The sequence below is a fragment of the Sinorhizobium sp. BJ1 genome (assembly GCF_002531555.1).
Classification (GTDB): domain Bacteria; phylum Pseudomonadota; class Alphaproteobacteria; order Rhizobiales; family Rhizobiaceae; genus Sinorhizobium; species Sinorhizobium fredii_B.
In genome coordinates this window covers 1-57,522 of record NZ_NWTH01000003.1, presented here as the reverse complement: position 1 = coordinate 57,522, position 57,522 = coordinate 1, and the positions used below count along the sequence as shown (strand labels likewise).

Annotated in this window: 49 protein-coding genes, 3 tRNA genes and 1 pseudogene (1 of these 53 only partly in view); 42 read left to right on the top strand and 11 right to left on the bottom strand. The window is 62.1% G+C overall.

What is annotated here, in order from left to right:
• On the top strand, positions 1-657 hold the 3' portion of the coding sequence (locus CO676_RS03555) for an O-acetylhomoserine aminocarboxypropyltransferase (protein WP_097519683.1). It extends 627 nt beyond the left edge of the window; only the last 657 of its 1,284 coding nucleotides appear in the window; its start codon lies off the left edge, out of view; it ends in the stop codon at positions 655-657.
• 40 nt (positions 658-697) lie between these two features.
• Positions 698-1,042, top strand: coding sequence for a cupin domain-containing protein (locus CO676_RS03550; RefSeq protein ID WP_097519682.1), 345 nt, complete (start codon positions 698-700; stop codon positions 1,040-1,042).
• 28 nt (positions 1,043-1,070) lie between these two features.
• On the opposite strand, the gene CO676_RS03545 is transcribed toward CO676_RS03550, so the two are convergent.
• Positions 1,071-2,258: a right-handed parallel beta-helix repeat-containing protein gene (locus CO676_RS03545; protein ID WP_097519681.1), complete on the bottom strand. Its 1,188-nt coding sequence runs from the start codon at positions 2,256-2,258 to the stop codon at positions 1,071-1,073.
• Between the two features lie 83 nt (positions 2,259-2,341).
• Positions 2,342-3,589, bottom strand: coding sequence for a cytochrome P450 (locus CO676_RS03540; protein WP_097519680.1), 1,248 nt, complete (start codon positions 3,587-3,589; stop codon positions 2,342-2,344).
• A gap of 180 nt (positions 3,590-3,769) precedes the next feature.
• Between CO676_RS03540 and CO676_RS03535 the strand changes: the two genes are divergently transcribed.
• From CO676_RS03535 to CO676_RS03505, 8 genes are all read left to right on the top strand, one after another.
• A complete protein-coding gene (locus CO676_RS03535) occupies positions 3,770-4,627 on the top strand; it encodes an endonuclease/exonuclease/phosphatase family protein (protein WP_014764008.1) in 858 nt (285 codons plus the stop codon).
• A gap of 121 nt (positions 4,628-4,748) precedes the next feature.
• Positions 4,749-6,308, top strand: coding sequence for a phospholipase D family protein (locus CO676_RS03530; RefSeq protein WP_097519679.1), 1,560 nt, complete (start codon positions 4,749-4,751; stop codon positions 6,306-6,308).
• 45 nt (positions 6,309-6,353) lie between these two features.
• Entirely contained in the window at positions 6,354-6,500 is a 147-nt protein-coding gene (locus tag CO676_RS35110) for a hypothetical protein (protein WP_179875400.1), read from the top strand.
• Positions 6,501-6,589: 89 nt separating this feature from the next.
• Positions 6,590-7,216: an ATP-dependent Clp endopeptidase proteolytic subunit ClpP gene (gene clpP / locus CO676_RS03525; protein ID WP_014764010.1), complete on the top strand. Its 627-nt coding sequence runs from the start codon at positions 6,590-6,592 to the stop codon at positions 7,214-7,216.
• A gap of 280 nt (positions 7,217-7,496) precedes the next feature.
• The gene (clpX, locus tag CO676_RS03520; protein ID WP_014764011.1) at positions 7,497-8,774 is read left to right on the top strand and encodes an ATP-dependent Clp protease ATP-binding subunit ClpX; all 1,278 of its coding nucleotides are present in this window, start codon (positions 7,497-7,499) and stop codon (positions 8,772-8,774) included.
• 459 nt (positions 8,775-9,233) lie between these two features.
• The gene (lon, locus tag CO676_RS03515) at positions 9,234-11,651 is read left to right on the top strand and encodes an endopeptidase La (protein ID WP_014764012.1); all 2,418 of its coding nucleotides are present in this window, start codon (positions 9,234-9,236) and stop codon (positions 11,649-11,651) included.
• A gap of 219 nt (positions 11,652-11,870) precedes the next feature.
• Positions 11,871-12,143 (top strand): DNA-binding protein HupB, encoded by a 273-nt coding sequence (gene hupB, locus CO676_RS03510; RefSeq protein ID WP_014764013.1) that lies wholly within the window; start codon positions 11,871-11,873, stop codon positions 12,141-12,143.
• 302 nt (positions 12,144-12,445) lie between these two features.
• Positions 12,446-14,641: an esterase-like activity of phytase family protein gene (locus CO676_RS03505; RefSeq protein ID WP_097519678.1), complete on the top strand. Its 2,196-nt coding sequence runs from the start codon at positions 12,446-12,448 to the stop codon at positions 14,639-14,641.
• 87 nt (positions 14,642-14,728) lie between these two features.
• Here CO676_RS03505 and CO676_RS03500 read toward each other — a convergent pair whose 3' ends face one another.
• On the bottom strand, positions 14,729-15,202 hold the full coding sequence (locus tag CO676_RS03500; RefSeq protein ID WP_041414290.1) for a MarR family transcriptional regulator: 474 nt from the start codon (positions 15,200-15,202) through the stop codon (positions 14,729-14,731).
• Positions 15,203-15,395: 193 nt separating this feature from the next.
• Entirely contained in the window at positions 15,396-17,243 is a 1,848-nt protein-coding gene (locus CO676_RS03495) for a HAMP domain-containing methyl-accepting chemotaxis protein (protein WP_179875399.1), read from the bottom strand.
• Positions 17,244-17,527: 284 nt separating this feature from the next.
• Here CO676_RS03495 and CO676_RS03490 point away from each other — a divergent pair, with 284 nt between their 5' ends.
• From CO676_RS03490 to CO676_RS03480, 3 genes are all read left to right on the top strand, one after another.
• The gene (locus CO676_RS03490) at positions 17,528-18,808 is read left to right on the top strand and encodes an exonuclease SbcCD subunit D (RefSeq protein WP_097519676.1); all 1,281 of its coding nucleotides are present in this window, start codon (positions 17,528-17,530) and stop codon (positions 18,806-18,808) included.
• Positions 18,808-22,269, top strand: coding sequence for an AAA family ATPase (locus CO676_RS03485; protein WP_097519675.1), 3,462 nt, complete (start codon positions 18,808-18,810; stop codon positions 22,267-22,269). The genes CO676_RS03490 and CO676_RS03485 overlap by 1 nt, the downstream gene beginning before the upstream one ends.
• A gap of 88 nt (positions 22,270-22,357) precedes the next feature.
• On the top strand, positions 22,358-22,756 hold the full coding sequence (locus CO676_RS03480; protein ID WP_014764020.1) for a cupin domain-containing protein: 399 nt from the start codon (positions 22,358-22,360) through the stop codon (positions 22,754-22,756).
• 58 nt (positions 22,757-22,814) lie between these two features.
• On the opposite strand, the gene CO676_RS03475 is transcribed toward CO676_RS03480, so the two are convergent.
• Positions 22,815-22,890 (bottom strand) — tRNA-Val (locus CO676_RS03475).
• Positions 22,891-23,258: 368 nt separating this feature from the next.
• Between CO676_RS03475 and CO676_RS03470 the strand changes: the two genes are divergently transcribed.
• The 25 genes from CO676_RS03470 to CO676_RS03350 all read left to right on the top strand — a co-directional run bounded on the left by CO676_RS03470 (position 23,259) and on the right by CO676_RS03350 (position 47,047).
• Positions 23,259-23,335, top strand: a tRNA-Asp gene (locus CO676_RS03470).
• Positions 23,336-23,403: 68 nt separating this feature from the next.
• Positions 23,404-23,480, top strand: a tRNA-Asp gene (locus CO676_RS03465).
• 298 nt (positions 23,481-23,778) lie between these two features.
• A complete protein-coding gene (locus tag CO676_RS03460) occupies positions 23,779-24,144 on the top strand; it encodes an NADH-quinone oxidoreductase subunit A (RefSeq protein ID WP_097519674.1) in 366 nt (121 codons plus the stop codon).
• Positions 24,135-24,713, top strand: a complete 579-nt coding sequence (locus tag CO676_RS03455) for an NADH-quinone oxidoreductase subunit B (protein ID WP_012707619.1) — start codon at positions 24,135-24,137, stop codon at positions 24,711-24,713. Before CO676_RS03460 ends, CO676_RS03455 begins: the two co-directional genes overlap by 10 nt.
• An 18-nt stretch (positions 24,714-24,731) precedes the next feature.
• The gene (locus CO676_RS03450) at positions 24,732-25,337 is read left to right on the top strand and encodes an NADH-quinone oxidoreductase subunit C (protein ID WP_041414294.1); all 606 of its coding nucleotides are present in this window, start codon (positions 24,732-24,734) and stop codon (positions 25,335-25,337) included.
• 55 nt (positions 25,338-25,392) lie between these two features.
• On the top strand, positions 25,393-26,583 hold the full coding sequence (locus tag CO676_RS03445; RefSeq protein WP_014764021.1) for an NADH-quinone oxidoreductase subunit D: 1,191 nt from the start codon (positions 25,393-25,395) through the stop codon (positions 26,581-26,583).
• A complete protein-coding gene (locus tag CO676_RS03440) occupies positions 26,583-26,837 on the top strand; it encodes a hypothetical protein (protein ID WP_014764022.1) in 255 nt (84 codons plus the stop codon). Before CO676_RS03445 ends, CO676_RS03440 begins: the two co-directional genes overlap by 1 nt.
• Before the next feature lie 16 nt (positions 26,838-26,853).
• Positions 26,854-27,699 carry an NADH-quinone oxidoreductase subunit NuoE gene (nuoE, locus tag CO676_RS03435; protein WP_097519673.1) on the top strand — a complete coding sequence of 282 codons (846 nt, stop codon included), beginning with the start codon at positions 26,854-26,856 and terminating at the stop codon, positions 27,697-27,699.
• 14 nt (positions 27,700-27,713) lie between these two features.
• Positions 27,714-29,018 carry an NADH-quinone oxidoreductase subunit NuoF gene (gene nuoF, locus CO676_RS03430; protein ID WP_014764024.1) on the top strand — a complete coding sequence of 435 codons (1,305 nt, stop codon included), beginning with the start codon at positions 27,714-27,716 and terminating at the stop codon, positions 29,016-29,018.
• Between the two features lie 6 nt (positions 29,019-29,024).
• Positions 29,025-29,666 carry an NADH ubiquinone oxidoreductase gene (locus tag CO676_RS03425; protein ID WP_014764025.1) on the top strand — a complete coding sequence of 214 codons (642 nt, stop codon included), beginning with the start codon at positions 29,025-29,027 and terminating at the stop codon, positions 29,664-29,666.
• A gap of 99 nt (positions 29,667-29,765) precedes the next feature.
• A complete protein-coding gene (gene nuoG / locus CO676_RS03420; RefSeq protein WP_097519672.1) occupies positions 29,766-31,844 on the top strand; it encodes an NADH-quinone oxidoreductase subunit NuoG in 2,079 nt (692 codons plus the stop codon).
• A gap of 20 nt (positions 31,845-31,864) precedes the next feature.
• A complete protein-coding gene (nuoH, locus tag CO676_RS03415; RefSeq protein WP_097519671.1) occupies positions 31,865-32,908 on the top strand; it encodes an NADH-quinone oxidoreductase subunit NuoH in 1,044 nt (347 codons plus the stop codon).
• Positions 32,909-32,972: 64 nt separating this feature from the next.
• A complete protein-coding gene (nuoI, locus tag CO676_RS03410) occupies positions 32,973-33,464 on the top strand; it encodes an NADH-quinone oxidoreductase subunit NuoI (RefSeq protein ID WP_012707628.1) in 492 nt (163 codons plus the stop codon).
• A gap of 146 nt (positions 33,465-33,610) precedes the next feature.
• The gene (locus CO676_RS03405; protein ID WP_041414296.1) at positions 33,611-34,225 is read left to right on the top strand and encodes an NADH-quinone oxidoreductase subunit J; all 615 of its coding nucleotides are present in this window, start codon (positions 33,611-33,613) and stop codon (positions 34,223-34,225) included.
• Positions 34,226-34,254: 29 nt separating this feature from the next.
• Complete coding sequence (nuoK, locus tag CO676_RS03400) at positions 34,255-34,563, top strand: NADH-quinone oxidoreductase subunit NuoK (RefSeq protein ID WP_014764029.1); 309 nt, start codon at positions 34,255-34,257, stop codon at positions 34,561-34,563.
• Between the two features lie 7 nt (positions 34,564-34,570).
• Positions 34,571-36,565 (top strand): NADH-quinone oxidoreductase subunit L, encoded by a 1,995-nt coding sequence (nuoL, locus tag CO676_RS03395; protein ID WP_014764030.1) that lies wholly within the window; start codon positions 34,571-34,573, stop codon positions 36,563-36,565.
• Positions 36,565-38,076: an NADH-quinone oxidoreductase subunit M gene (locus CO676_RS03390; protein WP_014764031.1), complete on the top strand. Its 1,512-nt coding sequence runs from the start codon at positions 36,565-36,567 to the stop codon at positions 38,074-38,076. Before nuoL ends, CO676_RS03390 begins: the two co-directional genes overlap by 1 nt.
• A gap of 18 nt (positions 38,077-38,094) precedes the next feature.
• Positions 38,095-39,537, top strand: coding sequence for an NADH-quinone oxidoreductase subunit NuoN (nuoN, locus tag CO676_RS03385; RefSeq protein WP_041415329.1), 1,443 nt, complete (start codon positions 38,095-38,097; stop codon positions 39,535-39,537).
• The gene (locus tag CO676_RS03380) at positions 39,534-40,301 is read left to right on the top strand and encodes a biotin--[acetyl-CoA-carboxylase] ligase (RefSeq protein WP_014764033.1); all 768 of its coding nucleotides are present in this window, start codon (positions 39,534-39,536) and stop codon (positions 40,299-40,301) included. The genes nuoN and CO676_RS03380 overlap by 4 nt, the downstream gene beginning before the upstream one ends.
• Positions 40,302-40,324: 23 nt before the next feature.
• A complete protein-coding gene (locus CO676_RS03375; RefSeq protein WP_097519670.1) occupies positions 40,325-41,992 on the top strand; it encodes a ribonuclease J in 1,668 nt (555 codons plus the stop codon).
• 58 nt (positions 41,993-42,050) lie between these two features.
• Positions 42,051-42,455, top strand: coding sequence for a methylmalonyl-CoA epimerase (gene mce / locus CO676_RS03370; RefSeq protein ID WP_097519669.1), 405 nt, complete (start codon positions 42,051-42,053; stop codon positions 42,453-42,455).
• Between the two features lie 154 nt (positions 42,456-42,609).
• Positions 42,610-42,879 (top strand): DUF1467 family protein, encoded by a 270-nt coding sequence (locus CO676_RS03365; RefSeq protein ID WP_014764036.1) that lies wholly within the window; start codon positions 42,610-42,612, stop codon positions 42,877-42,879.
• A gap of 808 nt (positions 42,880-43,687) precedes the next feature.
• Positions 43,688-45,016, top strand: coding sequence for a proline--tRNA ligase (gene proS / locus CO676_RS03360; RefSeq protein ID WP_097519668.1), 1,329 nt, complete (start codon positions 43,688-43,690; stop codon positions 45,014-45,016).
• Between the two features lie 17 nt (positions 45,017-45,033).
• Positions 45,034-46,344 (top strand): lipoprotein-releasing ABC transporter permease subunit, encoded by a 1,311-nt coding sequence (locus tag CO676_RS03355; protein WP_014764038.1) that lies wholly within the window; start codon positions 45,034-45,036, stop codon positions 46,342-46,344.
• Between the two features lie 16 nt (positions 46,345-46,360).
• Positions 46,361-47,047 (top strand): ABC transporter ATP-binding protein, encoded by a 687-nt coding sequence (locus tag CO676_RS03350; protein WP_014764039.1) that lies wholly within the window; start codon positions 46,361-46,363, stop codon positions 47,045-47,047.
• A gap of 13 nt (positions 47,048-47,060) precedes the next feature.
• Here the strand turns inward: CO676_RS03350 and CO676_RS03345 are convergent, their stop codons facing one another.
• Together CO676_RS03345 and CO676_RS03340 are read right to left on the bottom strand one after the other, a co-directional pair.
• Positions 47,061-47,528 carry a DUF5680 domain-containing protein gene (locus CO676_RS03345; RefSeq protein WP_097519667.1) on the bottom strand — a complete coding sequence of 156 codons (468 nt, stop codon included), beginning with the start codon at positions 47,526-47,528 and terminating at the stop codon, positions 47,061-47,063.
• Between the two features lie 72 nt (positions 47,529-47,600).
• The gene (locus CO676_RS03340) at positions 47,601-48,173 is read right to left on the bottom strand and encodes a hypothetical protein (protein WP_097519666.1); all 573 of its coding nucleotides are present in this window, start codon (positions 48,171-48,173) and stop codon (positions 47,601-47,603) included.
• Between the two features lie 446 nt (positions 48,174-48,619).
• Here CO676_RS03340 and dnaE point away from each other — a divergent pair, with 446 nt between their 5' ends.
• Positions 48,620-52,117, top strand: coding sequence for a DNA polymerase III subunit alpha (gene dnaE, locus CO676_RS03335; RefSeq protein WP_097519665.1), 3,498 nt, complete (start codon positions 48,620-48,622; stop codon positions 52,115-52,117).
• Between the two features lie 19 nt (positions 52,118-52,136).
• On the opposite strand, the gene CO676_RS03330 is transcribed toward dnaE, so the two are convergent.
• Both CO676_RS03330 and CO676_RS03325 read right to left on the bottom strand, forming a co-directional pair.
• Positions 52,137-53,366, bottom strand: coding sequence for a L,D-transpeptidase family protein (locus CO676_RS03330; RefSeq protein WP_097519664.1), 1,230 nt, complete (start codon positions 53,364-53,366; stop codon positions 52,137-52,139).
• Between the two features lie 178 nt (positions 53,367-53,544).
• Positions 53,545-54,834 (bottom strand): DNA polymerase IV, encoded by a 1,290-nt coding sequence (locus CO676_RS03325; protein ID WP_014764045.1) that lies wholly within the window; start codon positions 54,832-54,834, stop codon positions 53,545-53,547.
• Positions 54,835-54,906: 72 nt separating this feature from the next.
• Here CO676_RS03325 and CO676_RS03320 point away from each other — a divergent pair, with 72 nt between their 5' ends.
• On the top strand, positions 54,907-55,497 hold the full coding sequence (locus CO676_RS03320; protein WP_097519663.1) for a GNAT family N-acetyltransferase: 591 nt from the start codon (positions 54,907-54,909) through the stop codon (positions 55,495-55,497).
• Between the two features lie 44 nt (positions 55,498-55,541).
• Here CO676_RS03320 and CO676_RS03315 read toward each other — a convergent pair whose 3' ends face one another.
• Positions 55,542-56,186: a hypothetical protein gene (locus CO676_RS03315; RefSeq protein ID WP_014764047.1), complete on the bottom strand. Its 645-nt coding sequence runs from the start codon at positions 56,184-56,186 to the stop codon at positions 55,542-55,544.
• A 2-nt stretch (positions 56,187-56,188) separates the two neighbouring features.
• The gene (locus tag CO676_RS03310; protein WP_014764048.1) at positions 56,189-56,461 is read right to left on the bottom strand and encodes a DUF3572 domain-containing protein; all 273 of its coding nucleotides are present in this window, start codon (positions 56,459-56,461) and stop codon (positions 56,189-56,191) included.
• Positions 56,462-56,617: 156 nt separating this feature from the next.
• Here CO676_RS03310 and CO676_RS03305 point away from each other — a divergent pair, with 156 nt between their 5' ends.
• Both CO676_RS03305 and CO676_RS03300 read left to right on the top strand, forming a co-directional pair.
• Positions 56,618-56,989: a response regulator gene (locus CO676_RS03305; RefSeq protein ID WP_003537642.1), complete on the top strand. Its 372-nt coding sequence runs from the start codon at positions 56,618-56,620 to the stop codon at positions 56,987-56,989.
• A 17-nt stretch (positions 56,990-57,006) separates the two neighbouring features.
• A pseudogene (locus CO676_RS03300) lies at positions 57,007-57,438 on the top strand (response regulator); the annotation flags it as partial.
• Positions 57,439-57,522: the final 84 nt, after the last annotated feature.

Sequence of the window (57,522 nt, the reverse complement as noted above, 5' to 3'; positions counted from 1 at the left end):
TTCATCGGCGGCCATGGCAACTCGATGGGCGGGATCATCGTCGACGGCGGCACGTTCGACTGGTCGAAATCCGGGAAATATCCGCTCCTCTCCGAGCCGCGTCCTGAATATGGCGGCGTTGTGCTACTCGAGGCCTTCGGCAATTTCGCCTTTGCGATCGCCGCGCGTGTACTGGGTCTCCGGGATTTCGGCCCGGCGATCTCGCCTTTCAATGCCTTCCTGATCCAGACCGGGGTCGAGACGTTGCCACTCAGGATGCAGCGCCATTGCGACAATGCGCTCGCCGTCGCGAAATGGCTGAAGGGCCAGGAAAAGGTCTCCTGGGTCCGCTATGCCGGGCTCGAGGACGACCCAAACCATGCGCTTCAGAAGCGCTATTCGCCGAAAGGGGCTGGTGCCGTCTTCACCTTTGGTCTTTCGGGTGGATACGAGGCGGGAAAGCGCTTCGTCGAAGGCCTCGAGATGTTTTCGCACCTTGCCAATATCGGCGACACCCGGTCGCTGGTCATCCACCCCGCCTCGACAACCCACCGGCAACTGACGCCGGAACAGCAGGTTGCGGCAGGAGCGGGGCCTGATGTCGTGCGCCTTTCGATCGGCATCGAAGATGTCGATGATATCATCGCCGACCTGGGACAGGCGCTCGCAAAGATCTGAACCGCAGGCGACCGCTGCGTCGCGCCGACAGAGGTGCCCCATGAGTCACATGCTGAAATTCGACCTTTCCTCGGCCGAGGCCGAGATCGGCGCCCCGGCACCGGACCGGCTGATTTCCGGAAACCCGGAGTTCCGCACCTGGAATTTTGAAGAAGCGCCGGGAGGGCTTTACGCCGGCATCTGGGAGGCGACACCCGGAAAGTGGCGGATCGTCTATGACGAATGGGAATATTTCCACATCCTCTCCGGCCATTCGATCGTAACCGAAGATGGAGGCGAATCCGTCCACCTCAAGGCCGGCGACAGCATGATCCTGCGGCCGGGTTTTACGGGGACATGGGAGGTCGTCGTGACGACCCGCAAGGATTACGTGATCCGGCTCTGACGCGCGGCAACTCCCTCGGCTCGCCTAGTCACCCGCCGTTGGCGCCGACGTCGTTCGTCGGATCGTCGTTGCGGATGAGGCTGTCTGATCCGCCTTCGAGCTTGTTGTTACGCACCACGTTGTTCTGCGCGAAATCGAGATTGCTGGCGCTACTGCCGAACGGGTAGGCCGGATCCGTGAAGCAATAGCTGCTGCTGCCGTTGCGCGAATTCAGCCAGACGGCCGGCTTTACGAGAAACGAAGACCGATAGCGGAAGGTGTTGCCGACGATCTGATTGTGCTGCGGTTTCTGGTGGCGGATGACGCCGCCTTCGCCGCAGTTGCGGTAGACGAATACGCCGCCATTGTCGGAGTGTTCGAAGATGTTGTTGGTGATGCGGTTGTTCGCCGAGCCGTCGATTGCGATCAGTTCCCGCTTCTCCGTGGATATGCCGAAGACGTTGTTGCTGATCGTGTTGCCTGAGGACTCGGCGTCAAGATAGACGGCGACGGCTGTCGACCGGCCATTGACTTTCGAGTTGACGAGAGCCGCGTTGGTGACGCCGGGTCCAACATAGAAGGGGATGCCATCGGGTGCGTCGAAGGTGACGTTCTCGAGCCGCGCATTCTTCGGAGCAGAGGTTTGAGCAAATGCCGTGTGGTCGGGATTTCGTGACGACGCTTTCATGACCGCGCCATTAGCGTTCTCGCCAAGCCCGGAGATGCGGACGAAGCCCTTGATCCTGCAATTGCGGATCGTGACGCTCGATGGCGCATCCCAGGGGCCGGAGCCGGTTTTTCTGGAGCGAATGGCGACAGCGGTCTTCTCTTTGCGCGATTCGCCTGCGCTGACATCGAGCGTTCCGCCGCCGCAGTCGAGCACCGATCCGGAAGCGGCACTTCCCTCGAAGACCAGCGGATGGGTGATGACATCGGCCGCGGACAGGCGAAGGCTGCAGGCGAGCGTGATCGGATTGCTTCCGGGCGCCTTTAGCTTGGATTGGACCTCCGCGCCGCAATCCGGTTTTGCTTCGACATTCTCCACTGGCGGCGTGGGCGGAACCGTCGACGAGTCAGTTGGTGTCGAGGGTGTGGTCGGCTGACCCAACTCAGGTTGCGTAACCGAATACCGGGGCGGACCCCTGAAAGCCGCATCGGCGACCGTCGCCAGATCGTTCTGGCAGCCGCTCAAGGCAAGGCCGATGAAAACCAGGCTTGTGAACTTGATCGGCGGCATGGCAGGCTCCTGTCGCGGTTCCGTTCAGACCCGATTAGGCCTTTATGCTTAATCGATTCTGAACGCCGGCCCTGACTTTACGGCTACCAGACGAGGTCCAGCCGCTCCAGCCCGTGGAAGTGGAAGCTGTCCTTGACCTGCGGCTCATGCTTGAGCCGCAGGCCGGGCAGGCGCTGGAACAGGATCGGCAGGGACAAATTGAGCTCAAGCCGCGCAAGCGGCGCGCCGATGCAAAAATGCAGGCCGGCGCCAAACGAGACATTGGCGCCCTCGTTGCGGTCCGGTTTGAATTTGCCGGGGGCGGTGAATTTGCGCGGATCGACATTTGCCGCCCCGAGCATAAGGCCGATCTTGTCGCCCTTTCTAAGCGCGATGCCGTCCTCCAGTTCGATATCCGACAGTGCATAACGCTGGAAGATGTGGAGCGGCGCGGCGAAGCGCAGGCACTCCTCCACCGTTCGCTCCGTCGCTTCCTCGCCCGCGAAAAGTGTGGTGGGGGAGAGGCCGGATTGCAGGATGGTGCGGACCGCATTGCCGATCTGGTGTACGGTCGCCTCGTGACCGGCGTTCAGCAGCAGCACCGTCGTCGAGATAAGTTCGGCCTCCGAGAGGCGCTCGCCATCCTTCTCGGAATTGATCATATGGGTGAGCAGGTCGTCTGCGGGCTTCGTTCGTTTGTCAGTGATGATGTTCTTCAGGTATTCAGCAAATTCCGCCGAAGCCTGGTTGGCGTCGAGCTCGGTTTCGAAGGTCGGATTGAAGACGTACATCTTCACCATGCGGTGCGACCAGTCGAGAAGGCGAGGGGCGGCCTCGACCGGAATGCCGAGCATGCGGGCGATGATGGTGACGGGGATCGTCTCGGCATAGCTCTTCAGCAGTTCGACCTCGCCATCCGTTTCGAAGCTGTCGATGATCGCGTGCGACAACGTTTCGATGTCCGGCCGGAGCTGTTCGATCTGCCGGGAAACGAAGGCGCGGTTGACGAGCGTCCGCAGCCGCGTGTGGGCCGGAGGCTCCAGTTCGAGCAGCGAATGCGCTTCCAGCGCGTCGAAGTCCTTGAGATGCGGCTTCGGCTCGGGCAGGCCGAGTTCCTCACGGGTCGCAACATGCAGGATCTGACGGCCGAAGCGGCGGTCGCGCAAAAGCGCGTTGACCTGATCATAGCCCGCGAAAAACCATTGCTGCGGCTCTTCCCAGAAGAAGGCCGGACATTGCGCATGGAGTGCGGCATAGGCCGGCAGCGGATTGCGGAAGAAGTCCGGATTGCGAACGTCGAGAGATGCGCGCCGGGCGGGGCCGTCTATGGTGAAAGCGGGGACTGCTGACATGACATCGGCTCTGGAAAAACAGACGGATTGAATTCCACCATATCTCTATTGCGCCGGCCGCGGCTGCGGCAAGCGCAATCGACAGACCGTCCGGCTGAAGGAACAAGATCCCTAATATCGACTTTTTCAGTGGCAATGATCGGCCTCATTGAGCATGATGCGGCAGCAGCAGGGAGCGGCATGGCAAGAACGCAAGGCAGTTTTTCCGCGGGCATCATGGCCGCGATCCGAAAACGGCGGCCGACCGTGGTCAATCGCGACGCGGCCGTGAGCCGTGGCGATGTCGTGATCGCCTCCTATAATATCCACAAATGCGTCGGCACCGACGGCCGGTTCGATCCAGGCCGCATCGCCCAGGTCATCGGCGAAATTGGCGCGGACATCGTCGCCCTCCAGGAGGCCGATCAGCGGTTCGGCGAACGCGCCGGGCTTCTGGATCTCGAGCATCTGCGACGCGAGGCTCATCTTGTGTCGGTGCCGATTTCTCCTTTCTCGGAAAAAGGGCATGGGTGGCACGGCAATGTCCTTTTGCTCAGGGAAGGTGCCGTATCGGACGTTCGGCAATTGAAACTTCCGGGCGTCGAGCCGCGGGGCGCGCTGGTCGTCGATCTCGACCTGAAGGTCGGACCGCTCAGGGTGATCGCCGCCCATCTTGGCCTGTTGCGTCACTCCCGGGCGCGCCAGGCAGAGACTATTCTGCGGGTCGCGGCCGATGGCGTCGGCCGGCCGACGCTGCTCATCGGCGACCTCAACGAATGGCGCATGGGGAAGCGTTCGTCGCTCACCTTCCTCAGTCCCATCTTCGACCCGAGCCATGCGACGGTCGCGAGCTTTCCGTCGCGCTTCCCACTGTTCCCGCTAGATCGCGTGCTTGGCAATCCGCATCATCTTGTGACTTCAGTGTCGGTACACGACACGCCGCTCGCGCGGGTGGCCTCCGATCACCTTCCGGTGAAGGCATCGATCGACCTGAAGGCCGCTCTCAAGGAAGGCGGCACCGATGACCGCTCCGGGTTGATCGATTTGGAGCCGGCGTGAAGGCCCGCCTGAGCAGCCCCTTAAATCGACACTATTTTTCGAGTAAAATCTCTCGACTATTCAAGATGTTGAAGGAGCCCCGGCGAGTCTGAGGACGCAGCCGATGCTGTGGACCGCGTGCATGTTCTTCTGGATTGCGTTCTTTCTTGCCGTTCTCCTCGGTCTTGTCGCTGCCGCGACACTATATGTCTATGGCGTATTCGGGCGCCGTCCGCAGGCGCCGCCATCCTTTGCCCTGCCTCTCACCGGGGAGCCGACCCGGATCGATGCAAGCGTTGCATCGCTTCTTGCCGCCCACTCCGGCGAATGCGCCGTCGCCCTGATTTCGGACAATATCGAGGCCTTCGTCGCGCGCGCCCATTCGGCGCGATCGACCGGCCGCAGCCTCGACCTGCAATATTATTATTGGAAGGACGAACTGACGGGGTTTCTTCTGACCCGCGAAATCATTCAGGCGGCCGAGCGTGGCGTGCGTGTGCGGCTGCTGCTCGACGACATCAATGCCGGCATCCACGACCGGCTATGCATCGCGCTTGACGCGCATCCGAATGTCGATGTGCGCCTCTTCAATCCTAGCCGGGCGCGGACCGACCGTTTCCGCCGTGGCTTCGAAATGGCGGTCCGCGCCTTGAGCGCCACGCGGCGGATGCACAACAAGTTGTGGATCGCCGACGGCCGGGTGGCCATTGCCGGCGGACGGAATATAGGCGACGCCTATTTCGATGCCGCCGAACTGTCGAACTTCCGCGACCTGGATGTCTGGATGACGGGACCGGTGGTCGATCAGGCGACGGCCATGTTCGATCAATATTGGAACAGTGCATCCGTGTTGCCGATCGCGGCGCTTCGGACACCGCGCAAGCACTACCTGCCGGCGCTGCGCGAAACGCTCGATGCGCTGGCGCGGACCGCGGCGGCCCGCTTCTATCTGGAACGGGTGGGCGATGCGGAGACAGCAGCGGATCTCTATTGGGGCAGCCGCAGGCTTCACCGCAGCGCCGGCGTGCGCCTAGCCTTCGATCCGCCGGAAAAGGCGCTGATGCAGAAGCGGCAGAACTGGTTGCTGCGCGAGCTTTTTCCGCTGATCAATGGCGCCGAGTGCGACCTGCGCATCATGTCCCCCTATTTCATTCCTGGCGCCGAGGGAACGCGCCAACTGACGGCGCTCGCGAAGAAGGGCGTGCGGGTGGCGGTGCTCACGAATTCACTGGCGGCGACGGACGTTGCCGCCGTGCATGGCGGCTATATGAAATACCGCAAGGGCCTGCTGGAGGGGAGCATCGATCTTTACGAGCTGAAGGAAGACGGCGACGTGATCGATCGCCATCGCATGTCGCTGTTCGGCGCGCGCAATGCCAGCCTGCACACCAAGGCTTTCGTCGTGGATGGCAAGTTCGGTTATGTGGGATCGATGAACTTCGATCCGCGTTCCGCCTCTCTCAATACGGAGATGGGGGTGATTTTCTCCGACGAGACACTGGCCGCCGAACTCCAGTCCATCTTCGACGAGGAGACGCTGCCGGAGAGGAGTTATCGGTTGGCGCTCGAAGGCGGAAGGCTCGTCTGGCGCGACCGGGCGAACGGAGCGACACGGCTGCTCGGACGGGAGCCGGACGCGGGCGCCCATCGCCGCCTGATTGCCGGAGCGATCCGCTTCTTGCCGCTCGAATCCCAACTCTGATAACAAGGACTTCGGTTTTACGGATCGTTTACCGCGACTTCGCGAATGCCTGTGAGCAAGGCGGCAATGGGCACGCCATCGGGCGGCAACGCTGGAAAAATGTTCTATCGTCAGGTCGCCGCGGTCAACGAAAAACGTTGGTCCGAAGCGCTGCGACCATTAAGCTTATCGAATGTTCGCGACTTGAAGTGAAGGGCATTGACACTCTATGTAAGGACTGAGGCTTATCCAATGATTCCCGGTCCGCGAAGGGATTGCGGGCCCGACTATGAAGGTTCGATATGAGAAATCCAGTTGATACGGCCATGGCGCTGGTGCCGATGGTTGTTGAGCAGACCAACCGCGGCGAACGGTCCTACGACATCTATTCGCGGCTGCTCAAGGAGCGCATCATCTTCCTTACGGGCCCCGTCGAAGACCACATGGCGACGCTCGTCTGCGCGCAATTGCTCTTCCTGGAAGCGGAGAACCCGAAGAAGGAAATCGCCCTCTACATCAACTCGCCGGGCGGCGTTGTGACGGCTGGCATGGCGATCTACGACACCATGCAGTTCATCAAGCCGGCCGTATCGACGCTCTGCATCGGTCAGGCAGCGTCGATGGGCTCGTTGCTGCTGGCGGCCGGCCACAAGGACATGCGCTTTGCGACGCCCAATGCGCGCATCATGGTGCACCAGCCCTCCGGCGGCTTCCAGGGGCAGGCCTCCGACATCGAGCGGCATGCCAGAGACATTCTCAAGATGAAGCGCCGCCTGAACGAGGTCTATGTCAAGCATTGCGGCCGCACCTACGAGGAAGTCGACCAGACGCTCGATCGCGACCATTTCATGAGTGCCGACGAGGCGCTCGATTGGGGTCTGATCGATAAGGTAATCACCTCGCGCGAAGCTGCAGAGGGCAGTGAATAGGGTTGAAATCACGCCGCAGATGCGGTTGTGACACATTTGTAACGGCTGAGGGCTTTATCGGAAGGGCAAAGCCGTTAATATGAACCGCTAATGCTATGCCGGAGTTTAGGGTATAGCATGCGGATTTCGACGGGAGAGTCGTTGCAACCGAAATCAGGCATTGCCCTGAGGCGGTGAGTACTCCCAGGAACCCTGCGCGGCGCCTTGATCGCGCGCAAGGCGAATTGACTGGTCCGTGATATCTTTCCGAAGGTGTCCGGCGTGCTGGAAGGAAATGAAAATGAGCAAGGTCAGCGGCAGCAACGGCGGTGACTCGAAGAATACCCTCTATTGTTCGTTTTGCGGCAAGAGCCAGCACGAAGTGCGTAAGCTGATTGCCGGCCCCACCGTGTTCATCTGTGATGAATGCGTGGAACTCTGCATGGACATCATCCGCGAAGAGAACAAGACCTCGATGGTCAAGTCCCGCGATGGCGTTCCCACCCCGCAGGAAATCATCAAGGTTCTCGACGAATACGTCATCGGGCAGCAGCAGGCCAAGCGCATCCTGTCCGTCGCCGTGCACAACCACTACAAGCGCCTTGCCCACGCGGCCAAGAGCAGCGACGTGGAACTGGCCAAGTCGAACATCATGCTGGTCGGTCCGACCGGTTGCGGCAAGACCTATCTGGCTCAGACGCTCGCCCGTATCATCGACGTGCCCTTCACCATGGCCGACGCGACGACGCTGACGGAAGCGGGCTATGTCGGCGAGGACGTCGAGAACATCATTCTGAAGCTGCTGCAGGCCGCCGACTACAACGTCGAGCGCGCCCAGCGCGGCATCGTCTACATCGACGAGGTCGATAAGATTTCGCGCAAGTCCGACAATCCGTCGATCACGCGCGACGTCTCGGGCGAGGGCGTGCAGCAGGCGCTGCTGAAGATCATGGAAGGCACCGTGGCCTCCGTGCCCCCCCAGGGCGGCCGCAAGCATCCGCAGCAGGAATTCCTGCAGGTGGATACGACCAACATCCTGTTCATCTGCGGCGGCGCCTTCGCGGGCCTTGATAAAATCATCTCCGCCCGCGGCGAAAAGACCTCGATCGGCTTCGGTGCCACGGTTCGCGCGCCGGAAGACCGGCGGGTCGGCGAAGTGCTGCGCGAACTCGAGCCGGAAGATTTGGTCAAGTTCGGCCTCATTCCGGAATTCATCGGCCGTTTGCCGGTTCTCGCGACCCTCGAGGATCTCGACGAGGACGCGCTGATCCAGATTCTGTCGGAGCCGAAGAACGCGCTCGTCAAGCAGTACCAACGGCTGTTCGAGATGGAAGACGTCGAGTTGACCTTCCACGAGGACGCCCTGCGCGAAATCGCCAAGAGGGCCATCGTCCGCAAGACCGGCGCCCGCGGCCTGCGCTCGATCATGGAGAAAATCCTGCTCGACACAATGTTCGAACTGCCGACGCTCGAGGGGGTTCGCGAGGTGGTGATCTCGGACGAAGTGGTCAAGGGAACCGCCCGGCCGCTCTATATCTACTCGGATCGCTCCGAAGAGAAGACCAACGTCTCGGCCTGACGGCTTGCCACGTTCAAATTGCACGAAAAAGCCCGCCCGAGTGCGGGCTTTTTCGTGCGCATACGGCGCATCCTTGATGCTCGCGAAGATGTGAAGGTGGAGATCAGCACGGCTCTTGTCCGCCGTGCGCCTTGTCGTTCGTGAGGACGGAGCAAGCTTGCGAACACTTTCGCCCTAAAATGATTGTGCTCGAGCGATTCGAATGTTGCGAAAGCTCCACAACAACGCAATGATACGACGATTCAATGAACGCGTTTGTGCGCCGGCGTCCGGGGAGCCACGTAAGGCCGGCATCAGCCTCTCAGCGTAAGAAACGGGAATTGTCCATGGAGGCGGAGAATGCGCCTAGCCTTGAAAAGGCCCCTGTTGCACTCCACTTTCATGAAGGAAATTTGACAGCCGGGAGTGCCGTTGAGGCTCCCGGGAACGGGCCCGAAATCGGGACGGAAAGGAAATGACATGACGAACAAAACGCCTCCGGCCGAAAGCGCGACCTATCCGGTTCTGCCGTTGCGCGACATTGTGGTCTTCCCGCATATGATTGTGCCGCTTTTCGTCGGCCGCGAGAAGTCCATCCGCGCGCTTGAAGAGGTGATGGGCACCGACAAGCAGATCATGCTGGCGACCCAGATCAATGCGACGGATGACGATCCGGAGCCTTCTGCGATCTACCGCGTCGGCACGATTGCCAATGTGCTGCAGCTTCTGAAGCTCCCCGATGGCACCGTCAAGGTTCTCGTCGAGGGGCGCGCACGGGCGGAGATCGACCGCTACACGGCACGCGAAGACTTCTACGAAGCGGTCGCCCATGTGCTGCGCGAGCCGGAAGAGGATCCGGTCGAGATCGAAGCGCTGAGCCGCTCGGTCGTCTCCGAATTCGAAAGCTACGTGAAGCTGAACAAGAAGATTTCCCCGGAAGTCGTCGGTGTCGCGAGCCAGATCGATGATTATTCCAAGCTCGCCGATACGGTTGCTTCGCACCTGTCGATCAAGATCGTCGAGAAGCAGGAAATGCTCGAGACGACCAGCGTGAAGATGCGCCTGGAAAAGGCGCTCGGCTTCATGGAAGGCGAGATCTCGGTTCTGCAGGTCGAAAAGCGAATCCGTTCGCGCGTCAAGCGGCAGATGGAGAAGACCCAGCGCGAGTACTACCTCAACGAACAGATGAAGGCGATCCAGAAGGAGCTCGGCGACAGCGAGGACGGCCGCGACGAGATGGCTGAACTCGAGGAGCGCATTGCCAAGACGAAACTTTCCAAGGAAGCCCGTGAGAAGGCCGATGCGGAGCTGAAGAAGCTGCGCCAGATGAGCCCGATGTCTGCGGAAGCGACCGTCGTGCGCAACTATCTGGATTGGCTTCTGGGCTTGCCCTGGGGCAAGAAGTCAAAGATCAAGACCGACCTCAACCACGCCGAGAAGGTGTTGGAGTTGGACCACTTCGGGCTCGACAAGGTCAAGGAGCGCATCGTCGAGTATCTGGCCGTGCAGGCGCGCTCCACGAAGATCAAGGGTCCGATCCTGTGCCTTGTCGGCCCTCCGGGCGTCGGCAAGACCTCGCTTGCCAAGTCGATCGCCAAGGCGACAGGCCGCGAATATATCCGCATGGCTCTCGGCGGCGTTCGCGACGAGGCGGAGATCCGTGGTCACCGCCGGACCTATATCGGCTCCATGCCGGGCAAGGTCGTGCAGTCGATGAAGAAGGCCAAGCGGTCCAACCCGCTCTTCCTGCTCGACGAGATCGACAAGATGGGCCAGGACTTCCGTGGCGATCCGTCTTCGGCGCTTCTGGAAGTACTCGATCCGGAACAGAACTCGACCTTCATGGATCACTATCTCGAGGTTGAATACGACCTCTCGAACGTGATGTTCATCACCACGGCGAACACGCTGAACATTCCGCCGCCGCTGATGGACCGCATGGAAGTCATCCGTATCGCCGGCTACACGGAGGAGGAAAAGCTGGAGATCGCCAAGCGACACCTGCTGCCGAAGGCGATCCGCGATCATGCGCTGCAGCCGAACGAATTCTCCGTGACCGACGGCGCGCTGATGGCGGTGATCCAGACCTACACACGCGAAGCGGGCGTTCGCAACTTCGAACGCGAGCTGATGAAGCTTGCCCGCAAGGCAGTGACCGAGATCCTCAAGGGCAAGACCAAGAAGGTCGAGGTGACGGCCGACAACGTCAACGACTATCTCGGCGTGCCGCGCTTCCGTCATGGTGAAGCCGAGCGCGACGACCAGGTGGGCGTTGTCACGGGTCTCGCCTGGACCGAGGTCGGCGGCGAACTGCTGACGATCGAAGGCGTGATGATGCCCGGCAAGGGCCGCATGACGGTCACCGGCAACCTGCGCGACGTTATGAAGGAATCGATTTCGGCGGCGGCATCCTATGTCCGCTCGCGTGCGATCGATTTCGGCATCGAGCCGCCGCTCTTCGACAAGCGCGACATCCACGTGCACGTGCCGGAAGGTGCGACGCCGAAGGATGGTCCGTCCGCCGGCGTTGCCATGGCGACGGCAATCGTCTCAGTGATGACCGGCATTCCGATCCACAAGGATGTGGCGATGACCGGCGAGATCACCCTGCGTGGCCGCGTCCTGCCGATCGGCGGTTTGAAGGAGAAGCTGTTGGCGGCGCTGCGTGGCGGCATCAAGAAGGTGCTGATCCCCGAAGAGAACGCCAAGGATCTCGCCGAGATCCCGGACAATGTGAAGAACAACCTCGAAATCATCCCGGTTTCGCGGATGGGCGAGGTGCTCGAGCACGCATTGACGCGGCGTCCCGAGCCGATCGAATGGGACCCGGCAAGCCACGCCAGCACCATTTCGCCGGTCGATTCGCAGGACGAAGCGGGGGCCTCGATCGCCCACTGAAAATGCGCAAAGAGGGCCGAGACTGTGTCCCTCTTGCGCCCTTTGCCGAGAAAAACGGAAAAGACCGGCCATTTGCCGGTCTTTTCTGTTGTAAAAGCACCCTCTAAGCCTTGCATTTCAAGGGATTCGGCGCAATTGGGAATGGCAAGACGTGGGCGTGCGCAAGCCGCCCCGGCTTAAAAGACAGTCGTTTCGAACCAATATGAAAGGGGTGGAAACATGAACAAAAATGAGCTCGTGTCTGCCGTTGCGGAGAAGGCCGGACTTTCCAAGGCCGATGCGTCTTCCGCTGTTGACGCAGTGTTTGAGACCATTCAGGGCGAACTGAAGAGCGGTGGCGACATTCGTCTCGTCGGCTTCGGCAACTTCTCCGTGAGCCGTCGCGAAGCGAGCAAGGGCCGCAACCCGTCGACGGGTGCGGAAGTTGACATCCCGGCGCGCAACGTGCCGAAGTTCACGGCCGGCAAGGGCCTGAAGGACGCCGTCAACTAATCGGACGCGTTTCAGGTCCGCAAGGATCTGGACGATGCCGGTACGGCCTCTGCTTGGCGGCGCCGCTACAGAGGCCGCAAAGGTTCATGTTCCATCTGCCGCTCCTCGTCGCAGGATCGTCGGCAGGTTGATTGAGGCCCGGTCGATCCGGGCCTCTTTTCATTTCAACCTCCGCTGTCATCGGGCTGTTACAGGACGGTTGCACAAGCCTCCCATTCGGAAGGTGGCGAGTACCGATTCCGGTTAACACCGCGGTGTCGGAATGCCCGATCCCCGGGCGCGCGCCGCGACAGGAGGGACAAATGAGGGCTTTTTCCATAACCGCTGCCTTGGCCACGGCGCTGGCCGCATCGACGGCACCCGCCGCTCGGGCCGAACAGGTCTTTAACCGCATTGCATCCTTTGCCGTCGCCGGCAACCTGCCCCAAGGCGCCGACCGAAAGGCGCCGACATCGGCGGAAATCATCACCGCCAGCGACGACGGCAAGACGCTCATTTATACGGATAGCCCCGGCAAGCGCATTGGCTTCATCAACATCACCGACGCCCGAATGCCGAAGGCTGATGGCATCGTTCCCTTCGACGGCGAGCCGACGTCGGTCGCGGTCGCCGACGCGAAGGCTCTGGTCGCCGTCAACACGCGCGAAAGCTTCACCAAACCCTCCGGCCTGCTTGCCGTTGTCGATATCGCGACGAAAAGGGTTGACGCCACTTGCGATCTCGGCGGCCAGCCGGATTCCGTAGCGGTCAACAAGGATCGGACGCTTGCCGCGATCGCCATCGAGAACGAGCGCGACGAGGAGGTCAACGACGGGCAAATCCCGCAGATGCCGGCGGGCGACCTCGTGATCCTGTCGCTGAAGGACGGAGTCGCGGATTGCGCGACGATCAAGCATGTGGCGCTCACCGGACTTGCCGAAGTCGCCGGTGAGGATCCGGAGCCGGAATTCGTCGCCTTCAACGGCAAGGACGAGATTGCGCTCACCCTGCAGGAAAACAATCACATCGTCATAATCGATGGCAAGTCGGCGACGGTGAAGGCGCATTTCTCCGCCGGGACGGTGGATCTCAACAACGTCGACGCCAAGCGTGACGGCGCCATCGCCTTTACGGGCGAACAGGCTGGCCGCAAACGTGAGCCCGATGCCGTCAAATGGCTCGACGACAACCGCCTGGTGGTCGCCAATGAAGGCGACTACGTAGGCGGCGCCCGCGGCTTTACGATCTTTGACGCGACCGGCAAGGCTTTGTTCGAGTCCGGTGCTAGCCTCGAACACGCGATCGCGCAGATCGGCCACTATCCGGAGAAGCGCTCGTCGGCGAAGGGCATCGAGCCGGAAGGCCTGGAAATGGCGCAATACGGCGACGACAAGCTCTTCTTCGTGCTCTCCGAGCGCGCCTCGATCGTCGGCGTTTACCGGGACACCGGCGCGGAACCGGAACTGCTCCAGCTTCTGCCGTCCGGAATCTCGCCCGAAGGTGCGATCGCCATCCCCGGCCGCAATCTGTTTGCGACCGCCAACGAGGTCGACCTCGTCGAGGACGACGGCGCGCGGGCGCATGTGATGATCTATGAGCGCAGGGAAGGGGAGGCCGCCTACCCGCAGATTCGCTCCGCGGAGAAGAACGGTCTGCCGATCGGGTTCGGCGCGCTGTCCGGCCTTGCGGCGGTAGAGGACAAGCCGGGCATCCTCAGGGCGGTCAACGATTCCGTCCTCTCCTCGCAGCCGACGATTTTCACGGTCGATGCGACGCAGAAGCCGGCGCTGATCACCGAGGCGCTGCCGATCACCCGCGATGGCGCAGCCGCGCAAAAGCTCGACATCGAAGGCGTCGCAAATGACGGCGAAGGCGGATTCTGGCTGGCGTCCGAAGGCAACGCGGACAAGCTTTATAGCCACGCGCTCTTCCACGTGAACAAGAAGGGCGAAATCAAGCAGGAGATTGCCCTTCCGGCAGAGCTCGCCGCCAACGAAATTCGCTACGGCTTCGAAGGGATCACGGCCGTTGGCGAAGGGGACGACCTGACGCTCTGGATGGCGGTTCAGCGCGAGTGGAAGGACGATGAGAAGGGCTTCGTCAAGCTCGTCTCCTACAAGCCGGCGAAGGAAGAGTGGGGCGCGGTGCGCTACCCGCTCGACAAGTCCGAGGAAGGATGGGTCGGTCTTTCGGAGATCTCCGTCCATGGCGACTACGCCTATCTCATCGAGCGCGACAATCTGATCGGCGAAGCGGCGAAGCTCAAGAAGCTCTACCGCGTCGCGCTTGCCGATCTGAAACCCGCCGCGCTCGGCGGCGAACTGCCGGTCGTCAAGAAGGAAGAGGTGCGCGATCTCATTCCCGAGCTGAAGTCGCTGAATGGCTATGTGGTCGACAAGGTGGAGGGCTTCACGGTCGATGCGGCTGGAAACGGCTACGTCGTCACGGATAATGACGGCGTCGACGACTCGTCCGGCGAGACCCTGTTCTTCTCCATTGGCGCAATTAACGCGATGTAAGCGTCGGCCGGGAGAAAGCGGAAGAGGCCGGGACATGACGACCCGGCCCCTTGTTTTTGGTACCGTGTTCGGCCCGAGCCTGCACGATCAACGCGCGGCAGCGATTTCGGCCTCTTCCTCCGCTTCCTTGCGCTTGCGGATTTCATCGGTCTTGTCGACGAGCTTGCCAACGATCTCGTAGAGCTGATCGAGCTGCTCGTCGTCCAGGGCCGAGAAGATTTCCTCGAGAAGTTGCTTGCGCGGATGTTCCGCCGCCTGGAGGACGGCCCGGCCGGTCTCGGTGATCGAGACGATCTTTGCACGGCGATCGTCCGGATCGGGCTTGCGCATCACCAGACGATCGCGCTCCAGCCCGTCGATCGCTTCCGTCACGGTTCTGGGGGCGAAGTTCAAGGCGCAGGCGATATCGGTGGAGCGGCAAGGGCCGAGTTTGCTCAGGAAGAACAGGAACTTGCTTCGGGCAAGCGATACACCTTCCTCGGTCATCGACTCGTTTACCAGGCGATGGACGCGATGGTAGAGTTCGAACAGCTTGTCGGAGACTTCGAATGTCGTCTTCATGAATACCGTTGAGATATGGTGAGGTGCCATGTCAAATGGCAGTTGGACTATATTTAGTGACGATCGCCGTATTTGTCGACAAAAACCTCCTAATTCTTACGGACAGGGCCTCACGAAGAGAAACGGCCCTCGGATTTGAGGGCCGTTGAACTGGCGTGACGAAGAATTGCTGCCGGCTGAGCCTAGATTAAAATTAAGCGGCGAGGCTCGGTCCGGATGTTCGGCCTTGGGTCCAGCCGTGGCCATTGTCCGTTGTTCCAGCCAGCGTGAAGCGGCCGATCAGTTCGCGCAGGCGGCCGGCCTCCTGTGCCAGGGTGGCGCTGGCGGCATTGGCTTCCTCGACCATAGCCGCGTTCTGCTGCGTCACCTGGTCCATCTGGTTGACTGCCATATTGACTTCGGAAAGGCCGGCGGACTGCTCCTGGGCCGAAACCGCAATGGCGTCCATGTGTTCGTTGATCGTGACGATAAAGCTCTCGATGGTGCGAAGGGCTTCGCCTGTTTCGCGCACGAGCCGAACGCCGCTTTCGACTTCGTTCGCCGAGTTGCGGATCAGCTCCTTGATTTCCTTGGCTGCGTTGGCGGAGCGCTGGGCAAGCTCCCGGACCTCCTGGGCGACGACGGCGAAACCCTTGCCGGCGTCGCCGGCGCGCGCCGCTTCGACGCCGGCATTGAGCGCCAGGAGGTTCGTCTGGAAGGCGATCTCGTCGATGACGCCGATGATGTTGGAAATCTGGCTGGAGGAATGCTTGATCCGCCCCATCGCGTCGATCGCGGCGGAAACGATTGCGCCGGACTTGTGGGCGCTAGCGTTCGCCTGACTCGCCACTGCACGCGCTTCATTGGTGCGCTTCGAGGAATTGGAGACATTGACCGTGATCTGATTGAGCGCGGCGGCGGTTTCTTCGAGCGATGCCGCCTGCTGCTCGGTCCGCCGCGACAGGTCGTCGGCGCTGTGGCTCACTTCGCGCGCGCCCCCGTCGATGCTGCTCGAGCTCGTCGCGACGGCGGAGAGCGTGTCGGCGAGCTGGGCGACCGCCTGGTTCAGGTCGTGCCGCAGCGGTTCGAAGTCGGGCGCGAAAGCTTCGTCGAGCTCGAAGGCGAGGTCGCCGCTGGCCAGCCGCCGAAGGCCGTTGGCGAGACCCGCTGTCGCTTCCTGGAGGCGCCGCTGTGCCGCCGTTTCGGCTTCCTCTGTCACCTTTTGACGCTCGGCTTCCGATTCGGCGCGCTGGAGGCGGGCTTCCTCCTCGAGCTTGTGATTAGTGATCGCCGCCTGGCGGAAGATTTCGACGGCACGAGCCATTTCACCGATCTCGTCCTTGCGGCCGCCGTGGGGAATGCTGCTTGCCGTATTGCCACCGGCAAGTTTCGCCATCGCGGCGGTGATGATCCGGATCGGGCGAGCGACGCCGCGGACGGCATAGGCGATTGCGCCCAGAACGACGAGGGCGGCAAAACCGATGACCACGGTTTCCATCGTCATGGCCTGCTCATGTGTCGCGGCGCTTGCGGCAACGGCGGCATCCGCACCAGCAAGATTAGAGGCAAGCACTTCGTCGATCGCCTCATCGATCTTCTTTTCGGTCGCCGCCATCTCGACCTTGAAAACGCCCTGGGCCTTCATGTTCTCGAGGTTGTTGGAGTATTTCAGCATACTGTCGGCGGTCGACAGATAGGCCTGATAGGCCGCATGCACCTTGGCAAGTGCCGCCTTGTCGGCATCCGAAGTCGCGAGAACCGCATACTCTTCCGAGAGCTTGCCGAAACCGGCGACAGTCTCGCCGATGACCTTTTCCGCCCGTTTCTTCTCGAACGGGGTGAGCGAGATCAGGTGGCGCGCGAAAGCCATCCGTGTGTCCGAGAGCTGGGTTTCGAGAGCGCGCGCTAGCGAAACGCGTGGCAACCAGCTGTCGGCAAGCTCGTTGTTTCGCTCGTTCAGCATGCGAATGCTGTTCATCGAGGAGAGGGCAAGTGCTGCGACGATAACGACGACCAGAACGAAAAGGCCGATCAGCGTATGCGATATCTTCAGGCGGGACATGGACAACTCCGGAATAGCATCCGCAAATCTTGGTGAACTGTTCCGGCTCTTGATCGTCATGACGGAGCGGATGCCGAAGCAGGAATCATTCCGGTGCTGAAAATGCCCAAAGGCGTTCCCGCCGGGAAAACTACCGGGCAAGACGTTACAAAACCGATAATCGGGGAGCCTGCTGGGCGCGGATGCGGCCCACTTGGACAGTTGCGGAACGTTGCCCACAGCTGAGGTTGGGCTATAGCCCCGCGCGCCATTGACGCGCTATTCAGGGGCAGCCATGGTCGGCCATGCCCTTCCGATTTGTTCATACCGCAGATCTCCATCTCGATTCGCCCTTACGCAGCCTGGCACTGCGAAACGAGGAGCTTGCCGGGATCGTCCGGGGCGCCACCCGCAATGCCCTGGTGCGCATCGTCGATCTCTGTATTGCCGAAGGAGTCGATGCGCTGCTGATCGCCGGCGATCTCTATGACGGCAATCAGACCTCGATGAATACGGCACTTTTCCTCGCGGGCGAGCTCCGCCGCCTCGACGAGGCGGGCATCCGCACCTTCATCATCCGCGGCAATCACGACGCCCAGTCGCAAGTGACGCGCGAGCTGACGCTGCCGCCGTCGGTGCATGTCTTTCCGGGGCGCGGCAAGCCGGTCGTCGCCAAGATTCTGGAGAACGGCAGATCCGTCCATATCCACGGCATGAGCTTTTCCGACCCGCATGCGCCGGAAAGCCTGCTGCCGCATTTCCACCCCCCCGTTGCGGATGCCATCAACGTCGGCATGCTGCACACGAGCCTCGCCGGTTCGGCGGGCCATGATCCCTACGCCCCCTGCAGCGTCGCCGACCTTCGGGCACACGGCTACGATTACTGGGCCCTCGGCCACGTCCACCAGCGGCAGGTCCACAGCGAGAGCCCCTGTATCGTCATGCCTGGCATGCCGCAGGGACGCGATATCAACGAATCGGGGGTGAAGGGCGTCGCGATCGTGATGATCGACGACGACGGTGAGGTGACACTGGAAGAGCGGCCGGTGGGCGCGGCGGTGTTCGAGCGGGTCTCGATCGACCTGACGGGAACCGCGGACTGGCGCGACATGCTCGAGACGGTTGGCAGGCAGCTCGCCCTGCTTCGCAAGAGCCAACCGGAAGCCGATCTCATACTGCGGATTACGCTGACGGGCGCGACACCGCTTTCCTGGCGGCTGCGGCGGGATTTCGATCTCCTGCAAGGAGAGTTGGAGAACATCGCAGCCGGGCAGGGCCGATGCTGGGTCGAGAAGGTCGAGACCCTGTTTGCGGGCTGCAGCAAGCATGCGGGCCGCATCGCTGCCGATCCGATTGGCGAACTGACGGCGCTCGTCGAGAACGAAGTGTTGTCGGCCTTTGCCTTCCGCGCCGACATGCGCGCCGTCGCCGAGGAGCTGCTGCCGCATCTGCCTGCGGAACTGCGGAACCTGCTCGCCGCCGACGAGGAAGGGCTCGACGATCTCGTCGAGAACGCGGCCCTTTCCGGAAGCGCCGACGTCCTGTCGCATCTCCATGGCCGCAGCGCCATCGATGGCATCGACTGATGCGGCTGCAACAGCTGGATCTCGTCCGTTACGGCAAGTTCACCGGGCGCAGCCTCGATTTCGGCGCCGCCAGGCCGGGAGAGCCTGATTTCCACCTGATCTACGGCCCGAACGAGGCGGGCAAATCGACCTTGTTCTCGGGCTTCCTCGATCTGCTCTTCGGCATCGAGCGCGTCAGTCCCTACGGGTTTCTGCATCCCTACCCGACGATGCGGATCGGCGGCGTCGTGGAGGCCGGCGGCAAGAGGCATCACGCCTATCGGATCAAGCGCAACGCAAACAGTCTCGTCGGTCCCGACGAGCAGCCGCTGCCGGACAACCTCTTCTCCGCGGCTCTCGGATCGATCGACCGCGACACCTATCGCATGATGTTCTCGCTCGACGACGACAGCATCGAGGAGGGCGGGGAGGCCATCCTCAAGAGCGAGGGGGAGCTGGGTTCGCTGTTGTTCTCGGCAAGCTCCGGCCTGCCGGACAGCGGCGCGGTGCTCGCCAACCTGCGCGCCGAAGCGGATGCCTTTTTTCGCCCCCAGGCGCGCAAGCATCGGCTAGCGGAACTGAAGGCGGAGTTGGACGCGCTCAAGTTCGAGCGCAAGGCTGTCGACGTCAATGCGCGCGAGTATGCCGATCTTCGCAAGACGCTGGCGAAAGCCCGGGAACGCCATGATGTGGCAGCGCGGCAGCGCGCCGAACTGCGCGTCAGACGGGATCGGCTGCGCGTCGAGCTCGAGGCACTGCCGCTCCTGGCAAGGCTCCGCCATGCGCGGGAACGGCTTGCGGAGACGCAGGCGTTGCCGGTCCCGCCGCAAGATTGGTGGAACGACCTGCCGGCGCTCCGCAGGCAGGAGGTCGAAATCGCCACCCGACTGCGGCAACTGGACGAAGAGCTGGCACAGCGCCGGGCGGAACTCGAAGGACTGCCGCGGGACGATGAGGCGCTTGCGCTCGCGGGGCGGTTCGAGGCGCTGCGTGATTCGGCACTCGACGCCCGCTACCAGACGGCCGCCCGCGATATGCCGTCGCGACTGGACGAACTGGCAAGGACCTCGGCCGAGATCCGCGCATGTCTCATCCGTCTCGGCGAGGCTGACAATCCCGATCCCGTTTCGCTGGTACTGCCGACCACACGGGCTGCTCGACTCCAGGAACTGATTCGTCAGCATGCCGGCCTTTCGGAAAAGCTGGCATCGGCGCGCGAGGAGCTCGACAGTGCAAGGCGCAATCGCGCCCAGTCGGAACGCGAGCTGGACCGGCTCAAGGGCGGCGTCGCCGATACCGGCATCCTCATGGAACGGCTGCATGTGTTGCGCCAGAATGATTGCCTGTTGCGTCAGCAGGCCGCGACCAGGGAGATCGACCGGCTGGAGGCAGCACTTGCCGATGCAATGGACAGGCTGCGGCCTTTCGCCGGCGATGCCGATGAATTGGCGAGGCTTCCTGCACCCGCGGCCGGCGTCGTCGCCATGTGGAGAGCGGAGGACGCAGGCCTCTCGGAGCGGCGGTTGCGGCTCGACGATCGGATCGGTGACGAGCGCGAGCGCCAGGCGGGGGACGAGGCGCGGCTCGCCGCAATGGCGTCGCACGGCGCGGCTGTGGATGACGCGACGGCGGGCGCGCTGCGCCGGCGCCGGGACTTTGCCTGGCAATTGCATCGCTCCAGCCTTGACGAGGAGACGGCAGGCGCATTCGAGGCCACAATGAGGGATGACGATGCCGCCGTCGCACTTCGTCTGGCCAATGCCGAGCGGGTGGCCGAGATGCGCGGCCTCGCTCTCGCGATTTCGGAAAGGCGCGCTCGTCTTGAGGCGCTCGAGAGACAAAGAGCGGCCTTGTCCGAAGAGGGCCAACGGCTGGACGCAATGGTGGCTGCTGCCGCAACCGCAAGCGGTTTACCCAACGTGAAGCTGGTGCCGCATCTGGAGGCCTGGCTTGCCACGCGAGCGGCGGCGCTCGAGTTGCGCGCCGATCTGCGCGCCGCGTGCCAGGCGCGCGACAGGGCCTCTTCGGAAGAGCAGGCGGCGACACGCGCGTTGCGGGAGGAATTGCTGCGGCTCGGCGTGACCGATTACTTGCCGGACCGGCTCGATGAACTCCTCGTGGCTGCGGAACAAATCGTCTCCCGTGCGCAAAGTGCGGTGGCGGCCCACGGCGCGGCTCTTGCGCAGCTTCGCCGCGCGTCCGAAGCCATGGAAAACCGGGAGACGGTTCTCGCCGCCGCCGAGGCTGCCATGGTTCGCTGGGATGATGCATGGGCGGAGGGGCTCGCCGCGACCTGGCTTGCCGGCCGCGCCGACCGGCCGCCTCCGCACGAAATCGGCCCGGTGCTCGCCGTGCTGCAGGATTTCGACAAGCTGATGCAGAGGAAGACCGAACTCGACCATCGCATTGCAGCCATGCGGAAGGATCAGAAGAGCTTTGCCGAGGCGATCGCGGATCTCGCCCGCGAAGTGGCGGAGCGGGGAGGGGGCGATCCGCTCGAGCTCTACGCGTCGCTGCGTGACCGCATTGCGGCGGCGCAGCGCCAGGAAGGGCGACGCCTCGATGCTTCGGGCAACATCGTATGCCTGGAAGAGGCCCTTAGATTGCTGCGAAGTGAAGAGAAGCAGCATCTGGCGATGAGGCAGGTGATTCTCGACTTCTTCGGATGCGGGACGCTCGAAGAGGCCGGGTTCTGCCTGGAGGCGGTTCGCGAGCAGGAGAGGCAACGGCAGAGATGCGCAGAGTTTGAAGATGACCTGGTGACCAGGCTCGGCACAGCCACGAGCAGCGAGGCCGAATTTATCCTCGCTGGTGTGGATGAAGCGGAGCTCAGGCTTGAGCTCGCCCGGCTCGAGGAAGCGATCGATGTCGCCGATCGTGATGTCAGCGAGCTGCATTCGGAAGTGAGAAACAAGGAAAGGGCACTCGCGGAAATCGAGGGCGGCGACAGGGTGGCTGAACTCGAGCAGAAGCAGCGGACGATCCTGCTCGAGATCGAGCATAAGGCGGTTGGTTATCTGAGGCTGAAAGCGGGCGTCGTTGCCGCCGAGCATGCGCTGAGGCTGTTTCGCGAGCGCCATCGCAGCGCCATGATGCAGCGCGCCTCCCGGACATTTTCGCATATCAGCGGCGGTGAGTATGCCGGCCTCTCGACTGAGGCCGACAAGGGGCAGGAATTCCTGATCGCCAACACGGCTGTGGGCGGATCGAAGCTCGCAGGCGATCTCTCGAAAGGCACGCGCTTCCAGCTCTACCTGGCGCTGAGGATCGCCGGCTACCACGAGGTCGCGGCGGCCCGCGAGACGCTGCCTTTCATCGCCGACGACATCATGGAAACCTTCGACGACAATCGCGCCGGCCGGGCCTTCGATCTGATGGCCGAGATGGCGCGGGTCGGCCAGGTGATCTATCTGACGCACCACGAACACCTGTGCGATATCGCCCGCAGCGCCTGCCCCGGGGTAACCGTTCACAAGCTGTAGCGACTTTGCGGAAAAGAGATAAGGTGCAGGCGCTTTGTGCCCGCATTCGCGCTACAAGTTTTGACGCGATCGCCAAGAGGAGGTTCTGATGGAAGTCTTTGAGTGTGGATCGAGGCCCTCGTCCCGCGGACCGGCCGAATATTTCCACGGAGCCGTGCGCCTCGATCCAGCCTTCGAGGCGCCTGCGCCGGCGCGGGTCCGCGGAGCGACGGTGACCTTTGAACCGGGCGCGCGGACCGCCTGGCACACGCATCCGCTCGGCCAGACCCTGATCGTCACGGCCGGTCGTGGCCTCGCACAAAGCTGGGGCGGAGAACTCCGCGAGATCCGCGCCGGCGATGTCGTCTGGTTCCCGCCGGGCGAGAAGCACTGGCACGGCGCGGCTGCGGATACGGCGATGACCCATATCGCCATCCAGGAGGCACTCGACGGCAAGGCGGTCGATTGGCTGGAACATGTGACTGACGAGCAGTATCGGGGGGCGTAAGAGGCGCTGCACGGCAACGATCTTTGCCACTTGCGATCAATTTATGCTTTCGGAAAAATGGTGGGCGATGAGAGACTCGAACTCCCGACATCCTCGGTGTAAACGAGGCGCTCTACCAACTGAGCTAATCGCCCTTTCGCGTGTCGAACATTGTCCGCCGCGTCGGTGGGCGTGATCTATGCGCTGCCGGCGAAAACCGCAAGAGGATTTGCGCGTTTTTTTAGATTTTTTTGCGAGCAGGCGCGATGCAGCTGGGCGGCGCGCTGCCCTCTTTGTGGACAAACCTTCAATGGGGCTGCGCAAACTTGGAGCCGGTAAGGCGCCTGTTCCTGCACACACTTTCCGCCCGCGGGGTACCTTGTGGATCAAAATTCCGTCCGTCACGGTTTTGTCTTCAAACACGCTTGACACCCCAAGGCGAACCGCTTAGTTAGCCGCTCATCGAGACGGCTGGGCCGCCTTGATTGCGGGGTGCGCGAGCGCCCCGGCCAGCCAAGAGGATGCGGGTGTAGCTCAGTCGGTTAGAGTGCCGGCCTGTCACGCCGGAGGTCGCGGGTTCGAGCCCCGTCACTCGCGCCACTCTTCTGGTGCATAGGCATTCTCAAAGAGTGTCGATGGTGAAATAAGGGCCATTCAGGCCACAATGCGCGGGTGTAGCTCAGTCGGTTAGAGTGCCGGCCTGTCACGCCGGAGGTCGCGGGTTCGAGCCCCGTCACTCGCGCCATTTCTCCTCCTTCCGTCTTTCAAGGCCATTCAATTGATTTTTGCATTGCGGCAATGTGTCTCGGACCGTTTCCCATCAGCAAGATGAGCCCGTTCCGGGAATTCGGCGCTTCGCTGTGTCAACAGTGCGAAAGTGCCGTTCAAACGTGTGCCGCGAACCGGTTTAAATGCCTGTACGAGGCTTGCACATGGGCGCGGGCTGCGCTAACCACTCTGGCGTTGCAACATGATTTTCGGCCTGCGGCATTCGTTGTTTTAGCACCTCTCCCGGTGCGCTTCGCAGGCAGGGACGGATAACAATGACAGAACTTCTCGGTTCCTATGTTCCGATCGCGATTTTCATTGGAATCGCTCTAGTGATCGGCCTCGCACTCCTGATCGCTCCCTTCGCAGTTGCCCACAAGGCGCCCGATTCGGAAAAGCTTTCGGCCTATGAGTGCGGCTTCAATGCGTTCGACGACGCCCGCATGAAGTTCGACGTCCGCTTCTATCTCGTGTCGATCCTCTTCATCATCTTCGACCTCGAAGTCGCCTTCCTCTTCCCCTGGGCGGTTTCGTTCAAGGCGTTGGGCTGGTTCGGCTTCTGGTCGATGATGGTCTTCCTCCTGGTGCTGACGGTCGGCTTTATCTATGAATGGAAAAAGGGAGCGCTGGAATGGAACTAGCATCCGGCACCACGCTCGTTGCGCCGCAGCCGAAGGGCATTATCGATCCCGCGACCGGCAAGCCGATCGGCAGCAATGACGCATTCTTCGGCGAGATCAACAACGAGCTCGCCGACAAGGGCTTCCTCGTCACCTCGACCGATGAGCTGATCAACTGGGCGCGCACCGGCTCGCTGATGTGGATGACCTTCGGTCTTGCCTGCTGCGCCGTCGAAATGATGCAGATGTCGATGCCGCGCTACGATGCCGAACGCTTCGGTTTTGCGCCGCGCGCCTCGCCGCGCCAGTCGGACGTGATGATCGTTGCCGGGACGTTGACCAACAAGATGGCGCCGGCGCTGCGCAAGGTCTACGACCAGATGCCGGAGCCCCGCTACGTCATCTCGATGGGCTCCTGCGCCAATGGCGGCGGTTACTATCACTATTCCTATTCGGTCGTGCGCGGTTGCGACCGCGTCGTGCCCGTCGATATCTATGTGCCAGGCTGTCCTCCCACGGCAGAAGCGCTGCTCTATGGCGTGCTTCTGCTGCAGAAGAAGATCCGCCGGACCGGCACGATCGAGCGCTAAGGCAGGGGGTTCTTTTCAATGAGTGAAGCCCTGAACGAGCTTGCGACCTATCTTCGCGAAGCACGCGGATCGCTGATTGCCGATTCGGCGATCAAATATGGCGAGCTGACGCTGACGACGACGGCCGAGAACGTCATCGCGCTGCTGACCTTCCTGCGCGACGATCCGCGATGCGGCTTCGTCAGCTTTATCGACGTCTGCGGTGTCGACTATCCGCAGCGGCCGGATCGATTCGACGTCGTCTACCACCTCCTGTCGCCGCGCCAGAATCTGCGCGTCCGCGTCAAGGTCGCGACCGGCGAGGGCGAGCCGGTGCCGTCGGCAACTCCGGTATTTCCGGGCGCCGACTGGTTCGAACGCGAAGCCTACGACATGTACGGCATTCTCTTCACGGGCCATCCGGATCTGCGTCGCATCCTCACCGACTACGGTTTCGAAGGTTATCCGCTGCGCAAGGACTTCCCGCTGACCGGCTTCGTCGAGGTTCGCTACGACGATGAAGTCAAGCGCGTGGTCTATGAGCCCGTCGAGCTGAGGCAGGAATTCCGCAACTTCGATTTTCTATCGCCCTGGGAAGGCACGGAATACGTCCTGCCCGGCGACGAAAAGGCGAAGGCACGGTGAGATAAGTCGGCCCGCGGGGTCCCGAGGGGATGCCATCCGGCCTGGAGCAATCGGTATGACCGAACACAACGTCCGCAACTTCAACATCAACTTCGGTCCGCAGCATCCGGCGGCGCACGGCGTTCTCCGTCTGGTGCTGGAGCTCGACGGAGAGATCGTCGAGCGCGTCGATCCGCATATCGGTTTGTTGCACCGCGGCACCGAGAAGCTGATCGAAGCCAAGACCTACCTGCAGGCCATTCCCTATTTCGACCGGCTCGACTACGTCGCGCCGATGAACCAGGAGCACGCATTCGCGATTGCCGTTGAAAGATTGACGGGCACGGAGGTGCCGATCCGCGGTCAGCTCATCCGTGTCCTCTATTCGGAAATCGGCCGCATCCTCTCGCATCTCCTCAACGTCACCACGCAGGCGATGGACGTCGGCGCGCTGACGCCGCCGCTCTGGGGCTTCGAGGAGCGCGAAAAGCTGATGGTCTTCTACGAGCGGGCCTGCGGCGCGCGCATGCACTCGGCCTATTTCCGTCCGGGCGGCGTGCATCAGGATCTGCCGCATGAATTGGTCGAGGATATCGGCAAGTGGATCGATCCGTTCCTGAAGACCGTCGACGACATCGACGAGCTTCTGACCGGCAACCGCATCTTCAAGCAGCGCAACGTCGATATCGGCGTCGTCAGCCTCGAGGACGCCTGGGCCTGGGGCTTCTCGGGCGTCATGGTGCGCGGCTCGGGTGCCGCCTGGGACCTGCGCCGGGCGCAGCCCTATGAATGCTATTCCGAGATGGAGTTCGACATCCCGATCGGCAAGAACGGTGACTGCTACGACCGTTATCTCATCCGCATGATCGAGATGCGCCAGTCGGCGCGGATCATGCGCCAATGCGTCGATCGCCTGCTGGGCGACGCGAAGATCGGGCCGGTTTCGTCGCTCGACGGCAAGATCGTGCCGCCGAAGCGCGGTGAGATGAAGCGCTCGATGGAGGCGCTGATCCACCACTTCAAGCTCTATACCGAGGGCTACCACGTGCCGGCCGGCGAGGTATATGCCGCGGTCGAGGCGCCGAAGGGCGAATTCGGCGTCTATCTGGTCTCCGACGGCACCAACAAGCCCTACCGCTGCAAGATCCGCGCGCCCGGCTATGCGCATCTGCAGGCGATGGATTTCCTCTGTCGCGGACACCAGCTGGCCGACGTCTCGGCCGTGCTGGGCTCCCTCGATATCGTGTTCGGCGAGGTGGATCGCTGATGCGTCTGGCGCCGCTTGCCGTTCTCGGATGTGTCGCGCTTGGCCCGGCGGCCCTGGCTCAGGAGGACGTCGGCAGCACGTCGTCGTCGGGGCTGCACGGGGGTTCCATGGCCACGCTCCTGTCGAAGGGATACGAGATCAAGGCAGCCGTCGCCAATGGCACGCGCTACATCGTCTTTATGCAGAAAGACCAGTCCGCCTATGCCTGCGAATTCGTCACGCTGACGAAATCGCGGTGCGGTTCGATTAATTGATAAGGTGTCCACTAGAATGTCCGTTCGTCGACTAGCCGAAGACACTGTCCAGCCAGCGGCCTTTGCATTCAGCAAGGAGAACGCCGCCTGGGCTGAGGCAACGATCAACAAGTATCCGAAGGGCCGCGAGCAGTCGGCGATCATTCCGCTGCTGATGCGCGCCCAGGAGCAGGATGGGTGGGTGACGAGGGCGGCCATCGAATCGATCGCCGACATGCTCGGCATGCCCTATATCCGCGCCCTCGAAGTGGCGACCTTTTACACGCAGTTCCAGCTGAAGCCGGTCGGATCGCGGGCCCATGTGCAGGTCTGCGGCACGACGCCTTGCATGCTGCGCGGCGCCGAAGACCTGATCAAGGTCTGCAAGACGAAGATTGCGGCCGAGCCTTTCACGCTGAATGGGAGCGGGACGCTCTCCTGGGAAGAGGTCGAATGTCAGGGCGCCTGCGTCAACGCGCCGATGGTGATGATCTTCAAGGACGCTTTCGAGGATCTGACGCCCGAGCGGCTCGAGGAAATCATCGACGGCTTCGACGCAGGCAAGGGCGCTGAAATCCAGCCCGGTCCCCAGATCGACCGCATCTATTCCGCGCCGATCGGTGGGTTGACGACGCTGCAACCTCCGGAAGCCCCCGAAAAGGCGAAGGCGCCTGCCCGGGCCAAAAAGGCAAAGGACGACAAGGCCAGGGATGAACCGGCGGTGAGCGTGCCGCCGTCGAACGCCGCCAAGCCGAAGACCGCTGCAGACGTTACCAATCCGGCGGTAAAGACCCCGGCGACCGCGAAGAAAGCGGCGGCGAAGAACGCCAAGATCGAAGGCGAGACGGTCGACAAGTCCAAGCCGGCAAAGAAGCCGCGGTAAAGAGGTGATACCCCATGCTCAGAGATGAAGATCGCATCTTTACCAACATCTACGGCCTTAAGGACAAGTCGCTCAGGGGCGCAATGGCGCGCGGCCATTGGGATGGCACCAAGGAGTTCCTCGAGAAGGGCCGCGACTGGATCATCAACGAGGTGAAGGCTTCGGGCCTTCGCGGTCGCGGCGGCGCCGGCTTCCCGACCGGCCTCAAGTGGTCCTTCATGCCGAAGGAAAGCGACGGCCGCCCGCACTATCTCGTCGTCAATGCCGACGAGTCGGAGCCTGGCACCTGCAAGGACCGCGATATCATGCGCCACGATCCGCATACGCTGATCGAGGGCTGCGTTGTGGCAAGTTTCGCCATGGGCGCGCACGCCGCCTACATCTACGTGCGTGGTGAGTTCATTCGCGAGCGCGAAGCGCTGCAGGCGGCGATCGACGAATGCTACGATTACGGGCTGCTCGGCAAGAACAACAAGCTTGGCTACGATATCGATATTTTCGTCCATCACGGCGCCGGCGCCTATATCTGCGGCGAGGAAACGGCACTGCTCGAAAGCCTTGAGGGCAAGAAGGGCCAGCCGCGTCTGAAGCCGCCGTTCCCGGCGAACATGGGCCTCTACGGCTGCCCGACGACGGTGAACAACGTCGAATCGATTGCTGTCACGCCGACCATTCTGCGGCGCGGCGCCGGCTGGTACAGCAGTTTCGGCCGCCCGAACAATCACGGCACCAAGCTTTATTCGGTTTCCGGCCACGTCAACCGGCCGTGCACGGTCGAGGACGCGATGTCGATCCCGTTCCACGAACTGATCGAGAAGCACTGCGGCGGCATCCGCGGCGGCTGGGACAACCTGCTCGCGGTCATTCCCGGCGGCTCGTCGGTTCCCTGCGTGCCTGGCGCGCAGATGAAGGACGCCATCATGGATTATGACGGCCTGCGCGAGCTCGGCTCGGGTCTTGGGACGGCGGCCGTCATCGTCATGGACAAATCGACCGACATTATCAAGGCGATCTGGCGCCTCTCCGCCTTCTACAAGCACGAAAGCTGCGGCCAGTGCACGCCGTGCCGCGAAGGCACCGGCTGGATGATGCGCGTCATGGAGCGCATGGTGCAGGGCCGCGCGCAGAAGCGCGAGATCGACATGCTCTTCGACGTGACGAAGCAGGTCGAAGGCCACACGATCTGCGCCCTTGGCGACGCGGCCGCCTGGCCGATCCAGGGCCTGATCAAGCACTTCCGTCCGGAGATGGAACAGCGGATCGACGAATATACGCGCAATGCGACCTCGCATGGCGCCGTATTGCAAGCAGCGGAGTAACGAGCGATGACCGGGACGCGCAATGAAGTACAGGGCATGAAAGCGGCTGCAGTCATTCCTTTTGTGCGGCCCCTGGGCGCCGGCTCGGCCGATCCTTTCGGCATGGCTGAATGGATGAAGGCCATGCCGGCTGTTCCGCTGATGGCCAATCCTGTGGCCGCCGTGGCGGCGGCGACGGCGCTGGGCTTCGGCCTGTCGAGCCACTTCGCAGGCGTCATGTTCGGGGCAATGCAGGGGGCTGCAAGTGCCCTGCAGAAAAGCGCCGGCGCGCTCGAACCGGTAGAATTTGCCGAACCGGCTCCGGCCGTCGCACCGTCGGAGCCCGTAAGCGGGGAGGCCCCGGCCGCGCCTGAAACCCGGCAGGTCCCACCGGCGCCGCCCGCTGTCGCGAAGCCGAAGGCGCGCGCCGCCAGGAAGCCGGTCGCATCGAAGCCGAAAGGCCGTGCCGATGACGATCTGAAGCGTATTTCCGGGATCGGCCCGAAGCTCGAGCAGGTCCTGAAAGGCCAGGGCCTTCGCCGCTTCACCGATATCGCCGGTCTGAGCGAGACGGATGTCGCGCGGATCGATGCCGAATTAGCTCTCAATGGCCGCATCTCCCGGGACGATTGGATCGGGCAGGCGAAGGTGCTGATGCGCGAGAAATGACGTGACGGCTGCCCGGTCGTCACCATACCGGAAGAGCCGTGAAGGAATTGTCCGGCGCCACAGAAGGCAGCCGGACGGAAGACAGGATTGAGTACGAAGATGGCAAAGCTGAAAGTCGACGGAAAAGAGATCGAGGTCCCGGATCATTTCACGCTGCTTCAGGCGTGCGAAGAGGCCGGCGCCGAGGTTCCGCGCTTCTGTTTCCATGAGCGGCTTTCGGTTGCCGGCAATTGCCGCATGTGTCTGATCGAGGTGAAGGGCGGCCCGCCGAAGCCGGCTGCCTCCTGCGCCATGGGCGTGCGCGATCTGCGTCCCGGCCCGAATGGCGAGGCGCCGGAAGTCTTCACGACGACGCCGATGGTCAAGAAGGCCCGCGAAGGCGTCATGGAGTTCCTGCTGATCAACCATCCGCTCGACTGCCCCATCTGCGACCAGGGCGGCGAGTGCGACCTGCAGGACCAGGCGATGGCCTTCGGCATCGACAGCTCGCGCTATCAGGAAAACAAGCGCGCCGTCGAGGACAAGTATATCGGCCCGCTCGTCAAGACGGTGATGAACCGCTGCATCCACTGCACCCGCTGCGTCCGCTTCACGACGGAAGTGGCGGGCATTGCCGAACTCGGGCTGATCGGCCGCGGCGAAGATGCGGAGATCACCACCTATCTCGAACAGGCGATGACGTCGGAACTGCAGGGCAACGTCGTCGATCTGTGTCCGGTCGGCGCGCTGACCTCGAAGCCTTTCGCCTTCACGGCGCGGCCGTGGGAGCTCAACAAGACCGAATCGGTCGATGTCATGGATGCGGTCGGCTCGGCGATCCGCGTCGACACGCGCGGCCGCGAGGCGATGCGCATCATGCCGCGCGTCAACGAGGAGATCAACGAAGAGTGGATCTCCGATAAGACCCGCTTCATCTGGGACGGGCTGAAGACGCAGCGTCTCGACCGGCCCTATGTGCGGAAGGACGGCCGCCTGCAGTCGGCGACCTGGAGCGAGGCCTTCCAGGCGATCAAGGCCGCCGTCGACAAGAGCTCCGGCGACAAGGTCGGTGCGATCGCCGGCGACCTCGCATCCGTCGAGGAAATGTACGCCCTGAAGGAGCTGATTGCCTCGCTCGGATCGCAGAACGTCGATTGCCGCCAGGACGGCGCAGCGCTCGACCCGACGCTCGGCCGCGCCAGCTATCTCTTCAACCCGACGATCCAGGGGATCGAGGGCGCCGACGCGCTGCTCATCATCGGCTCCAACCCGCGCTTCGAGGCTTCGGTTCTCAACGCCCGCATCCGCAAGCGTTATCGCATGGGCAATTTCCCGATCGCCGTGATCGGCGAGCGGGCCGAACTGCGCTACGAATATGAATATCTCGGCGCCGGTACGGATACTCTCTCAGAGCTTATGTCCGGCAAGGCGAAGTTCTTCGAGACGCTCGAGAAGGCCGAGCGGCCTCTGATCATCGTCGGTCAGGGCGCGCTCGCAGGGGAGGGCGGCGCTGCCGTTCTCGCCTCCGCCGCGAAGCTCGCCGCCGCGGTCGGCGCAGTCGGCGCGGACTGGAACGGCTTTGCCGTCCTGCACACGGCGGCCTCGCGCGTCGGCGGTCTGGATCTCGGCTTCGTCCCGGCCATGGGCGGCAAATCGGCGGCCCAGATGGTCGACGGCACGGACGTGCTGTTCCTGCTCGGCGCCGACGAGATCGACCTCTCGGCGAGGAAGGGCTTCACCGTCTATATCGGCTCGCACGGCGACAATGGCGCGCATGCGGCGGACGTCATCCTCCCGGGCGCGGCCTATACGGAAAAGTCCGGCACCTGGGTCAATACCGAAGGCCGCGTCCAGCTCGGCAACCGCGCCGGCTTCGCACCGGGCGACGCGCGCGAAGACTGGGCGATCATCCGTGCGCTTTCGGATGTGCTCGGCCGGAAGCTGCCGTTTGATTCGCTTGGCGAATTGCGTGCGAAGCTCTATGCCGCCCATCCGCATTTCGCAGAGATCGATGGCATTGCCGCTGGTAGCAGCGACGAAATTGCCGCACTTGCCCAAAAAGCCGGTGAGATGGCCAAATCCGTATTTGCGTCTCCGGTCAAAGACTTCTATTTGACGAACCCGATAGCGCGCGCATCCGCCGTCATGGCCGAATGCTCGGCCTTGGCGCGCAACAATTTCAAAGCTGCCGCGGAATGAGCGCGAGGGACTAGAGCATCATGGACGCTTTCATTTCGAGCTACGTCTGGCCCACGGCCATCATCATCGGCCAGTCGCTCCTGCTGCTGGTCGCGCTGCTGGTCTTCATCGCCTATGTCCTGCTGGCGGACCGCAAGATCTGGGCCGCCGTGCAGCTTCGCCGCGGCCCGAATGTCGTCGGCCCGTGGGGGCTGTTCCAGTCCTTTGCCGACCTTTTGAAATTCGTCTTCAAGGAGCCGGTCATTCCGGCCGGCGCCAACAAGACGATCTTCCTGCTCGCGCCGCTCGTCTCGGTGACGCTGGCCCTCGCGGCCTGGGCCGTCATCCCGTTCAATGCGGGCTGGGTGATCGCGAACATCAATGTCGGCATCCTCTTCGTCTTCGCCATATCTTCTCTCGAGGTTTATGGCATCATCATGGGCGGCTGGGCGTCGAACTCGAAATATCCGTTCCTCGGCGCGCTGCGCTCCGCGGCGCAGATGGTGTCCTATGAAGTCTCGATCGGCTTCGTCATCGTCACCGTGCTGCTCTGCGTCGGTTCGCTCAACCTGACGGACATCGTCAATGCGCAGTCGGACGGCCTCGGAACGATGATCGGCCTGCCGGCCTCCTTTCTCGACTGGCATTGGCTGTCACTGTTCCCGATGTTCATCGTGTTCTTCATCTCGGCGCTTGCCGAGACGAACCGCCCGCCCTTCGACTTGCCCGAAGCCGAGTCCGAACTCGTCGCCGGCTTCATGGTCGAATACGGCTCGACCCCGTACATGATGTTCATGCTCGGCGAATACGCGGCGATCTGCCTGATGTGCGCGCTGACGACGATCCTGTTCCTCGGTGGCTGGCTGCCGCCCGTCGACATCTGGATCCTGAACTGGGTGCCGGGCATCATCTGGTTCGTGCTGAAGGCTTCGTTCGTGTTCTTCATGTTCGCGATGGTGAAGGCCTTCGTGCCGCGCTACCGCTACGACCAGCTGATGCGTCTCGGCTGGAAGGTGTTCCTGCCGCTGTCGCTGGCGATGGTCGTCATCGTCGCATTCGTTCTGAAGCTCATGGGATGGGCATGATGGCCCCGCAAGCTTCGCTGCATACCGCCGGCTTCTCCCAGGCCGGCACATTTGGAGGTTTATGATGGCCGGTCTTTCGCAAGCCGTCAGCTCGCTGTTCCTCAAGGAGTTCGTCGGCGCATTCTTTCTGTCGATGCGCTATTTCTTCCGGCCAAAGGCGACCCTGAACTATCCCTTCGAAAAAGGCCCGGTCAGCCCTCGTTTCCGCGGCGAGCATGCGTTGCGCCGTTATCCGAACGGCGAAGAGCGCTGCATCGCCTGCAAGCTCTGCGAGGCGATCTGTCCCGCCCAGGCCATCACCATCGAGGCCGGCCCGCGCCGCAACGACGGCACCCGCCGCACGGTGCGCTACGACATCGACATGGTGAAGTGCATCTACTGCGGTTTCTGCCAGGAAGCCTGTCCGGTCGATGCCATCGTCGAAGGGCCGAACTTCGAATTCGCCACCGAGACGCGCGAAGAGCTCTATTACGACAAGGAAAAACTGCTGGCCAATGGCGACCGGTGGGAGCGGGAAATCGCGCGCAACATTGCAATGGACTCGCCCTATCGCTGAGGCCATCTGCGTAAACGCAGCATCGCGCCGCTCGTAAGAGGGTGCATGCGGAACGGGTTGGGCACTGGCCGGACGGACTGTCCGGCTTTGCCTCATGGAGTGAGGGCCGCGCCTTCACGCCGAGCAAGACGAAAAAGGCACCGATCATGGGTCTGCAGGTTCTTTTTTTCTATCTCTTCGCCTTCATCGCAGTGGCGTCGGCATTCATGGTTATCGCGGCAAAGAACCCGGTCTATTCGGTTCTGTTCCTGATCCTGACCTTCTTCAACGCGGCAGGGCTCTTCCTGCTGACGGGTGCCGAGTTCCTGGCGATGATCCTGCTGGTGGTCTATGTCGGCGCGGTTGCGGTTCTCTTCCTTTTCGTGGTCATGATGCTCGACATCGACTTCGCCGAACTGCGCGCAGGCGTACTTGAATACGCGCCGGTCGGGGCGCTGATCGGTCTGATTCTCGCCGCCGAGCTCATCGTCGTCGTCGGTGGTTCGACCTTCTCTCCGGAGATCGCCAAGGGCATCGCCATGCCGATCCCGGCCGCCACCGAACGGACCAACACGGCCGCGCTCGGCGACGTTCTCTACACCCACTACATCTATTTCTTCCAGATCGCCGGGCTCGTGCTTCTCGTCGCCATGATCGGCGCCATCGTGCTCACCCTGCGTCATCGTGAAAACATCAAGCGCCAGAGCATTCCGCGCCAGGTTGCCCGCTCGCCCGAGACCGCCGTCGAGGTGGTCACGGTCAAGCCGGGGCAGGGCCTTTAATCGGGACGCGAGGTCGAGGGATTAGACTTATGGAAATCGGAATCTCCCACTATCTCACCGTCAGCGCCATTCTCTTCACGCTCGGCGTCTTCGGCATCTTCATCAACCGGAAGAACGTCATCATCATTCTGATGTCCGTGGAGCTCATTCTCCTCGCGGTCAACATCAACATGGTGGCCTTCTCGGCGTTCCTGAACGACATCACCGGCCAGGTCTTTGCGCTGTTCATTCTGACCGTCGCGGCCGCCGAAGCCGCTATCGGACTTGCAATTCTCGTCGTCTTCTACCGCAACCGCGGTTCCATCGCCGTCGAAGACGTCAACATGATGAAGGGCTGACAGGGCCATGGACACCATTATCAAGGCTATCGTCTTTCTGCCTCTGATCGGCTTTCTGATCGCCGGCCTTCTTGGCACGCAGATCGGTGCCAAGGCATCCGAATATGTGACCAGCGGCCTGATGCTGATTGCGCTCGCGCTCTCCTGGTTCGTCTTCTTCGACGTCGCTCTCGGCGAGGAAGAGATGATCAAGGTCTCGGTGCTGCACTGGATCCAGTCCGGCAGCTTTGACGTCGAATGGGCGTTCCGCGTCGACAGCTTGACCGCCGTCATGTTCGTGGTCGTCAACACGGTCTCGACGCTGGTGCATATCTATTCGATCGGCTACATGCACCACGATCCGCACCGTCCGCGCTTCTTCGGCTATCTGTCGCTCTTCACCTTCGCGATGCTGATGCTGATCACGTCGGACAACCTGCTGCAAATGTTCTTCGGCTGGGAAGGCGTCGGCCTCGCGTCGTACCTGCTGATCGGCTTCTGGTACAAGAAGCCGTCGGCCAATGCGGCGGCGATCAAGGCCTTCATCGTCAACCGCGTCGGCGACTTCGGCTTCTCGCTCGGCATTTTCTGCGTCTTCGTTCTCTTCGGCTCGATCAATCTGGAAACGGTCTTCGCCGCCGCGCAGAGCTACCTGCCGGCTGAAGGTGCAGAGGCAGGGGAGGCCGTGATCACGCTCTTCGGCATGCACCTCGACAAGGCGGATGCGCTGACGGCAACCTGCCTGCTGCTCTTCATGGGCGCAATGGGCAAGTCGGCCCAGTTCTTGCTGCACACGTGGCTGCCGGACGCCATGGAAGGCCCGACGCCCGTTTCGGCCCTCATCCATGCCGCGACGATGGTAACAGCCGGCGTCTTCCTGGTCGCCCGCATGTCGCCGCTCTTCGAGCTGTCGCCGGATGCGCTGACCGTCGTCACGCTCGTCGGTGCGATCACCGCCTTCTTCGCCGCGACCGTCGGTCTCGTCCAGAACGACATCAAGCGCGTCATCGCCTATTCCACCTGTTCACAGCTCGGCTACATGTTCGTGGCACTCGGCGTCGGAGCTTACGGCGCCGCCATCTTCCACCTGTTCACGCACGCCTTCTTCAAGGCGCTTCTCTTTCTTGGCGCCGGTTCGGTGATCCACGCCGTCGATGGCGAGCAGGACATGCGCTACATGGGCGGCCTGCGCACCCATATTCCCGTCACCTACTGGATGATGTTCATCGGCACGATCGCGCTGACCGGCGTCGGTATCCCGGGCACGGTCATCGGCACGGCAGGCTTCTTCTCGAAGGATGCGATCATCGAGTCCACCTTCGCGTCGCACAGCGTCGTTTCGGGGATTGCCTTTGCCCTGTTGGTGATCGCTGCGCTGTTCACCAGCTTCTATTCCTGGCGTCTGACCTTCATGACCTTCCACGGCACGCCGCGCGCCTCCCACGAGGTCATGCATCACGTCCACGAGTCGCCCCAGGTCATGCTGGTGCCGCTCTATGTCCTCGCCCTCGGTGCGCTTGTCGCCGGTTTCCTGTTCCACGACTATTTCTTCGGCCATCACTATGCCGAATTCTGGCAGGGCTCGCTCTTCACCGGGCCGGAAAACGAAATCCTCGAGGAATATCACCACGTTCCGCTTTGGGTGAAGTGGAGCCCGTTCGTGGCCATGGCCCTCGGCCTCTACACTGCCTGGTACATGTACATCCGTTCGCCGGAGACGCCGAAGTACCTGGCCGAGCAGCATCGCGGTCTCTACCAGTTCCTGCTCAACAAGTGGTATTTCGACGAGCTCTACGATTTCCTCTTTGTCCGCACCGCCAAGCGTCTCGGCACCTTCCTCTGGAAGGAGGGTGACGGCCGCGTCATCGACGGCTTCGGGCCGAACGGGGTGGCGGCGCGCGTGCTCGACGTGACCGACCGCGTCGTCCGGCTGCAAACCGGATACCTCTATCACTACGCGTTCGCCATGCTGATCGGCATCGCAGCGCTCGTTACATGGATGATGCTCGGGAGTTCCTTCTGATGACCGATTGGCCCGTACTTTCCGCGGTCACCTTCCTGCCGCTGGTCGGCGCCCTGCTTCTCTTGCTGATGCGGGAAGACAGCGCCAACGGCCGCCGCAACATCCTGAACATCTCGCTGCTGACGACGATCGTCGTTTTCGGCCTGTCGCTCTATGTCTGGTACCAGTTCGACAGCTCGAACCCCGGCTTCCAGATGGTCGAGAAGCATGAGTGGCTCGGCACCGGCATTTCCTACCATCTCGGCATCGACGGAATTTCCGTATTGTTCCTGCCGCTGACGGCATTCCTGATGCCGTTCTGCGTGCTGGCGAGCTGGGTCACGATCGAGAAGCGCCTGAAGGAATACATGATCGCGTTTCTGCTTCTGGAAACGCTGATGCTCGGCGTCTTCGTCTCGCTCGACATCGTGCTCTTCTACGTCTTCTTCGAGGCGGGCCTCATTCCGATGTTCATCATCATCGGCGTCTGGGGCGGCAAGGACCGCGTCTATGCGAGCTACAAGTTCTTCCTCTATACGCTGCTCGGCTCGGTGTTGATGCTGCTCGCCATCATGGCGATGTATTGGCAGGCCGGCACCACCGACATCACCGAACTGCTCAAGTATAATTTCCCGCGCCAGATGCAGACCTGGCTGTGGCTTGCCTTCTTCGCGTCCTTCGCGGTGAAGATGCCGATGTGGCCGGTCCATACCTGGCTTCCCGACGCACACGTCCAGGCACCGACGGCGGGCTCGGTCATCCTGGCCGGCATTCTGCTGAAGCTCGGCGGCTACGGCTTCCTGCGCTTCTCGCTGCCGATGTTTCCGCTGGCCTCCGACTATTTCGCGCCGCTCGTCTATACGCTGTCGATCATCGCGATCATCTACACTTCGCTGGTGGCGATGATGCAGACCGACATCAAGAAGCTGATCGCCTATTCCTCCGTCGCGCATATGGGCTATGTGACGATGGGCACCTTTGCGGCCAACATCCAGGGCGTTCAGGGCGCGATCTTCCAGATGCTCTCGCACGGCATTGTCTCGGGCGCGCTCTTCCTTTGCGTCGGCGTCGTCTATGACCGGCTGCACACGCGCGAAATCGCCGCCTATGGCGGTCTCGTCAACAACATGCCGAAATATGCGGTGGCCTTCATGGTGTTCACCATGGCTAATGTCGGGCTTCCGGGCACCTCGGGCTTTGTCGGCGAAGTCTTGACGCTGGTTGGCGCCTTCCGCGCCAATACCTGGGTTGCGCTCTTTGCGACCAGCGGCGTCATCCTGTCGGCGGCCTATGCCCTTTGGCTCTATCGCCGCGTCATCTTCGGTGCGCTGGAGAAGGATAGCCTGAAGGCGCTGCTCGACCTTTCGACGCGCGAGAAGGTCATCCTCTATCCGCTGGTGATCCTGACGATCTTCTTCGGTGTCTATCCGGCGCCGGTCTTCGATGCGACGGCGGCTTCCGTGGATCTGCTCGTCAACAACTACGCCGCAGCCCTGCAGGCAGCGCAAAACGTTGCGCTTTCGGTGCAATGACCACAGGACGTGATGGACATGACTGCTGAAACCCTATTTGCAAGCCTGCAACTCTCGGTCCCCGAACTGATCCTGGCGGTCGGCGCGCTGGTGCTGCTGATGGTCGGCGTCTATTCGAACGAGCGCGCGACGCCGGTCGTGACCGGGCTATCCGTCGCCGTGCTCGTCGTTGCCGGACTGTGGCTCATTCTGAACACTGATAACGGCGAGGCCTATGCCGGCGCCTTCCTGTCGGATCCCTTCGCGAAGTTCATGAAGGTTCTGGCGCTGATCGGCTCGGTCACCGTCATGGTGATGACGATTGGCCAGGCTCGGGCTGCGCAGATCGACCGCTTCGAGTTTCCGGTGCTTCTGCTGCTCGCGACGCTCGGCATGCTGCTGATGATTTCGGCCAACGACCTGATTTCGCTCTATCTCTCGTTGGAGCTGCAGTCGCTGGCGCTCTATGTCGTGGCCGCGATCAATCGCGACAGCGTGCGCTCGACAGAAGCGGGCCTCAAGTATTTCGTTCTTGGCGCCCTGTCGTCCGGCATGCTGCTTTATGGCATGTCGCTCGTCTATGGCTTCACCGGCCATACCGGCTTCGACGAGATCGCAGGCGCACTCACCGCGGAAGGGCGCTCGCTCGGCCTGGTCTTCGGTCTGGTGTTCATCCTTGCCGGCCTTGCCTTCAAGATCTCGGCCGTTCCGTTCCATATGTGGACGCCGGACGTCTATGAAGGTGCACCGACACCGGTGACGGCCTTCTTTGCGGCCGCACCGAAGGTGGCGGCCATGGCGATGCTCGTCCGCATTGTCATTGAAGCCTTCGAACCGGTCGTCGCCGACTGGCGGCAGATTATCGTCTTCATTTCGATTGCTTCGATGCTGCTCGGTTCCTTCGCCGCCATCGGGCAGCGCAACATCAAGCGACTGATGGCCTATTCCTCGATCGGTCACATGGGCTATGCGCTCGTCGGTCTAGCCGCCGGATCGATGGCCGGGGTGCGCGGCGTCATTCTTTACATGGTGATCTACATGGTGATGACGCTCGGCACCTTCGCCTGCATCCTCGCCATGCGCCGCAGGGACGGCGAACATGTCGAAGGGATAGATGACCTCGCCGGTCTGTCGCAAACCAATCCGTTCATGGCGACGGTGCTGACGATCCTGATGTTCTCGCTCGCCGGCATTCCGCCGCTCGCCGGCTTCTTCGCGAAGTATTTCGTGTTCGTTGCGGCTATCGAAGCCCAGCTCTACGGGCTGGCGATTATTGGCGTGCTCGCTTCCGTCGTCGGCGCTTACTATTACCTGCGCGTTATCAAGGTCATGTGGTTCGACGAGGCCAAGGGCGAATTCGCCCGTACGGCCGGCGAATTGCGGCTGGTCTACGGACTTTCCGGCCTGTTCGTGCTCGGTTACGTGCTGATTGGTGGTCCGCTTGGAAATGCCGCCGAGGCTGCGGCCCGGACCTTCTTTTGACCGGCGGGCGCGGCAGCGGCCCGATATCGCCCGACGATTTCCGGCACATAGCGCTTGCCGAAACTGGCTCGACGAACAGCGAATGCCTGGCGAGGGCGCGCAATGGTGATCCGGGCAATCTCTGGGTCACCGCCACGCGCCAGACGGGCGGCCGCGGTCGACGCGGCCGCGAATGGTTTTCCGAGCCGGGCAATCTCTACGCATCCCTGCTGCTCATCGATCCGGCGCCGGTGGAGCACCTGCATTCATTGCCGCTCGCGGCGGCGGTGGCGGTGCATCGGGCCATTCGCAGGGTGATGCCTCCGGGTTCTGCGGAGGTGGCGATCAAGTGGCCGAACGACATCCTCATCGATGGCCGGAAAGCCTGCGGCATCCTGCTCGAAGGCGAAGGACTTGCTGACGGCCGTCATGCGCTGGTGATCGGCTGCGGTGTGAATGTCGCGGTCATGCCCGAAACGGGGCTTTACCCGGTCACGTCGCTTCGGCACGAGGGCGCGACGATCTCCGCCGAGGAACTGTTTGCTCACCTGTTCGTGACAATGGCGGAGGCTCTCTCGACTTGGGACCGCGGCGCCGGCATCGCCGCGATTATCGATCAGTGGCGGGCCGCCGCGAAGGGCATTGGCGAGACCATCACCGTCAACCTGCCGAACCGGTCTCTTGCGGGCCGCTTCGTCGGTATCGACGAAGGCGGCCGACTGCTGCTCGACACGGGCTCCGGCCCGCCGCAGGCGATTGCGGCGGGCGACGTATTTTTTGGATGAACAAGAATAGAGGCGCATTACAAATGGCGCAGGATGAAGACCTGGTGTTCTTGCCGCTTGGCGGCGTTGGCGAGATCGGCATGAATCTCGGCCTTTATGGCTACGGCAACCCCGGATCCCGGCAATGGATCATGGTCGATTGCGGCGTGACCTTTCCCGGCCCGGAACTGCCCGGCGTGGAACTTGTGCTGCCGGATATATCCTTCCTTGCCGAGGAGCGCCGCAATCTCAAGGCGATCATCATCACGCATGCCCACGAGGATCACTACGGTGCCCTGAACGATCTCTGGCCGGGTCTGAACGTTCCGGTCTACGCCTCGCCCTTCACCGCCGGCATGCTCGAGGCGAAGCGAGAATTCGAAAAGAGCCGCGGCGAAATCCCGATCACCATCTTCAAGGCCGGCGACCGCATCAATGTGGGGCCTTTCAGCATCGAAGCGATCGGCGTCAACCATTCCATTCCCGAGCCGATGTCGCTGGTCATCCGCACGCCGCTCGGAAGCGTCGTGCATACGGGTGACTGGAAGATCGACCTGGAACCCTCGCTTGGTCCGATCACCAATGAAGCGCGTTTTCGCCAGGTGGGTGAAGAAGGCGTTCTGGCGCTCGTCTGCGACTCGACCAATGCGCTGCGCGACGGCGTTTCGCCTTCCGAGCGGGAAGTGTCGGAAAGCCTGGCGAAGATCATCGCGGATGCCGAGGGGCGCGTCGGCATCACCACCTTTTCGTCGAATGTCGGCCGCATCCGCTCGGTCGCTGAAGCCGCCGAGGTCGCAGGCCGCGAAGTGCTCCTGCTCGGCAGCTCGATGAAGCGCGTCGTCGACGTCGCGAAGGATCTCGGCATCATGGAGGGGCTGAAGCCGTTCCTGGCCGAGGACGAATTCGGCTACATCCCACGCGACAAGGTCGTCGTCATCTTAACCGGAAGCCAGGGAGAGCCGCGCGCCGCCCTCGCCAAGATCGCCCGCGACGAGATGCGCAATGTGGCGTTTTCGGCCGGGGATACGATCGTCTTCTCGTCGCGCACGATCCCCGGCAACGAAAAGGCGATCAACGACATCAAGAACGGGCTGATCGAGCAGGGCATTCATATCATCACCGACAGCGAGGCGCTGGTGCATGTGTCCGGCCATCCGCGCCGCAATGAACTGCAGCAGATGTATCAATGGCTGAAGCCTGAGATCGTCGTGCCGGTGCATGGCGAAGCGGCGCATCTGACGGCACATGCCGAGCTTGCGCTGCATTCGGGCATCGCGAGCGTTCCGCGGCTGCGCAACGGCGAGATGCTGCGCCTCGCTCCCGGACCGGCCCAGGTCATAAACGAGGCGCCGCACGGCCGCATCTACAAGGACGGGACGCTGATCGGCGATTTCGACGAGATGGGCATTGGCGAACGCCGCAAGCTCTCCTTTGCCGGCCACGTCTCGGTCAATGTCGTGCTCGACAACCGCTACGACTTCCTCGGCGACCCCGACGTCGTGCCGATCGGGCTTCCGCAGTTCGACGACGAAGGCGACGAGATGGACGACGTGCTCTACGACGCCGTCCTCGGCGCGGTGGAAAGCATCCCGCGCGTCAAGCGCAAAGACTTGGCAATGCTGCAGGAAGCTGTCCGGCGCGTGGTGCGCAGCACGGCCAACCAGATCTGGGGCAAGAAGCCGATCGTCACGGTCTTTGTCACCAAAGTCTGATTTGTCCGGCGGCGGAGCCGGTGTAAACCCGTGATCTTCCAATCTGGGGAGGGCGTCGATGCTCGGAAGAGTGAACCATGTAGCGATCGCGGTGCCGGACCTCGCGTCCGCGGCGGAAAGTTACCGTGCTACCCTCGGCGCCGCGGTCACGGAGCCGCAGGCGCTGCCGGAGCACGGCGTCACCGTAGTCTTTGTCACGCTTCCCAACACCAAGGTCGAATTGCTGGAGCCGCTCGGCGATCAGTCGCCGATCGCCGCCTTTCTCGCGAAGAACCCGGCAGGTGGCATGCACCACATCTGCTACGAGGTCGACGACATCATAGCGGCGCGCGACCGGCTGCGGCAGGCGGGGGCGCGCGTCCTGGGCGACGGCAATCCGAAGATCGGCGCCCACGGCAAGCCGGTGCTCTTCCTGCATCCCAAGGATTTTCAGGGCACACTGATCGAACTCGAAGAGGTGTGACAGTCGGGCGCGGCGAAGCCATTTGCGCGATCGACAGCAAAAGCGCTATAAGGCGCCTGCCGCGCAGGGCTCTTTCGAGAGCCGCTTGTGACCCGCGCAACAAAATGCCGCCGCCAATTGGCTGCCTGACCGCGTCTTTCATCAGAGAGCCTGGATGTCCGCCTTTTCGACCTTTGCCGTCTATTTCATCATCTGGTGGCTCACGCTTTTCACCGTGCTGCCGTTCGGTGTGAAGACTCAGGCCGAGGAGAACGATGTGGTGCCCGGCAGCGTCGAGAGTGCTCCGGCGCGCTTTCGTGGCCTACGCGTGGTTCTGGTGACGACGGTCATCGCCGCCTTAATCCATCTCGGCTGGTATGTGCTTTCCGTGAAGCTCGGATATGACCTTGATGCGATATTCGGCTTCATCGGTCCGAACGGCTGATCGCGATGCAGGCGCATCACGGGAACTGACGATACGCAAGAAACATGCCGCAAGGTGAAGGGAGCTTTTGTCGGCGGCTCTGCGAACTGGCACAGAGACAAGCCTCTTGACAGACAATGAATTGACATCTTTCGCCGACTGCTTCGCTTCGAACGCGGCCAGAAAAGCAAAAAAAAACAAGGCCAAAGCCTTGTTTTTCAAGTTTCGCGTGATCTCAACCGTTACCGGCGGCAGCGAACGAGCGCGCCTAAGATCTTATCCTCCCAAGACTTGACCGCGAAATTCGGCAAGAATTTGGTCTTCTTGCCTGTTTTGTGAGCCGAAACTAGCTTAAACATTGGGCTATGTCATCAGCTTTTTTTGCATTTTTGCTACAGTTTGGCAAAAAAATCCGGTTGACAGAAATCGTCCTCGTCCTGTTACTACCGTGCTCTTTTGACGCAGGGCCCCGAGCGTGTTGCCGCCGGAGGGTCATTATTGGCGCGGCGCTCTTCCCCATGCTCTACAGCGCGCGCGTCTTATTAGACGCGTAAAAGGTCGCTGTAGCGCTTTGAATACTGCATTTCTTGCCCTTAAACCGAGGTTGATTCAAGGAGACATGCAGTAGGGTTTTCTTCCGCGCCCGAAGCGGCTATGAACGCTGAACTCGAAAGTTCCCCTTTGGTCGCGCCGCTGGGAAATCAAGAGCCCGATTTCAAACGGCAATCGCCACCTTTCTCTGTCCGAAGGCGAGGGCGGCTGCTGCAGCACAACGTCATTTCGCCCGAATCCACCGATAGTGCGAGAGTCACCAGTTCCGGAACCCGTCATGCGCCTGTCCCGCTATTTCATGCCCATCTTGAAGGAAAACCCGAAGGAAGCGGAAATCGTTTCCCATCGGCTGATGCTGAGGACCGGCATGATCCGCCAGCAGTCGGCCGGCATTTATAGCTGGCTGCCGCTCGGCAAGCGCGTGCTCGACAAGGTCAATGCGATCATCCGCGAGGAACAGAACCGGTCCGGCGCGATCGAGCTCCTGATGCCGACCTTGCAATCGGCGGAGCTCTGGCAGGAAAGCGGCCGCTATGATGCCTACGGCAAGGAGATGCTGCGCATCAAGGACCGGCAGGATCGGCCGATGCTCTACGGTCCGACCAACGAGGAGATGATTACCGACATATTCCGCTCCTACGTGAAGTCCTATCGCAACCTGCCGCTCAATCTCTACCACATCCAATTGAAGTTCCGAGACGAGATCCGTCCGCGCTTCGGCACCATGCGTTCGCGCGAATTCCTGATGAAGGACGCCTATTCCTTCGATCTCGATCGGGAAGGCGCGGAGCATGCCTATAACAAGATGTTTGCCGCCTATCTGCGTACCTTCGACCGTATGGGCCTGCGCGCCATTCCGATGCGTGCGGACACCGGCCCGATCGGCGGCAATCTCAGCCATGAATTCATCATCCTTGCCGATACCGGCGAGTCCGAAGTGTTCTGCCACAAAGATTTCCTCGGCTTCGACATCCCCGGCAGGGAAACAAATTTCGACGACGTTGCCGGACTGGAAGCGATCTTCGACAAATGGACCTCGCGCTACGCCGCCACCTCGGAAATGCACGACGAGGCCGCGTTCGACGCGATTTCCGAGGACGAGCGGCTGTCGGCGCGCGGCATCGAAGTCGGCCATATCTTTTATTTCGGCACGAAATATTCGGAGGCGATGGGCGCCAAGGTGCTTGGGCCTGACGGCACGGAGCACGTCGTTCATATGGGCTCCTACGGCATCGGCCCCACACGTCTCGTGCCGGCGATCATCGAAGCCTCGCATGACGAGAACGGCATTATCTGGCCGAAGTCGGTGGCCCCCTTCGACGCGATTGTCATCAACATGAAAACCGGTGACGCCGCTTGCGATGCGGCCTGCGGCACGCTCTACTCCGACCTCGGCAAAGCCGGATTCGACGTTCTTCTGGACGACACGGACGATCGCGCCGGTGCCAAGTTCGCAACCGCCGATCTCATCGGCGTTCCGGTGCAGATCATCGTCGGGCCGCGCTCGATCGCCAATGGCGAGGTCGAGGTGAAGGACCGCAAGACCGGCGCGCGCGAGACGATGACGGTGGAAGCGGCGATCAACAAGCTGGTTGCGACGAGATAACAGGCGAAGGAACGACGATGACCGCGGCGACGGAAGAGCAAGTGCAGGTTGCCGCCCCGGCCGGCAAATCGTCGAGTCGCCCCTTTTCCGCCTTCGAGCGCATGGTTGCCTGGCGCTACCTGCGCTCGCGTCGGAAGGAAGCCTTCATTTCCGTCATCGCCGGCTTCTCCTTCATCGGCATCATGCTCGGCGTGGCGACGCTGATCATCGTTATGGCGGTGATGAACGGTTTCCGCACCGAGCTCATATCGCGCATCCTCGGCATGAACGGCCATGTGATCGTCCAGCCGCTCGATGGACCGCTCACCAACTATGCCGAACTCGCCACCAAGTTCTCCGCCGTGCCGGGGGTTACGATGGCGATCCCGCTGGTCGAAGGGCAGGTGCTCGCCCAGGGCGTCGGCGACGCTTCGACAGGTGCTCTCGTTCGCGGCATGCGGGCGGAAGACCTCATGAAGCTCAAATCGATTTCGGAGCACATTCAATCCGGTGATCTCGTCGGCTTTGCCTCAGGTGCAGGCGTTGCCATCGGTTCGCGCATGGCCGAACAATTGGGGATTCGCGTCGGCGGCACGATCACGCTCACCTCGCCGAACGGCGACGTTACGCCGCTCGGCATGAATCCCCGCGTCAAGGCCTATACGGTTTCGGCGATCTTCGAGATGGGCATGTCGGAATATGACGCGACGATCGTCTTCATGCCGCTCGAGGAGGCGCAGCTCTATTTCAATGCCGAGGGCCTCGTCCAGTCGATCGAGCTCTTCGTCGAGCAGCCCGACGCCGTCGACGCCTTGCGCAAACCGATCGAGGACGCCGCCGGCCGGCAGGTCTACCTTACGGATTGGCGCGACCGCAACAGAACCTTCTTCTCGGCGCTCGAGGTGGAGCGCAACGTGATGTTCATGATCCTGACGCTGATCGTGCTGGTCGCGGCGCTCAATATCGTCTCCGGCCTGATCATGCTGGTGAAGGACAAGGGCAGCGATATCGCCATCCTGCGCACGATGGGCGCGACCTCCGGGTCGGTGATGCGTATCTTCTTCATGACGGGAGCGGCGATCGGCGTCGCCGGCACGATCGCCGGCGTCATCCTCGGCGTCGTCGTCTGCCTCAACATCGAGTCGATCCGGCAGTTCTTCTCCTGGGTATCCGGGACGACGCTCTTCGATCCCGAGCTTTACTTCCTGAGTCAGCTTCCAGCCGACATGAATGCCGACGAGACCGTCTCCGTGGTCATCATGGCGTTGGCGCTTTCCTTCCTGGCGACGATCTTTCCGGCCTGGCGTGCCTCACGTCTCGATCCGGTGCAGGCCCTGCGGTACGAATAATAGGACAAGAACGTAGATGAATGCGCGCGTGGCACTGCAGCTCTCCGGCGTCGAACGACACTATGGCGAGGGGGACACCTTCCTGCCGATCCTCAAGGGCGCGGATCTGACCCTGCGGAGCGGAGAGACCATCGCGCTTGTTGCGCCCTCGGGTACCGGGAAGTCGACCCTGCTTCACATTGCCGGGCTGCTCGAGCATCCGGACGCGGGCGACGTCGTCGTCAACGGCATTCCATGCAACGGCCTCAGCGACGACCGGCGCACGGCGATCCGCCGCAACGAGATCGGCTTCGTCTATCAGTTTCATCATTTGCTGCCGGAATTCTCCGCGCTCGAGAACATCATGATGCCGCAATTGATCGCCGGCTTGTCCAAGGGGGAAGCGGCCGAGAGGGCAGGGGCTCTGCTGGATTATATGCGCATCGGGCACCGCGCCGCGCACCGCCCGACCGAGCTTTCCGGCGGCGAGCAGCAGCGGGTGGCGATCGCCCGGGCGGTGGCCAACGCGCCGCTCATTCTGCTGGCCGACGAGCCGACCGGCAACCTTGATCCGGAGACGGCCGGCTATGTCTTCGAGGCGATGGAGGCCCTTGCGCGTCAGTCCGGGTTGGCGGCGCTGATTGCCACCCACAACCACGAGCTTGCGGCTCTTATGGATCGCTGCGTGACGATCGAGGACGGCAAGGTCGTCGAGCTGAGATAAGCCGGAACGAGCCTCACGGCACGATCAGCCCGCCGCGATAATCGAGCTCATAGGCCTCTTCGCCATCGACGAAAATGGTCTCGCGTCCGGAAAAGTGGTCGGTCGCGCCGCGGCTGCTGTCGATATAACAGCCATAGGCATGTTGATATTCCATGCCGCCGAGGAAGTGGCGCTTTTCGCGATACATTGTCTGCAGTGCCGCCTTGATGACGGCGCCTGCCCGCCGCGCATCGATAAGTTCCGGGCGAATGATGCGGCCGAAGTAATTCATGGCCCAGCACGGCTTGTCGTCATGCCAGACCGCTTCCTGGCCGGCAAAGTCGGTTCCGCCGAAATAGCTGTCGAGATAGCGCCACGTGCCGCGCTGATGGCCGATATCATGGGAGCCTGTCCGGCTGGACGCCAGTCTTGCGCCGTCGCCGACATAAGTCTTTGCCTTCGCTTCGACGATGAAGCCTGTGAGTTCCTCGATGTTGATCATGGGCGGTCCCCTCGGTCTCCCGCGGAGGATGCCTCAAGAGACTAAGCGTGTAAAGAACAAATAGGGAACGAACTACTTCGCGTCACAGGCCCTTTGGCCGATCTCATCGCTCCAGTCCTTGAGCAGAATGGTGGCGCCCTTGGCCCTGATCGGCTTCCCATTGGCCGTTCCCTTGCCGCTGAGGACGTTGAAGTCGCATCGCATCGTGTTGTCCAGGTCGAGCGTGTCGTAGGACGAATAGGTATAGCCGGCGACGACGAAATCGGAGCTGCGATAGGCGATCGTCAGCGTCTGCTCCCAGCGGTTGCGGCCGATCGCATCGTTGTGCGAGGTGACCTGTATCGAGCCGTTCGGCAGGGCGTTGACCGATGGTGCCTGGCCGTAGACATCGAACTGTCCCCAGACCTTGTCGGGGATCAGCGACCTCAGCACCAGCCTGCCGACGTCATTGGTGAGATAAAGATAGACGGCGTTGCTCTCGCCGCCGGCTTCTACAGGGGCGACAAGCAGCACCAGATCGCTTGCATCATCCTTGTCCCAGTCCCCCGTCGCGGCTGAAACGATTCGGGCGGGATCGATGGCATCTGCCGCGACGGTGAGAGACGACGGTAACAACAGACACGTTGCAAGCAGAACCGTTCGCATGGAAATTCCTTGAAAAGGAGAGGCGGGCGCACCGCACAGATGGTGCGATGCCACAACCTTACGTGATTCGCTCGTTTCCTGTGGTGCCGGGGCTGACGGGTGTCGGCAAAACTGAACGCGCCGGTTGTATTAACCATAGCCGGTGAATAACGGGCGTTTCATGCGCGCTTGCTTGACTATCGAACAAAAATAGAACAAAAAAAGAACAATAGCCGAAAGGAGCCGTGTTATGACTGATTTCGTCCGTGATCTCGCTGCCTTCGCCTCTATGACCCTTTTCATCGCGAGCATTTCGGTGATCGCACTCGGCATGTAGCCGGTGGCGGCCGGGCGGACCGGCGCGAAAGGCGCAATCCGCACAAAAATGCGCGGTCTGGTTCGTAAGGCTGGACAGTCAGTGCGGGAAACGGGATATCCTCGCTCCGGACAGGAATCGGAGTGCGGCGATGGCAGGTGATGGAAGCATAGGACAGACCACGGTGGGTCCGGCAGACCCGCAGTTCGTGCACCTGCGCGTGCATTCGGCCTATTCGCTGCTGGAAGGGGCGCTGCCGCTCAAGAAGATCATCGGCAAGGCAGTGGCCGACGATCAACCGGCCATCGGCATTGCCGATACCAACAATCTGTTCGCGGCACTCGAGTTTTCCCAGAAGGCCGCGGACGACGGATTGCAGCCGATCATCGGCTGCCAACTGTCCATCGATATGGAGGACGAGGCGGAGGGGGAACGGCGCAGCCATGCGCAGCAACTCGCCAAGCTGCCTTCGATCGTCCTGATTGCCGCGTCCGACGAAGGCTACAAGCGGCTCGTCGACCTCGTCAGCCGTGCCTATCTCGAAGGGGAGGGACATCAGGCGGTGCGCATAGCGCGGTCCTGGCTTGCGGCGGGCGGCACCGATGGTCTGATCGCCTTGACCGGCGCCGGCGGCGGCCCCGTCGACCTGGCGCTGAAGGCCGGCTCGCCGGCCCTTGCCGAGGCGCGCCTCAAAACGCTGATCGAGCTGTTCGGCAATCGTCTCTATGTCGAATTGCAGCGCCACGGCAGTTACGACCGCCGCCAAGAGAGCCGCCTGGTCGAACTTGCCTATCGCTACGACATTCCGCTCGTTGCGACGAACGAGGCCTTCTTCCCTTCGCCGGCCGATTATGATGCGCACGACGCGCTGATGGCCGTCGCCCACAACGCCGTGGTATCCGACGATCGCCGCTTCCGGCTCACGTCCGATCATTATCTCAAGAGCCGCAAGGAAATGGCGGCGCTTTTCGCCGATCTGCCGGAGGCGCTGGAAAACACCGTCGAGATCGCCCGCCGCTGCTCCTTCATGCTGAAGACCCGCGGGCCGATCCTGCCGCGCTTCACAGGTGCCTCGGATGATCCCGAGGAGGCCGAGCGCGCCGAGTCGGCGGAGCTTCGCCGCCAGGCGGAGGAGGGGCTGGAGCTGCGCCTGGCCAAGCTCGGCATGGCGCCGGGCTACAAGGAAGAAGACTATCGCGAGCGCCTGGCCTTCGAACTCGGCGTCATCGAGCGGATGAAGTTCCCGGGCTACTTCCTGATCGTTGCGGACTTCATCAAATGGGCGAAGCAGCATGACATCCCCGTCGGCCCGGGCCGCGGCTCTGGCGCCGGCTCGCTGGTCGCCTATGCGCTGACGATCACCGATGTCGATCCAATGCGTTTCTCGCTGCTGTTCGAACGCTTCCTCAATCCGGAGCGCGTCTCGATGCCGGACTTCGACATCGACTTCTGCCAGGACCGCCGCGAAGAGGTGATCCGCTACGTGCAGCAGAAGTACGGGCGCGAGCAGGTGGCACAGATCATCACCTTCGGATCGCTGCAGGCGCGCGCGGCGCTGCGCGACGTCGGACGCGTGCTGGAAATGCCCTATGGTCAGGTCGACAAGATCTGCAAGCTGGTGCCGAATAATCCGGCAAATCCGACACCGCTTTCAAAGGCGATCGAGGAGGAGCCGCGCTTGCAGGAGGAGGCGGAAAAGGAGCCCGTCGTCGGCCGGCTTCTCGACATCGCTCAGAAGATCGAGGGTCTCTATCGCCACGCGTCGACGCATGCCGCGGGCATCGTCATCGGCGACCGGCCGCTGTCGCAGCTGGTGCCGATGTACCGCGATCCGCGCTCCGACATGCCGGTCACGCAGTTCAATATGAAGTGGGTGGAGCAGGCCGGCCTCGTCAAGTTCGACTTCCTCGGCCTGAAGACGCTGACGGTGCTGAAGACCGCGGTCGACTTCGTCGCCAAACGCGGCATCGCGGTCGATCTTGCGAGCATTCCGCTCGATGATCCCAAGACGTACGAGATGCTCTCCCGCGGTGAGACGGTCGGGGTGTTCCAGGTGGAAAGTGCCGGCATGCGCAAGGCGCTGATCGGCATGCGGCCCGACTGCATCGAGGACATCATCGCCCTGGTCGCCCTCTACCGGCCGGGTCCGATGGAGAACATTCCGGTCTACAACGCCCGCAAACACGGCGAGGAAGAGATCGAATCGATCCATCCGAAGATCGACTATCTGCTCAAGGAAACGCAAGGGGTTATCGTCTATCAGGAGCAGGTGATGCAGATCGCCCAGGTGCTTTCGGGCTATTCGCTCGGCGAGGCCGATCTCTTGCGCCGCGCCATGGGCAAGAAGATCAAGGAGGAAATGGACAAGCAGCGGGCCCGCTTCGTAGAAGGCGCGATCGGCAATGGCGTGTCAAAGCCGCAGGCAGACCTGATCTTCGATCTGCTCGCCAAGTTCGCCAATTACGGCTTCAACAAGTCGCACGCGGCCGCCTACGCCATCGTCTCCTACCAGACGGCCTATATGAAGGCGCACTATCCGGTCGAGTTCCTGGCGGCGTCGATGACCCTCGACATGTCGAACACCGACAAGATCAACGACTTCCGCCAGGACGCGATGCGTCTCGGCATTCAGGTGTTCGCTCCCTCGGTGCAGACCTCGTTCCGTAACTTCGAGACCGGCGAGAACCGCATCTACTACTCGCTTGCCGCCATCAAGGGCGTGGGCGAATCCGCCGTCGACCACATCGTCGCTACTCGCGGCGATCGTCCCTTTGCAAGCCTCGAGGATTTCTGCCTGCGCATTGATCCGAAGCTCTTGAACAGGCGCGTCTTCGAAAGCCTCATCGCCGCAGGCGCCTTCGATTGCTTCGGCTACGACCGGGCCGAACTGATCGGCGGACTCGACCGGATCCTCGGATTTGCGCAGCGCGCCCAGGAAAACAAGCTGAGCGGCCAGAGCGACATGTTCGGCGCCGGAGCGGCGACGGGGCCGGAGAAGGTTGCGCTGCCGGTCTTTACGCCCTGGCTTGCCTCGGAGAAGCTGCACCGGGAGTTCCAGGTGCTCGGCTTCTACCTGTCCGCCCATCCGCTCGACACCTACAACAAGCTCTTGGCGAAGATGCGCGTGCAGACATTCGCGGATTTTTCCGCGGCTGTGAAGCAAGGTGCGACCGCAGGCCGGCTCGCCGGCACCGTGACCTCGAAGCAGGAGCGCAAGACGCGCACCGGCAACAAGATGGGCATTGTCGCCTTTTCGGATGCGTCGGGCCAGTTCGAAGCGGTGCTCTTCTCGGAGATGCTGAACCAGTACCGCGACCTCCTGGAGCCCGGCAAATCGCTGGTGATGACCGTGGATGCGGAGGAGCGGCCGGAAGGCATCGGACTTCGCATCCGGACCCTGCGCTCGCTCGAAGAGGAATCGCTGCAGATGCAGAAGGCGCTGCGCGTCTATGTGCGCGATTCCGGCCCCTTGCGCTCCATCACCTCGCACCTCAATGCCAAGGGGGATGGCCTCGTCTCGTTCATCGTCATCAAGGACAATGGTCAGCGGGAGATCGAGGTGGAGCTCAGCGAAAAATATCGGATCTCGCCGGAGATTGCCGCAGCTCTTCGCTCGGCGCCCGGTGTAGTGGACGTCGAGCTCGTATAGGAGCTTCGACCACTGATCATCAGCCGCCGCTTACGGAACGCGTGACGGTGATGAAGTCGGTCCCTTCGCCGGTCTCCAGCCCCGTGTCGGTATCCGAGATCGAAAGCGACGACCCATCGGCAAGGAGGCCCGCGATGCGCCGGCGGACGTCTTCAGGCAAGGTGATGCGGTTCAAAGTCCGCTGCAAGGCGTTGAACTCCATGGGATCTGCGTCGACCGCTATGCCGAGCCGATTTTTCGCGGCTTTTGACAGAGCGTTGTCCAGGGACATGCCGAACCATTTGCCTTGCCCGGTTGCCGCGTCGATATCCTGGAACTGCAGGAAATGCGTGCCGAGCGCCAGTTCGGCTTTGTCGATCCTGATCTCTGCCTCGAAAAGAGGTTGAAACTCGCGGCGAACGCGCAGAATGCCGTTCGACGGCCGGTCTCGGCCAGCCTTGCGATAGACGGCCTCGACCAGTTCCGGGGTCGCTTTGCCGTCCACCGGCAGCCCCTCGGCCGTTTGGAAGGAGCGGATCGCAGCAAGTGTCGTTGGGCCGCTGTGGCCGTCCGGATCGCCGGCATCGTAGCCGAGCGTTGTCAGCAGCATCTGGAGATCGCGCATGGTCTCCTGGGTGCCACGCCGGGTGATCAGGATTCGGATCGGCGCCCGATCCTCGTCAAGGAACGCCGGCGAAGGGCGTCTGTCCGTCATGGCGACTTCGACAGAACTTCCGTCGAAATGGGTGATAGCGGGGCGGAGGGGCACGTCCGACATCGGCGGCTCTGGCGGTCGCGACTGGTTCGGCTGAAACAGCGTGCTGCTCACGACTTCGACGGGCGTAACCTGACGATCCGAGATCACCACATGCATGCCGCGTTCGGTCATCTTGAACAGGCCGACGGCGAACTTGATCGGAAGGCGCACGCAGCCGTGCGAGGCCGGATAGTCCGGTACATGGTTCGATCCATGCAGCGCGATGCCGGACCAGGTGAGCCGCTGCATGAACGGCATCGGCGCATTCGAATAGATATTCGATCTGTGATGACGTCGCTTCTCGAGAATCGAAAAAATGCCCGTCGGGGTCGTGTGGCCGCGCCTGCCGGTGGAGACATTGGACGTGGCGACGACGGTATCGCCGTCATAGACGACGAGCGATTGCTGCTGTCTCGATACGACGATCTGCAAGGGCGCCTTGGCGCCGGCCGCAAAGGCCGATGGCGCCGACACGATGAGAACGGCCAGTCCGATCCTGAGAGTGAAACGCAATACAAACCCTCATTCCGACCTGAAGCGCAAACATGTCGCGGCGCTTCCATCCGGGCGTCGACGTGCGCGTCCATGTTGCTGCTGAACGGGCACGCCGAAGCTATCGATCTAGGGTAACGGGCAATATTTAACGAATTGGATTAGTGGAGTCGCGCCGCCGGTCATCGAGCGAGAAGGTCTACTGATCGCGCCGGCGATGTTCGAAGGTGTATCCCGTTTCGACGCTGATCTTGCCGAATTTGTCGCGCAGCTTGTTGATCGCCTCCTCGGCGGCAGCCCGCCGCGTCGCCAGTGGATCGACGAGATCCGGCGGATCGGCGAGATCCGGGGAGGTGAGGTCGCTGACGCCGATGCCGATCAGACGGTATTTCGTACCATCGACTTCCTTCTCGAGCAGCTGAAGGCCAATGCGAAAGATGCGGTCGGCGAGGCGGGTCGGACTTTCAAGCCGTCGATTGCGTGTGCGGATCTTGAAGTCCGCGGTCTTGAGCTTTAGGACGACCGTCTGCCCGGCAAGGTCCGACTTACGCAGCCGCAGCGCGACCTGCTCGCTCAAGCGCCTGAGATGCGAAACGAGTTCGTCCGGGCGCGACAGGTCCACGTTGAAGGTCGTCTCCGAGGACACGCTCTTTGCTTCGTCGTCGGTCTCGACGATGCGCTCGTCCTGTCCGCGCGACAGGCGGTATAGCCTTTGCCCCATCGAGCCGTAGCGGCGCATGAGATCCGCTTCGTCCATCGTCTGCAACTGACCGATGGTGCGGATGCCGTCCCGCTCGAGGGTCGCGGCGAAGGCCTTGCCCACGCCCCAGATCAACGTCACTGGGCGCTCCTTCAGGAAGTCGACCGCTTCGGACTGACCGATGACGGAGAAGCCGCGCGGCTTCTGCAGGTCGGAGGCGACCTTGGCGAGGAACTTGCAGTAGGAAAGTCCGACGGAGACGGTGATGCCGACTTCCTGCTCGACACGCTTGGCAAAGCGCGCCAGCGTTCGTGCGGGGGGATCCTGGTGCAGCCGCTCGGTACCGTTCAAGTCCAGGAACGCCTCGTCGATCGACAGCGGCTGCACGAGCGGCGTCAGCTCGAACATCATCGCCCTGACCTCGCGCCCGACGCGTGAATATTTTTCCATGTTCGGCTTGATCACCACGGCCTCAGGACAGGCTTCGAGCGCCTTGAACATCGGCATTGCCGAACGGACGCCGTGAATGCGGGCGATGTAGCAGGCGGTCGAGACGACGCCGCGCTTGCCGCCGCCGATAATCACCGGCTTGTCGGCAAGCTCTGGATTGTCGCGCTTCTCGATTGAGGCATAGAAGGCGTCGCAATCGACATGCGCCAAGGTCAGCCGATAGAGCTCGGAATGGCTGAGAAGCCGCGGGCTGCCGCAGGCCATGCACCGTCGCGCCGGAGCGGCCAGTTCCTTGAGGCAGTCTCGGCAGAAGCCGGAAAACGGAGCAGAGCTGGGCATGGCCGGAACAAATGTTGAACGCGGCGACTTTACGCTCTACGCTAGTGAGTCTCAAGGCGACGATCGGAGACCATGGTGGATATCGCCCTGCATTTTGCGCCGGTGACAGGAGAGCTCTGGCCGGATTTCGAAAAGCTCTTTGGGCCGAAGGGAGCGTATTGCGGTTGCTGGTGCGTTGCGCTGCGCCTGCCCTATAGGATCCGCGGCAACATGTCGGCCGAGGATCGGAAGGAGTTCATCCGGGCGCGCATCGAAGCCGGTCCGCCGCCGGGCATCCTCGGCTATTGCGAGGGAAAGCCAGTCGCCTGGGTTCAGGTAGGGCCTCGTTACGATGTGCCGCAGTTCAATTCGCCGCGCACGTGTTCGCGACCGCTGGAAGAGAGAGAGGCCGAGGACGCGAGCGTCTGGGCGGTCAGTTGCTTCTTCCTTTCATCGCCGTTGCGCGGCAAAGGATTGAGTCACCGCATGCTCGCCGCCGCCATCGGTCACGCGCGGACAGGAGGCGCGCACTACCTCGATGCCTGCCCGATCGACCACACCAAGCAGCCGAAATCCGTCGCGCTCTATATCGGCTCGACGGCGATCTTCGATGCCGCCGGCTTCGAGATGGCCGCCCGCCGCAAGGACGGCAGGCCGCTGATGCGACTGGACTTGAGGCAATGAGGATGCTCACGCGCATTGCGGCCGACAGCGGAGTTGAGCGACGTTCAACCGCTCTTTGCGGCGCCCCAGTGGTTGCGGATCAACTTGGCCGCTTCAGGCCAATTCGTCGCAAGCTGCATGCCGGCGTCAGGCGGCGGGGCGAGGCCGCGAAAATCCGCGTTGGCCATCAGGTTGATCAGGAGGCAAGCGGGCGCTTCCGCGCGCACGGAACGGAGATTGCGGAGAATATCGTCGATAAAGACCAGCGGAAACTCTCGCCCGCCATGCAGGTGTTTGACGAGCGGCCCCTTGGGCTCCTCGGAAGCGAGCAACGGATAGGGGAGGCCAAGCGTATCGAGCAGCGCCCGGCGCACCGCAGCATGACGCGGCGGCATCGCCGTCAGGAAGACGATATCCGCGTCGTCGGCAAATCCCGCCAGCGTCTCGATGACCTCGCTGGCTGGCGTCTGCCACTGATCCTGCTCTTTGTAGAAGGCGTCGAGCAGCGCTTGCGTCGCAACATCGCTGACCGCTTCACCGTTGCGTCGATCGACGATATTCCCGGTGAGACGGAAGGACCGCGGCAGCAGCGTGTGCTCGCGCGCCTCAAGGAACGCAGTGAAGGGCGTCAGGAATTCGAGCACGACTTCGTCGACGTCGGCGACGATCAACGGTCGCCGACCAAGACGGATGTCGCCAAGGATAGACACGCTCAGATGTCCTCAAAGTTCGCCGGACCGGAAAATGCCTGGTGTGCCCTGACGACCTCCTCTGGAGCGGTCTGCGTCGCGGTACAGAAGGCGATCAAAGTCGGCTCGTGGTCCATCAGAAACGCGACGAGCCCGCCCATGAAGCCCGGCTCCCCGATGGCCTTGCGCAGCGAATCGGGGTCGGTACCGGTCAGCGCCAGGAAACGGGACAGGAGTTCCGGCTCGCCCGCGAGCCAGCCGAGGATCGCGATCGCCGTTTCGTCAGCGCTCTTCATGCTGTTGAATCTCTTCTCATATGACGTCCGGAGTTACCTCTTTTTCAACCAAATATCGTTAGTCTTGCGACCGAGGAAATGGGTCGAGTCACCGTTCATGAAGCTTATATCTCTCCAGGGGACTTGCAAGGCGGCGACAGACAGCAAGGGATCGACATGCCCAAACAGGTGATGATTGTTGAGGATAACGAGCTGAACATGAAGCTCTTCCGCGACCTGATTGAGGCTTCTGGTTATGCGACGATCCAGACGCGCAACGGCATGGAAGCGCTCGAACTAGCGCGCAAGCACCGGCCCGACCTTATCCTCATGGACATCCAGTTGCCGGAAGTGTCCGGCCTCGAGGTGACGAAGTGGCTCAAGGAAGACGACGAACTCCACGTCATTCCGGTCATTGCCGTAACCGCTTTCGCCATGAAGGGCGACGAGGAGCGCATTCGCCAAGGCGGATGCGAAGCCTATGTTTCCAAACCGATTTCCGTTCCCAAATTCATTGAAACAATCAAGACATATCTGGGCGATGCCTGAGTGCCGGGAAAGACGATATGACTGCGCGCATCCTCGTCGTCGATGACATACCAGCCAATGTGAAGCTTCTTGAGGCGCGGCTGGTCGCCGAGTATTTCGATGTCTTGACGGCCGGCGACGGGCGCTCCGCACTGGCGATCTGCGAGAACACGCCGGTCGATCTTGTCTTGCTCGACATCATGATGCCCGACATGAACGGATTCGAGGTCTGCGAGAGGCTCAAGGCAAACAGCCGCACCGCCCATATTCCGGTGGTCATGGTGACGGCGCTCGACCAGCCCTCCGATCGGGTGCGCGGCTTGAAGGCTGGCGCAGACGATTTCCTCACCAAGCCGGTCAATGATCTCCAACTGATGTCGCGGGTGAAAAGCCTGGTGCGGCTCAAAAATGTCAGCGACGAGTTGCGCCTCAGGGCGCAGACGGCGCACACCATCGGTTTGCAGGAGCTTGCCCGCGTTGACCGCCCCGACGAGCTAGAGCACGTCCGTTGAAGACGGAGTCGGGCTGAGGATTCCCTTCTTGTGAGTTCGGTG

Excerpts from the sequence above, each read along its gene's own strand:
- CO676_RS03340 (WP_097519666.1), bottom strand. The coding sequence starts at position 48,173 with ATGCGAACGGTTCTGCTTGCAACGTGTCTGTTGTTACCGTCGTCTCTC.
- CO676_RS03490 (WP_097519676.1), top strand. The coding sequence starts at position 17,528 with ATGCCCTTCCGATTTGTTCATACCGCAGATCTCCATCTCGATTCGCCC.
- CO676_RS03345 (WP_097519667.1), bottom strand. The coding sequence starts at position 47,528 with ATGATCAACATCGAGGAACTCACAGGCTTCATCGTCGAAGCGAAGGCA.
- CO676_RS03460 (WP_097519674.1), top strand. The coding sequence starts at position 23,779 with ATGACAGAACTTCTCGGTTCCTATGTTCCGATCGCGATTTTCATTGGA.
- CO676_RS03445 (WP_014764021.1), top strand. The coding sequence starts at position 25,393 with ATGACCGAACACAACGTCCGCAACTTCAACATCAACTTCGGTCCGCAG.
- CO676_RS03540 (WP_097519680.1), bottom strand. The coding sequence starts at position 3,589 with ATGTCAGCAGTCCCCGCTTTCACCATAGACGGCCCCGCCCGGCGCGCA.
- CO676_RS03425 (WP_014764025.1), top strand. The coding sequence starts at position 29,025 with ATGACCGGGACGCGCAATGAAGTACAGGGCATGAAAGCGGCTGCAGTC.
- nuoF (WP_014764024.1), top strand. The coding sequence starts at position 27,714 with ATGCTCAGAGATGAAGATCGCATCTTTACCAACATCTACGGCCTTAAG.
- CO676_RS03310 (WP_014764048.1), bottom strand. The coding sequence starts at position 56,461 with ATGAAGAGCGCTGACGAAACGGCGATCGCGATCCTCGGCTGGCTCGCG.
- CO676_RS03550 (WP_097519682.1), top strand. The coding sequence starts at position 698 with ATGAGTCACATGCTGAAATTCGACCTTTCCTCGGCCGAGGCCGAGATC.
- nuoN (WP_041415329.1), top strand. The coding sequence starts at position 38,095 with ATGACTGCTGAAACCCTATTTGCAAGCCTGCAACTCTCGGTCCCCGAA.
- CO676_RS03305 (WP_003537642.1), top strand. The coding sequence starts at position 56,618 with ATGCCCAAACAGGTGATGATTGTTGAGGATAACGAGCTGAACATGAAG.
- proS (WP_097519668.1), top strand. The coding sequence starts at position 43,688 with ATGCGCCTGTCCCGCTATTTCATGCCCATCTTGAAGGAAAACCCGAAG.
- CO676_RS03350 (WP_014764039.1), top strand. The coding sequence starts at position 46,361 with ATGAATGCGCGCGTGGCACTGCAGCTCTCCGGCGTCGAACGACACTAT.
- CO676_RS03495 (WP_179875399.1), bottom strand. The coding sequence starts at position 17,243 with ATGTCCCGCCTGAAGATATCGCATACGCTGATCGGCCTTTTCGTTCTG.
- clpX (WP_014764011.1), top strand. The coding sequence starts at position 7,497 with ATGAGCAAGGTCAGCGGCAGCAACGGCGGTGACTCGAAGAATACCCTC.
- CO676_RS03325 (WP_014764045.1), bottom strand. The coding sequence starts at position 54,834 with ATGCCCAGCTCTGCTCCGTTTTCCGGCTTCTGCCGAGACTGCCTCAAG.
- CO676_RS03365 (WP_014764036.1), top strand. The coding sequence starts at position 42,610 with ATGTCCGCCTTTTCGACCTTTGCCGTCTATTTCATCATCTGGTGGCTC.
- CO676_RS03355 (WP_014764038.1), top strand. The coding sequence starts at position 45,034 with ATGACCGCGGCGACGGAAGAGCAAGTGCAGGTTGCCGCCCCGGCCGGC.
- CO676_RS03545 (WP_097519681.1), bottom strand. The coding sequence starts at position 2,258 with ATGCCGCCGATCAAGTTCACAAGCCTGGTTTTCATCGGCCTTGCCTTG.
- CO676_RS03440 (WP_014764022.1), top strand. The coding sequence starts at position 26,583 with ATGCGTCTGGCGCCGCTTGCCGTTCTCGGATGTGTCGCGCTTGGCCCG.
- CO676_RS03530 (WP_097519679.1), top strand. The coding sequence starts at position 4,749 with ATGTTCTTCTGGATTGCGTTCTTTCTTGCCGTTCTCCTCGGTCTTGTC.
- nuoG (WP_097519672.1), top strand. The coding sequence starts at position 29,766 with ATGGCAAAGCTGAAAGTCGACGGAAAAGAGATCGAGGTCCCGGATCAT.
- CO676_RS35110 (WP_179875400.1), top strand. The coding sequence starts at position 6,354 with ATGCCTGTGAGCAAGGCGGCAATGGGCACGCCATCGGGCGGCAACGCT.
- CO676_RS03320 (WP_097519663.1), top strand. The coding sequence starts at position 54,907 with ATGGTGGATATCGCCCTGCATTTTGCGCCGGTGACAGGAGAGCTCTGG.
- nuoH (WP_097519671.1), top strand. The coding sequence starts at position 31,865 with ATGGACGCTTTCATTTCGAGCTACGTCTGGCCCACGGCCATCATCATC.
- CO676_RS03375 (WP_097519670.1), top strand. The coding sequence starts at position 40,325 with ATGGCGCAGGATGAAGACCTGGTGTTCTTGCCGCTTGGCGGCGTTGGC.
- nuoI (WP_012707628.1), top strand. The coding sequence starts at position 32,973 with ATGGCCGGTCTTTCGCAAGCCGTCAGCTCGCTGTTCCTCAAGGAGTTC.
- clpP (WP_014764010.1), top strand. The coding sequence starts at position 6,590 with ATGAGAAATCCAGTTGATACGGCCATGGCGCTGGTGCCGATGGTTGTT.
- CO676_RS03455 (WP_012707619.1), top strand. The coding sequence starts at position 24,135 with ATGGAACTAGCATCCGGCACCACGCTCGTTGCGCCGCAGCCGAAGGGC.
- CO676_RS03450 (WP_041414294.1), top strand. The coding sequence starts at position 24,732 with ATGAGTGAAGCCCTGAACGAGCTTGCGACCTATCTTCGCGAAGCACGC.
- CO676_RS03405 (WP_041414296.1), top strand. The coding sequence starts at position 33,611 with ATGGGTCTGCAGGTTCTTTTTTTCTATCTCTTCGCCTTCATCGCAGTG.
- lon (WP_014764012.1), top strand. The coding sequence starts at position 9,234 with ATGACGAACAAAACGCCTCCGGCCGAAAGCGCGACCTATCCGGTTCTG.
- CO676_RS03505 (WP_097519678.1), top strand. The coding sequence starts at position 12,446 with ATGAGGGCTTTTTCCATAACCGCTGCCTTGGCCACGGCGCTGGCCGCA.
- CO676_RS03485 (WP_097519675.1), top strand. The coding sequence starts at position 18,808 with ATGCGGCTGCAACAGCTGGATCTCGTCCGTTACGGCAAGTTCACCGGG.
- nuoK (WP_014764029.1), top strand. The coding sequence starts at position 34,255 with ATGGAAATCGGAATCTCCCACTATCTCACCGTCAGCGCCATTCTCTTC.
- nuoE (WP_097519673.1), top strand. The coding sequence starts at position 26,854 with ATGTCCGTTCGTCGACTAGCCGAAGACACTGTCCAGCCAGCGGCCTTT.
- nuoL (WP_014764030.1), top strand. The coding sequence starts at position 34,571 with ATGGACACCATTATCAAGGCTATCGTCTTTCTGCCTCTGATCGGCTTT.
- CO676_RS03535 (WP_014764008.1), top strand. The coding sequence starts at position 3,770 with ATGGCAAGAACGCAAGGCAGTTTTTCCGCGGGCATCATGGCCGCGATC.
- CO676_RS03390 (WP_014764031.1), top strand. The coding sequence starts at position 36,565 with ATGACCGATTGGCCCGTACTTTCCGCGGTCACCTTCCTGCCGCTGGTC.
- mce (WP_097519669.1), top strand. The coding sequence starts at position 42,051 with ATGCTCGGAAGAGTGAACCATGTAGCGATCGCGGTGCCGGACCTCGCG.
- CO676_RS03480 (WP_014764020.1), top strand. The coding sequence starts at position 22,358 with ATGGAAGTCTTTGAGTGTGGATCGAGGCCCTCGTCCCGCGGACCGGCC.
- CO676_RS03500 (WP_041414290.1), bottom strand. The coding sequence starts at position 15,202 with ATGAAGACGACATTCGAAGTCTCCGACAAGCTGTTCGAACTCTACCAT.
- dnaE (WP_097519665.1), top strand. The coding sequence starts at position 48,620 with ATGGCAGGTGATGGAAGCATAGGACAGACCACGGTGGGTCCGGCAGAC.
- hupB (WP_014764013.1), top strand. The coding sequence starts at position 11,871 with ATGAACAAAAATGAGCTCGTGTCTGCCGTTGCGGAGAAGGCCGGACTT.